This is a genomic window from Streptomyces sp. NPDC030840 (assembly GCF_055572015.1).
Genome location: NZ_JBVIEE010000036.1, coordinates 1 through 43399, shown reverse-complemented (window position 1 = coordinate 43399; position 43399 = coordinate 1). Strand labels below are relative to the sequence as shown.

Annotated in this window: 31 protein-coding genes and 3 pseudogenes; 19 read left to right on the top strand and 15 right to left on the bottom strand. The window is 69.0% G+C overall.

From position 1 onward, the window contains the following. Positions 1-526: 526 nt before the first annotated feature. The 3 genes from ACZ49J_RS42940 to ACZ49J_RS42930 all read left to right on the top strand — a co-directional run bounded on the left by ACZ49J_RS42940 (position 527) and on the right by ACZ49J_RS42930 (position 5493). Entirely contained in the window at positions 527-1456 is a 930-nt protein-coding gene (locus ACZ49J_RS42940) for a DUF3027 domain-containing protein (protein WP_467456673.1), read from the top strand. 280 nt (positions 1457-1736) lie between these two features. After that, on the top strand, positions 1737-4868 hold the full coding sequence (locus tag ACZ49J_RS42935) for a sacsin N-terminal ATP-binding-like domain-containing protein (RefSeq protein WP_467456675.1): 3132 nt from the start codon (positions 1737-1739) through the stop codon (positions 4866-4868). Between the two features lie 223 nt (positions 4869-5091). Next, positions 5092-5493: a hypothetical protein gene (locus ACZ49J_RS42930; RefSeq protein WP_467456677.1), complete on the top strand. Its 402-nt coding sequence runs from the start codon at positions 5092-5094 to the stop codon at positions 5491-5493. A gap of 20 nt (positions 5494-5513) precedes the next feature. On the opposite strand, the gene ACZ49J_RS42925 is transcribed toward ACZ49J_RS42930, so the two are convergent. After that, positions 5514-7946 carry an HAD-IC family P-type ATPase gene (locus ACZ49J_RS42925; RefSeq protein WP_467456679.1) on the bottom strand — a complete coding sequence of 811 codons (2433 nt, stop codon included), beginning with the start codon at positions 7944-7946 and terminating at the stop codon, positions 5514-5516. A 564-nt stretch (positions 7947-8510) separates the two neighbouring features. On the opposite strand from ACZ49J_RS42925, the gene ACZ49J_RS42920 reads away from it, so the two are divergent. The 4 genes from ACZ49J_RS42920 to ACZ49J_RS42905 all read left to right on the top strand — a co-directional run bounded on the left by ACZ49J_RS42920 (position 8511) and on the right by ACZ49J_RS42905 (position 21229). After that, positions 8511-10034 (top strand): VCBS repeat-containing protein, encoded by a 1524-nt coding sequence (locus ACZ49J_RS42920; RefSeq protein WP_467456680.1) that lies wholly within the window; start codon positions 8511-8513, stop codon positions 10032-10034. A 52-nt stretch (positions 10035-10086) separates the two neighbouring features. After that, on the top strand, positions 10087-13779 hold the full coding sequence (locus ACZ49J_RS42915; RefSeq protein ID WP_467456681.1) for a LamG-like jellyroll fold domain-containing protein: 3693 nt from the start codon (positions 10087-10089) through the stop codon (positions 13777-13779). Positions 13780-13927: 148 nt separating this feature from the next. Then, on the top strand, positions 13928-20752 hold the full coding sequence (locus tag ACZ49J_RS42910; RefSeq protein WP_467456682.1) for a polymorphic toxin-type HINT domain-containing protein: 6825 nt from the start codon (positions 13928-13930) through the stop codon (positions 20750-20752). Positions 20753-20764: 12 nt separating this feature from the next. Continuing rightward, on the top strand, positions 20765-21229 hold the full coding sequence (locus tag ACZ49J_RS42905; RefSeq protein ID WP_467456683.1) for a DUF4262 domain-containing protein: 465 nt from the start codon (positions 20765-20767) through the stop codon (positions 21227-21229). 57 nt (positions 21230-21286) lie between these two features. On the opposite strand, the pseudogene ACZ49J_RS42900 reads toward ACZ49J_RS42905, so the two are convergent. Beyond that, a pseudogene (locus ACZ49J_RS42900) lies at positions 21287-21500 on the bottom strand (IS1380 family transposase); the annotation flags it as partial. Positions 21501-22409: 909 nt separating this feature from the next. Further along, entirely contained in the window at positions 22410-23648 is a 1239-nt protein-coding gene (locus ACZ49J_RS42895) for an IS701 family transposase (protein ID WP_467456724.1), read from the bottom strand. Between the two features lie 79 nt (positions 23649-23727). Between ACZ49J_RS42895 and ACZ49J_RS42890 the strand changes: the two are divergent. Further along, positions 23728-23955, top strand: a pseudogene (locus tag ACZ49J_RS42890) (hypothetical protein); the annotation flags it as partial. A gap of 236 nt (positions 23956-24191) precedes the next feature. Here ACZ49J_RS42890 and ACZ49J_RS42885 read toward each other — a convergent pair. Further along, positions 24192-24476, bottom strand: coding sequence for a GntR family transcriptional regulator (locus ACZ49J_RS42885; protein WP_467456685.1), 285 nt, complete (start codon positions 24474-24476; stop codon positions 24192-24194). A gap of 84 nt (positions 24477-24560) precedes the next feature. Between ACZ49J_RS42885 and ACZ49J_RS42880 the strand changes: the two are divergent. Beyond that, positions 24561-24920, top strand: a pseudogene (locus tag ACZ49J_RS42880) (IS701 family transposase); the annotation flags it as partial. 24 nt (positions 24921-24944) lie between these two features. On the opposite strand, the gene ACZ49J_RS42875 reads toward ACZ49J_RS42880, so the two are convergent. Next, positions 24945-25139 (bottom strand): DUF397 domain-containing protein, encoded by a 195-nt coding sequence (locus ACZ49J_RS42875; RefSeq protein WP_467456686.1) that lies wholly within the window; start codon positions 25137-25139, stop codon positions 24945-24947. A 9-nt stretch (positions 25140-25148) separates the two neighbouring features. Then, entirely contained in the window at positions 25149-26000 is an 852-nt protein-coding gene (locus ACZ49J_RS42870; RefSeq protein WP_467456687.1) for a helix-turn-helix domain-containing protein, read from the bottom strand. A gap of 244 nt (positions 26001-26244) precedes the next feature. Here ACZ49J_RS42870 and ACZ49J_RS42865 point away from each other — a divergent pair, with 244 nt between their 5' ends. Together ACZ49J_RS42865 and ACZ49J_RS42860 are read left to right on the top strand one after the other, a co-directional pair. Beyond that, positions 26245-26664: an ATP-binding protein gene (locus tag ACZ49J_RS42865; RefSeq protein ID WP_467456689.1), complete on the top strand. Its 420-nt coding sequence runs from the start codon at positions 26245-26247 to the stop codon at positions 26662-26664. A 61-nt stretch (positions 26665-26725) separates the two neighbouring features. Beyond that, a complete protein-coding gene (locus ACZ49J_RS42860; RefSeq protein ID WP_467456691.1) occupies positions 26726-27277 on the top strand; it encodes a YwqG family protein in 552 nt (183 codons plus the stop codon). 88 nt (positions 27278-27365) lie between these two features. Here ACZ49J_RS42860 and ACZ49J_RS42855 read toward each other — a convergent pair whose 3' ends face one another. After that, positions 27366-27713 carry a DUF2530 domain-containing protein gene (locus tag ACZ49J_RS42855; protein WP_467456693.1) on the bottom strand — a complete coding sequence of 116 codons (348 nt, stop codon included), beginning with the start codon at positions 27711-27713 and terminating at the stop codon, positions 27366-27368. 203 nt (positions 27714-27916) lie between these two features. Here ACZ49J_RS42855 and ACZ49J_RS42850 point away from each other — a divergent pair, with 203 nt between their 5' ends. Continuing rightward, a complete protein-coding gene (locus ACZ49J_RS42850) occupies positions 27917-29374 on the top strand; it encodes an NCS2 family permease (protein WP_467456694.1) in 1458 nt (485 codons plus the stop codon). Here ACZ49J_RS42850 and ACZ49J_RS42845 read toward each other — a convergent pair. Continuing rightward, on the bottom strand, positions 29344-29592 hold the full coding sequence (locus ACZ49J_RS42845) for a ribbon-helix-helix protein, CopG family (RefSeq protein WP_467456695.1): 249 nt from the start codon (positions 29590-29592) through the stop codon (positions 29344-29346). The genes ACZ49J_RS42850 and ACZ49J_RS42845 overlap by 31 nt on opposite strands. Positions 29593-29800: 208 nt before the next feature. On the opposite strand from ACZ49J_RS42845, the gene ACZ49J_RS42840 reads away from it, so the two are divergent. The 3 genes from ACZ49J_RS42840 (at position 29801) to thpR (ending at position 32586) form a co-directional block, all read left to right on the top strand. After that, positions 29801-30238, top strand: coding sequence for a MarR family winged helix-turn-helix transcriptional regulator (locus ACZ49J_RS42840; protein ID WP_467456696.1), 438 nt, complete (start codon positions 29801-29803; stop codon positions 30236-30238). 422 nt (positions 30239-30660) lie between these two features. Further along, positions 30661-31950, top strand: a complete 1290-nt coding sequence (locus ACZ49J_RS42835; protein ID WP_467456697.1) for an MFS transporter — start codon at positions 30661-30663, stop codon at positions 31948-31950. A 63-nt stretch (positions 31951-32013) separates the two neighbouring features. Next, a complete protein-coding gene (thpR, locus tag ACZ49J_RS42830; RefSeq protein ID WP_467456726.1) occupies positions 32014-32586 on the top strand; it encodes an RNA 2',3'-cyclic phosphodiesterase in 573 nt (190 codons plus the stop codon). 404 nt (positions 32587-32990) lie between these two features. On the opposite strand, the gene ACZ49J_RS42825 is transcribed toward thpR, so the two are convergent. The 3 genes from ACZ49J_RS42825 to ACZ49J_RS42815 all read right to left on the bottom strand — a co-directional run bounded on the left by ACZ49J_RS42825 (position 32991) and on the right by ACZ49J_RS42815 (position 35438). Further along, complete coding sequence (locus tag ACZ49J_RS42825; protein WP_467456699.1) at positions 32991-33992, bottom strand: aldo/keto reductase; 1002 nt, start codon at positions 33990-33992, stop codon at positions 32991-32993. An 82-nt stretch (positions 33993-34074) separates the two neighbouring features. Next, positions 34075-34665: a Uma2 family endonuclease gene (locus ACZ49J_RS42820; RefSeq protein WP_467456701.1), complete on the bottom strand. Its 591-nt coding sequence runs from the start codon at positions 34663-34665 to the stop codon at positions 34075-34077. Positions 34666-34757: 92 nt separating this feature from the next. After that, positions 34758-35438, bottom strand: coding sequence for an SGNH/GDSL hydrolase family protein (locus tag ACZ49J_RS42815; protein ID WP_467456702.1), 681 nt, complete (start codon positions 35436-35438; stop codon positions 34758-34760). 167 nt (positions 35439-35605) lie between these two features. Here ACZ49J_RS42815 and ACZ49J_RS42810 point away from each other — a divergent pair, with 167 nt between their 5' ends. Then, a complete protein-coding gene (locus ACZ49J_RS42810) occupies positions 35606-36595 on the top strand; it encodes a WD40 repeat domain-containing protein (protein WP_467456704.1) in 990 nt (329 codons plus the stop codon). A gap of 12 nt (positions 36596-36607) precedes the next feature. Here the strand turns inward: ACZ49J_RS42810 and ACZ49J_RS42805 are convergent, their stop codons facing one another. Then, positions 36608-37384: a TetR/AcrR family transcriptional regulator gene (locus ACZ49J_RS42805; RefSeq protein ID WP_467456705.1), complete on the bottom strand. Its 777-nt coding sequence runs from the start codon at positions 37382-37384 to the stop codon at positions 36608-36610. A 125-nt stretch (positions 37385-37509) separates the two neighbouring features. On the opposite strand from ACZ49J_RS42805, the gene ACZ49J_RS42800 reads away from it, so the two are divergent. The 3 genes from ACZ49J_RS42800 (at position 37510) to ACZ49J_RS42790 (ending at position 41128) form a co-directional block, all read left to right on the top strand. Continuing rightward, positions 37510-38466, top strand: coding sequence for an ATP-binding cassette domain-containing protein (locus tag ACZ49J_RS42800; RefSeq protein WP_467456707.1), 957 nt, complete (start codon positions 37510-37512; stop codon positions 38464-38466). Between the two features lie 14 nt (positions 38467-38480). After that, positions 38481-39302 (top strand): ABC transporter permease, encoded by an 822-nt coding sequence (locus ACZ49J_RS42795; protein ID WP_467456727.1) that lies wholly within the window; start codon positions 38481-38483, stop codon positions 39300-39302. 233 nt (positions 39303-39535) lie between these two features. Continuing rightward, positions 39536-41128 carry an alpha/beta hydrolase gene (locus ACZ49J_RS42790; protein WP_467456708.1) on the top strand — a complete coding sequence of 531 codons (1593 nt, stop codon included), beginning with the start codon at positions 39536-39538 and terminating at the stop codon, positions 41126-41128. A gap of 92 nt (positions 41129-41220) precedes the next feature. Here the strand turns inward: ACZ49J_RS42790 and serC are convergent, their stop codons facing one another. The 3 genes from serC to ACZ49J_RS42775 form a co-directional block, all read right to left on the bottom strand. Next, positions 41221-42339: a phosphoserine transaminase gene (serC, locus tag ACZ49J_RS42785; RefSeq protein WP_467456710.1), complete on the bottom strand. Its 1119-nt coding sequence runs from the start codon at positions 42337-42339 to the stop codon at positions 41221-41223. A 193-nt stretch (positions 42340-42532) separates the two neighbouring features. Continuing rightward, complete coding sequence (locus ACZ49J_RS42780; protein ID WP_467456711.1) at positions 42533-43117, bottom strand: anthrone oxygenase family protein; 585 nt, start codon at positions 43115-43117, stop codon at positions 42533-42535. A gap of 51 nt (positions 43118-43168) precedes the next feature. Then, positions 43169-43399: adenosylhomocysteinase (locus tag ACZ49J_RS42775; protein WP_467456712.1), on the bottom strand; the 231-nt coding region annotated here is incomplete at its 5' end.

Here is a 43399-nt window from a genome sequence, read left to right as displayed (position 1 = left end):
GCGGTTGACCGGCGACATGGTGGGGCTGGTGTTGATCGGGGGTGTGAGGGCGCAGCCCCCGCCGAGGGGCGCGGGGCTGTGTCGATTTGCGGCTCTGCCGCGTGGGGGTGATCAGCCACGGACGGTCTGCGGTTGACCGGCGACATGGTGGGGCTGGTGTTGATCGGGGGTGTGAGGGCGCAGCCCCCGCCGAGGGGCGCGGGGCTGTGTCGATTTGCGGCTCCGCCGCGTGGGGGTGATCAGCCACGGCCGGCCCGCACATGGATCCACGACATGATGGGGCTGGTGTGAACCGGGGGGCCGGGGCACAGCCCCGCGTGGTGCCCCCACTCCGGGTGCCCGCACGGTCACGGCGCCCTACAGGACAGTCGGTGCCACGCAGTGCCCCCGCATGGCGCAGAATGGATGACGTAAGTGCGCCCGAGCGCGGACGCACGGACGTCGACGCGGTCCCCCGGTCCGCTCCGTCCGCGCCCCCGCCGAGGGATGGCGCGCTATGAGACGGCGTAGGAGAGAAGCGATACCTGTGAGCGCAGCGACAACGCGAAGCCGTACCCCCGACCGTCTGTGCGCGGAGGCCGTCGACCTCGCCCGCGCCGCCGCCGAGGAGGCCGCCGCGCCAGGTGTCGTCGGCGAGCACGCGGGGCTCATCTCCGAGGGGGACCGCGTTGTCACGCACTTCTTCGAGTGCAAGGAGCTCGGCTATCGCGGCTGGCGCTGGGCGGTGACCGTCGCGCGGGCATCCCGTGCGAAGATCGTGACGCTCGACGAGGTCGTCCTGCTGCCCGGCCCCGACGCCCTCCTCGCCCCCGAGTGGGTGCCGTGGAGCGAGCGCCTGCGCCCCGGTGACATGGGTCCGGGGGACCTGCTGCCCACCGACGCCGAGGACCTGCGTCTGGAGCCCGGCTTCTCCGGCGAGGACGAGCCGGCGCCGAACGCCGCCGTGTCCCACGACATGGCCGAGCTGGTGGAGGCGGAGGACGCCGAGGTCACGGCCGGGGTGCCCGCGAACCTGCCGGTCGCGCCCGTGCGCGGTTCGATCGCCGCGGTCGCCGAGGAGATCGGCATGCGCCGCGCCCGGGTCCTCTCCCGCTACGGGCTGCACAGTGCGGCCGACCGCTGGGAGGAGAACTACGGTTCCAAGTCGGCCATGGCGCAGGCGGCGCCCGCGTCCTGCGTGAGCTGCGGCTTCCTGGCCCCCATCGGCGGCTCGCTGGGCCAGGCGTTCGGCGTCTGCGCGAACGAGTTCTCCCCGGCGGACGGCCGCGTCGTGTCGTTGTCGTACGGGTGCGGGGGGCACTCGGAGGCCGCGGTCATGCCGAAGCCGCCGCGGCCGGCTCCGCCGGTGATCGACGAGACGAAAGTGGACCACTTCCCGCTGCGGCCGTCGCCGGACTCGGGGTCGGTGCCGGTCGCGGCGGCGGACGAGTCGTCGGAGGAGCTGGGGCACTCGTAGGCGGGTGCGTGCGGGCCAGGGGTTTTTCTCGCCCCCGCCGCCCCTACCCGTCCCATCCCCGGAGCTCCGCCCCGGACCCCGCTCCTCAAGCGCCGGAGGGGCTGGAAAACCAGCCCGTCCGGCGCTTGAGGACGAGGCCGCAGGCCGACAGGTGGGTCTGGGGGGCGTAGCCCTCCAGTGATGGGACGGGTAGGGGCGGCGGGGGCGAACGACCTCCGGAAACCACCGCGCGCCTCACACGCGGTACCTTCGTCCCCCCACCCGACATGGAAGGTGAACCGTGAGCAAGTTCGTGCGGCCGGCGGCCGAGGGCGCGGACCCCTTCGGGACGGCCCGCCTGCGGCGCGGCGTGCTGGACGCCTGGGCCACCAGCCCGGCCCGCTTCCGTGAGGACGCCAACGCCGAGGAGGACCTGGTACTCGGCGGCTACCGGGACAGGCTCGTCGTCGAGCTCGCCCAGAACGCCGCCGACGCCGCCGCCCGGGCCAAGGTGCCGGGCCGGCTGCGTCTCACCCTCCGTGACGGCGTCCTCGTCGCCGCCAACACCGGCGCACCCCTCGACGCGACCGGCGTGGAGTCCCTGTCCACGCTGCGCGCCTCCGCCAAGCGGGACACGCACGAGGCCACCGTCGGCCGGTTCGGCGTCGGCTTCGCCGCCGTGCTGGCCGTCACCGACGAGCCCGCCGTCGTCGGACGGCACGGAGGCGTCCGCTGGTCCCTCGCCGAGGCACGCGAACTGGCCGCCGACATCGCCCGCCACAGCCCGGGCCTGGGTGACGAGATCCGCCGGCGCGACGGCCACGTACCCCTGCTGCGGCTGCCGTTCGCGGCCGAGGGCAGCGCCCCGGAGTCGTACGACACGGTCGTGATCCTGCCGCTGCGGGACGCCGCCGCCGAGGATCTCGCCGAGCGGCTCCTGAACGGCGTGGACGACGCGCTGCTGCTCGCCCTGCCGGGCCTGGACGAGGTCGTCGTCGAGGTCGGGGACGGCACGCGTACGCTGCGCCGCCGGCCCCGCGAGCACGGCGTGACCGTCGAGGACTCCCGGGAGGGCACCACCTACTGGCGTACGGTCTCGCAGGCCGGGCCCCTCGATCCGGCGCTCCTCGCCGACCGGCCCGTCGAGGAGCGGCTGCGCCCCTTCTGGTCCGTGACCTGGGCTGTCCCGATCGACGCCGACGGCAGCCCGGTCCGCCCCCGTACCGCGCCCGTCGTGCACGCGCCCACCCCGAGTGACGAGCCGCTCGGCGTGCCCGCGCTGCTCATCGCCTCGCTCCCGCTGGACACCACGCGCCGCCACGCCGCGCCCGGCCCGCTGACCGGCTTCCTCGTGGAGCGCGCGGCCGACGCGTACGCCGAACTCCTCGCCGACTGGCGCCCGGTGACGCCCGGGATCATCGACCTCGTGCCCGGTCCGCTGGGCAAGGGCGAGCTCGACGGGGCGCTGCGGCAGGCGATCCTCGACCGGCTGCCACGCACCGCCTTCCTGCCTCCGGCCATCGACCCGGCCACGATCGAGCCCGGCCAGGGCGACGAGCTTCCCGAGGCGCTCCGCCCCCGTGACGCCGAGGTCGTCGAGGGCGCCGGGGCGGAGACCGTACGGGTCCTCGCCGAGGTGCTCCCCAGTCTCCTGCCGGCCGGGCTCGAACGCCGCGTGGAGCTGCGCACCCTCGGCGTGGCCCGGCTTCCGCTCACCGAGGCCGTCGACCGTCTCGCCGGGCTGGAGAAGGCGCCCGGCTGGTGGCGGCGGCTCTACGACAGCCTCGCCGGGGTCGACCCCGACCGGCTGTCCGGGCTGCCCGTGCCGCTCGCCGACGGCCGTACGACGATCGGGCCCCGGCAGGTGCTGCTGCCCACGCCGGACGAGGCGCGTATCGAGCCGGAGGCCCTGGCCCGGCTCGGCCTCAAGGTCGCCCACCCCGACGCCGCCCATCCGCTGCTGGAGAAGCTGGGCGCGCTGCCCGCGACACCCCGCGCCGTGCTCACCACCCCGCAGGTGCGGGCCGCCGTGGCCGCCTCCCTCGACGAGGACACCGGCGCCTGGGAGGAGGACGCCCCCGACGCCGAGGAACTCGCGGACATCGTGCTCGGGCTCGTCCGCGACGCCGGCCTGGGGCCGGGTGACGAACCCTGGCTCGGCGCCCTCGCCCTTCCCGACGAGGAGGGGGAGCTCGCACCCGCGGGCGAGCTGGTCCTCCCCGGCAGCCCGTTCGCCCAGGTGATGCGCGAGGACGAACTCGCCTCGGTGGACGCCGAGCTGGCCGAGCGCTGGGGCGAGCAGCCGCTGGCCGCGTGCGGTGTGCTGGCGAACTTCCTGCTCGTACGGGCCACGGACGTCGTCCTCGATCCGGACGAACTGGAGCCGCGGGAAGGCGACTTCGCCGAGCCCGACGACGCGGGCCTCCTCGACGCCGTCGACGTGTGGTGCGAGGACGTCCTCGACCGGCTCCCGGACACGCCCGTGCCGCCGGTCGCGACCGAGATCGTCGCCGTGCGGGACCTCGACCTCGTGGACGACGACCGCTGGCCGCAGGCCCTCGCCCTCCTCTCGCGGCCCCCGCTGCGCGACGCGCTCACCCAGCCGGTGCGTGTCCTGCTGCCGGACGGGACCCACGAGATCGTCCGTTCCTACACGGCGTGGTGGCTGCGCGGGAACCCGGTGCTCGGCGGACGCCGTCCGGCCGGGCTGCGCGCCGCCGGCGGCGACCCGCTCCTGCACGGCCTGTACGACGACGCCGACGCCACCGGCTTCGAGGACGAGCAGGTCCTGCGGGCGCTCGGCGTCCGCACGTCCGTGGCCGCCCTGCTGGACGAGCCCGGCGGCGCCGCCGAACTCCTCGACCGTCTCGCCGACCCGGAGCGGCACGTCACGTCCGCCCAGCTCCACGCCCTCTACGGCGCGCTGGCCGACCTCGACCCGGAGCAGGTGACCCTGCCGGACGAGCTGCGGGCCGTGCTGGACGGGGAGGTCGTCGTCGTGGACGCGGCCGACGCCGTGGTCGTCGACTCGCCCGACCTGCTGCCGTTCACGGGCGGGGTGCCGCTGCTGCCCGTGAGGCCGTCCGGGGCCGCCGATCTCGCCGAGCTGTTCCAGGTGCGGCGGCTGAGCGAGTCGGTGACGGGCGAGGTCGACTCCGAGGGCACCGAGCACGACGTACCGGAGTCCGTACGGGTACTGCTGGGCCCCGCCACCCCGGCCTCGTACGTCGAGCACGAGGAACTCGTCGTCGACGGGGTCGAACTGGACTGGCGGCGTACGCGGGACGGTGTACTGCACGCCGCGACCCTGGAGGGTGTCGCCGCCGGGCTCGCCTGGGCGGCGGGGCAGTGGCCGCGCCGCTTCGAGGTCGCCGCGCTGCTGGAGGACCCGTCGAGGACGGAGGAGCTGGCACGGGACCGCTGGTTCGACTGAGAGCACAGAGAGCACAGAGCGCACCGAGAGCAGAGCACAGTGTGCACCGAGAGCACAGTGTGCACCTGAGACACAGTGCGCACTGAGCGACTGCACGGGCGGACATGGAATAGACACACTTGGGGTGGTTTCCGCCATTCGAGCCCGAGGTGCCCGTGCGGTCCGCGCTCCCGCTCCATAGTGGGGTGGCCATACGTTTCCGCGTACGACCGAAGGGACAACCATGCCCAGATCGACGCACGTACGGACAGCTGTAGCGGCGCTGTCGTTGACCGCCCTCGGAACCCTCGGAACCCTCGGATTCCTCGGCTCACCGGCCGCGGCCTCGGCGGGCGACGCGCCCCGTACCGCCGCTGCGGCCGCCTGCCCCTGGAACCTGGGCATGCCGACGGCCAGCGACAACCCGAACACCACGACGGACTACGTCGCCGACCCCGCCCCGGTCCGCAAGGGGCCGTACGGTGCGTGCGACGCGGTCCAGACCCTCTCGCCGGGGGAATCGGTGACGGTGAGGTGCTACGTGGTCAACAGCTACGGAAACACCTGGTCGTACATCCCCGGCAGCGGCTGGGTGTGGGACGCCCACCTGAGCGGCGGCGGATCCCCGCACATCTGCCGGTTCTAGCCCCGCGACGTCAGTCGCCGTCACACGGGGAGGCGGCGGCCCACCCACCTCCACAGGAACTCCAGGGCGACCGCCGCCACCGCCGCGATGCCCACGGCCAGCCAGGGCATCGCGGCGCCCACCAGTTTCAGCGCGAAGAAGTGCTGCAACCAGGGCACCACGAGCACCAGCACGAAGCCGGCGCCCATCGACGCCACCAGGGCCAGACGCCACCACGTGTACGGGCGGGCGATGATCGCCAGTACCCACAGGGAGATCAGGAACAGGGTGAGGGTGGCCGCGCTCGTCTCCGCGTCCAGTGAGCCGGGGCCCGTGTAGTAGTGGCGCGCGATCAGGTACGTCACGAAGGTCGCCAGCGCCGCCACCACGCCGCCCGGGATCGCGTACCGCATGACCCGCCGCACGAAGTCCGGTTTCGCCCGCTCCTTGTTGGGCGCGAGGGCGAGGAAGAAGGCCGGGACGCCGATCGTCAGGGTGGACAGCAGCGTCAGGTGCCGGGGCAGGAACGGGTACTCGACCTGCCAGCACACCACCAGGATCGCCAGCAGCACCGAGTAGACGGTCTTCACCAGGAACAGCGTCGCGACCCGCGTGATGTTGCCGATGACCCGCCGCCCCTCCGCCACGACCGACGGCAGGGTGGCGAAGCTGTTGTTGAGCAGCACGATCTGGGCGACGGCCCGGGTGGCCTCCGACCCGGACCCCATGCTCACCCCGATGTCGGCGTCCTTGAGGGCCAGTACGTCGTTCACGCCGTCGCCGGTCATGGCCACGGTGTGCCCCTTCGACTGCAGGGCGCCCACCATGTCCCGCTTCTGCTGCGGGGTGACCCGCCCGAACACGGTGCCCGCGTCGAGGGCGTCCGCCATCTCGTGACGCTCGGCGGGCAGCCGCCGTGCGTCCACCACCTCACCGCTGAGGCCCAGCTTCCCGGCCACGGCGCCGACGGAGACCGCGTTGTCGCCGGAGATGACCTTGGCCGCCACGTTCTGCTCGTCGAAGTAGCGCAGTGTGTCGGCGGCGTCCGGGCGCAGCCGCTGCTCGAGGACGACGAGCGCGGTGGGCCGGGCCTCGTGGGTGACGTCCTCGGCGTCCAGGTCCCGCACCGCCCGCACGAGCAGCAGCACGCGCAGCCCGTCCTCGTTCAGCCGCTCGGTCTCGGCGAGCGCGGGGTGGCCGTCGGCCAGCAGCACGTCGGGGGCGCCCAGCAGCCACGTACTCGTACTCGTACTCGACGCGCCGTCGCCCTCGCCCTCGCCGGGGGCTTCACTGAAGGAGGCCCCGCTGTACTTGCGGGCCGAGGAGAAGGGCAGGGACGCGGTGCAGCGCCAGCTGTCGTCGCCGTCCGGGTAGGCGTCGATGATCGCCTGGAGGGAGGCGTTCGGACGAGGGTCGGACTCGCCGAGGGCGGCCAGCACCTTCCGTACGTACGACTCGTCGGCGCCGTCCAGCGGCCGCAGCTCGGTGACGTCCATGCCGCCCTCGGTGAGCGTGCCCGTCTTGTCGAGACAGACCGTGTCGACGCGGGCGAGGCCCTCGATGGCGGGCAGCTCCTGCACGAGACACTGCTGGCGCCCCAGCCGGATCACCCCGATCGCGAAGGCGACGGAGGTGAGGAGCACCAGCCCCTCCGGGACCATGGGCACGATTCCGCCCACGGTCCTGGCGACGGAGTCCTTGAAGTCGTTGTCCTTCACGACGAGCTGGCTGATGATGAGCCCGATCGCGGTCGGGACCATCATCCAGGTGACGTACTTCAGGATCGTGGAGATACCGGACCGCAGCTCGGACTGCACGAGCGTGAACCGGGACGCCTCCTCGGCGAGCTGCGCCGCGTACGCCTCGCGCCCGACCTTGGTCGCCTTGAAGGCCCCGCCGCCCGCGACGACGAAGCTGCCGGACATGACCTGGTCCCCCGGCTGCTTGACGACGGGATCTGCCTCCCCGGTCAGCAACGACTCGTCGACCTCGAGGCTGTCGGTCTCGACGCACGCGCCATCGACGACGATCTTGTCCCCCGGCCCGATCTCGATGAGATCCCCGAGCACGATCTCCGACGTACCGACCTCGGCGGCCACCCCGTCCCGCCGCACGGTCGGCCGGACCTCCCCGATGAGGGCCAGCGAGTCCAGCGTCTTCTTGGCCCGCCACTCCTGGACGATCCCGATCCCCGTGTTCGCCAGGATGACGAACCCGAACAGGCTGTCCTGGATCGGCGCCACGAACAGCATGATCAGCCACAGCACACCGATGATCGCGTTGAACCGGGTGAAGACGTTCGCCCGCACGATGTCCACGGCGGAGCGGCTGCTCCGCACGGGAACGTCGTTCACCTCACCGCGAGCCACCCGCTCGGCCACCTCGGCGGCGGTCAGCCCGACCGCCCGCCCGGAGGGAGGAAGGGGAACGGGATGCACGGGATCGAGTTCCGCGCCCGCGTTGATGTACGTCATGCGTTCGACGTTACGTGCGGATGTGGGGGTTGACTCGCTGAGTGGGCGGAAGATCCGACTTGGGGAGGAGGGGGGTGGTGCGGTGGTTGTATGCGGGCTGTTGTCGACCGATGGGCGTATCGACGTCCGGAGGACCGTCGTCCCTTGCGTTCGGTAGTGGGGGCGGGGGAGCGGTGGCTGGTTCTGATCGCGAGCGCGCTGGGGCGGCGGACAGGGCGCGGAGATGGATCGCATGTGAGCTACCTGTGAGTAATAGGTGCCGCGAGAGTGCAGGAAGCGTGTGTGAAGGTGATCGTCCGGGCCTGTTCGGTGACTCTGAGGTGGCTGGTTCCTGCATGTGGTGACTGCAGAGAGTGATCAAAGTGGCGGTGGGTCGGCGAGGGGTGCATAAGCGGGCATTGCCGCGCGTTTCCCCAGTTCGCGGCTCGGTTGTCGCGGTTTTCGGTGACCTAACGCACTTGACGTGATGCACCTCGCGCGCATTAACTCACTCCACTCGTGGAACTTTGGTAACTCTGGGTGGGGATTGTGGAGTCGGGGTGGGGCGCGCGTGGGGGCGCGCGTGTGATCAGTCTTGGACTGGCGTCTGTGCTGTGGGCCGTGGTCGGCTCCTTCTCGTTCGGGGCGCACCCAGCGGCGGCCGACGCCTGCTCCGGCGGGACGGAGTCGGATTTCAACGGCGACGGCATCCGGGACATCGCGGTAGCCGACCCGTTGGCCACGGTGGAAAGTCAGGCCGAGGCCGGACTGGTGCGTGTGGTGCTCGGTGGAGGCAAGGGAGTCTCCGAGCTCTCGCAGGCGCTGATTGGGATGTCGGCCAACCCGGAAGCGGGGGACAAGTTCGGCTACTCGATCGCCGCCTATGACGCGAATCAGGACGGGTGTACGGACCTGGCAGTGGGCTCCCCCTACGAGGACGTGACCCCGGCCGAAGGGCCTCAGGCTGACGCGGGCTCGGTGTACGTCATCCACGGCACGCCCTCGGGTATCGGTGCCGGGTCCCCGATCGACAGTTACACGCAGGCCGGTCTGGACGACACGACCGTCACCGAGGCCGGCGACCTGTTCGGGTTCGCGCTGGCCGCCGGCAGGACTACCGGCGGCAAGTCGTTCCTCACCGTGGGAGTGCCGGGCGAGTCCATCGGCACGGCCTCGGACGCGGGCTGCATCCACTACGTGCAGGGCAGCACCACCAAGACCACTGTCAACCAGGACGATCCGGGGGTCCCGGGCGTGGCGGAGGCCAACGACCGTTTCGGGTACACGCTGGCGTCGACCGGCCGCTACCTCGCCGTGGGGGCGCCGGGCGAGGCGATCGGCGAAGAGTCGTTCGCCGGGTCCGCCACGCTGTTCAACCACACCCTCACCGAGGGCCGGCCCACCTCGCTGGACGGACTGGACGAGAATCACGCCGAACTGGTGTCCGGTGTCGCGGAGAGCGGTGACCGTTTCGGAACCGCGCTGGCGATGATTCCGTACCGGCCTTCCGGCGCCGCGTCGGAGACGGACGCTCTGCTGGCGATCGGCACACCGAACGAGGACGTCGGCACCGTCACCGATGCCGGTGCCGTGACGGTCGTCCAGATCAAGTCCACGGATGCGGTCGACGAGGTGAACGTGATCCACCGGTCCACTTCCGATGTCGCGGGCGACCCGGTCGTCGCGGACTTCTTCGGCCAGCGGGTCGCGCTCGCCAACACCAGCCCGGGTGCGGTGGGCACCCCAGCCACCGTCAAGCTCGCGGTGAGCGTGCCGAACCAGGAGGTGGGGACCACGGAGAACGCGGGCGCGGTCCATGTGCTGCCGGGGCTGGGGGCGCCGGGCTCCGGGGACCGCATCCTCACCCGAGGGGACGGCCTGCCGGATGCCGCCGAGGCGCGGGACTTCACGGGGACGGGACTCGGGGCCACTCCGAGCGACCTGTACGTCGGGGTTCCGTACAGCAAGACCGCGGGTGTGCAGAAGGGCGTCGCGTACGTGGCGCCGTGGAGCCTGGTCGGCGGAGGTTCCGGGACCGTCCGCACGCTCAAGCCGGGCGCGGACGGGATTCCGGACGAGGGCAAGGCCTTCGGCTCCGTGATCCGCTGACCAGCCCGACGACGAGGGCGTACGCAGTCCGGGGGATTTCCCAGGGGGGACAGTGAACAGAACAGTGATGCGCCGTGCCCGCATACGGGCCGGCATCGTGGTGGGCATCCTGACGTCCTTACTCGCGGCCGGGATGGCCGACCTGTCCGGTAGCGGTACGCAAGCCCGCGCGGACACACCCGACCGACGGGTCGAGCAGGGCAAGGCGCCCAAGGCCCTGGCCACCGAGCAGGCCGCGGCCCGGGCCGCCACCGACTTCGACAAGCCGGTGGAGATCCTCTCGCTGCGCACCGAGCGCAGCCAGACCTTCGCCAACCCGAATGGGACGTTCACCGCACGGGAGTACGCCCAGCCGGTGCGTACCCGCAAGAACGGCGAGTGGACGGACATCGACACCACGCTGGTCGCACAGCCCGACGGCCGACTGGCTCCGAAGGCGACGTCCACCGCGATGTCCGTCTCCGGTGGCGGGGACAGCGCGTTCGCCACGGTGATCAAGGACGGTAAGAGCCTGTCGGTGTCCTGGCCCGGGAAGCTGCCGAAGCCAGCCGTTGAGGGCAGCACCGCCACGTACGGATCCGTCCTGCCCGGCGTCGACCTGGTGGTGAGGGCCGAGAACGACGGTTTCTCCCACGTGCTCGTCGTGAAGTCGGCCAGGGCGGCCGCGAACCCGGACCTTGCCTCGCTGACGCTGCCGGTGACAGCCCCCGGCCTCGACGTGGGCAAGGACGACGACGGCGGGTTGGTAGCCAGGGACAAGGCCTCGGGTGGCACCGTCTTCGAGGCACCGCAGCCGCTGATGTGGGACTCCAGCGGATCACGGCCGCGCGCATCGGGCCTCCACGAGGCGGGGCCCGGTCCGTCCGACGGAGCCCGGACCGCCGACGTGGGGCTCGACGTGCGCGACGACGCCATGGTGCTGAGGCCCGACACCGGTCTGCTGAGGGACAAGAGCACCAAGTACCCCGTCTTCATCGATCCGGTCACCAAGACCGCTTCGCGCACCGCCTGGACGTGGGTGTCGTCCGCGAACTCGGGCCTCGCGGGCTGGAAGTTCTCGAACTCGGCGGACGGCGTCGAGGCGGGCAAGGGCGTCGGCCTGTGCCCGGCGAACGTCTCCGTGCGCTGCACCGGCGGCAACGACGTGCAACGGCAGTACTACGCGATGCCGACCGGCAGCTACGAAGGCAAGAGGATCATCAAGGCCGAGTTCGCGATCACGCTGCTGCACACCTACAACGACGACGCCCGCTCGGTGCAGCTGCACCGGGTCAACAGCTCGGGCGGCAGCGCGATCAACTCGGGCACCAAATGGTCCAACAAGCCGTCGAGCAAGGACCACATCACCTCCAAGTCGCCCACCAACCCGACGGGTTCCTGCACCGCGACCAACCAGAACGTGCGCTTCGGCGTCACGGGGACGATCCAGAAGGCGGCGGACGCCGGCTGGGACTCCACCACCTTCGGTCTGAAGGCCGCGGACGAAGGCTCGTACGCGTCGTGGAAGCGGTTCTGCAACAACGCCGCGCTGGAGATCGAGTACAACCGGCTTCCGTACCAGCCCCGGATGGACGAACTGGACATGGACCCGGGCGGCAAGTGCGAGTACGGCAGGGCGACGAAGCACTACACGAAGAAGGCGCCGACCCTCTCCGCGATCATCTGGGATCCGGACCACGGGGACGTTCCCGGTCACACCGAGAAGCTGAAGGCGCAGTTCGAGATCTTCTGGACGGCAACGGACGGCCGTCAGAAGAGCTACACCGTCACGACCGGCTATCTGAACTCCAACAGCGACAGCGGCAAGAACCCCCGCAGCAGCGGGTGGGAGCAGTTCGAGTACAAGGTGGGAACCGACATCGAGGGTGATGGCACGGGTGCCTTCACCCTTCCTCAGAACACCGTGATCGGCTGGTGGGTCCGGGGCAGCGACGGCTCGACGGACAGCAGCGGCAAGCTCCTGTGGGGGCCGTGGAGCAACGAAGGAGACGCCACGCGCTGCGAGTTCATCCTGGACTCCACGAAGCCCGAGGCACCGACGGTGACATCGACGCGGTACCCCAACGACGGTGCCTGGCATGACGGGGTAGGCGCGTACGGCACGTTCACGCTCCACTCCCCGGACACCGATGTGGCCCGCTACCGCTACCAGTTCAGCGGCGAGTCGGAGAAGACGGTGACCCCCGCCGAGTCGGGCAAGCCTGCCGTGATCCGGTGGATGCCGAAGCGGGAACGTTCCACCTCGCTGTACGTCGAGGCTGAGGACCACGCGGGCAACAGCAAGGAGATCACGACCTCCTACCGCTTCCGCGTGACCAAGGGCCGTGCGCCGAAGGCCTCATGGGCACTGGCCGACGCGGCCGGGTCCGATCACGCGGTCGGCGGCGACGGAGCGCCGAGCGCGACGGCCGGATCCGGGGTGACCTTCGGGGTGAAGGGACCTCATGGCTCCTCGCGTACCGCGGCACGGCTCAACGGCACCAGCGACGCCTATCTCAACGCGGGACAGCACATCGTCGACACCGACAAGACGTTCACGGTGGCGGCTTGGGTGAGGCTTCCCGAACTGCCGACGACATCGATGAGCGTCGTCAGCCAGGACGGTTCGGCCCAGTCCGGGTTCTCGCTCGGTTACGACGCGAAGACGAAACGGTGGTCGTTCCTGGCACCGGACAGCGAGATCGACTCGATGATCTCGTGGGAGGTCCTCGGCCCACGGCCCGTGCCGGGAGAGTGGACGCACCTGGTCGGCGTGTACGACAAGGACGAGGCCCGGACGGCCGGAGGCGTTCCCGGGACGATGCGGATGTACGTCAACGGGACCCTCGTCACTGGCGACATACAGGAACGGCCCACCACCTGGAATGCCACGGGTTCGCTCCAGATCGGACGGGCGCTGGAGCCGTCCGGCTACACCGCGCACCTCAAGGGGACGGTCTCCGGCGTACAGGTCTTCAACCGCGTGGTGACCGCGGACGAGACGTCGGCTCTGGGCGGTATGCCTCCGCTGCAACTGGCGTACTGGGACATGGACGAAGCCGAAGGTGCGGTGGTGCCTGAGCAGTCCGGCGGCACAGGGCTCACCCTTCGCGGCACAGCGTCGGTCTACCAGCCGGACGATTCCTGTGATCCGCTGGAGCAGATCTGTACCGCACCCGCCCCGCCGCTCTGGGGCGACGGTCACCTCGCCCTGGACGGCAGCTCCGCATACGGGACGCGCGCCAAAGGCCTGCTCGATCCCAAGTCCAGTTTCACTGTGACGGCCCGGGCCCGGCTCACGTCCCTTGACGGGGCCAAGGACCAGACCGTTCTCTCCCTGCCCGGCACGGCCAACACCGCTGTGGTCGTGCGCTACGACGCGGACAAGGATCGTTGGCAGCTGGCCGTGACCCAGAAGGACGCGGCCGGGGCGGCGGTGACGAAGTCGCAGGTGAATGGTCCCCTGCCGAGTTTCACGGACAAGGGAGATCACCTGGCCCTGGCCTACAACGCACTCTTCGGAGAGGCACGGCTGTACGTCAACGGCCAGTGGAACGGCGAGGTCGTCAAGTGGCCCGACAACGCCTGGGACCTGTCGACCGTGGGCATTCAGGTGGGCCGTACGGGGATCGGGTCGGCCGGATCCGAGTACTTCTCCGGCTCGATCGACGAGGTGCGCGTCTTCGAAGGCGCGCTCGACGAGCCTCTCGCATCGGCCGTCTCGGTCCTGAAGGACGACACCAGCCTTGGTGAGCCGATGACGTAGCACGAGCACGCGGTAACGGCCCTGTCCGAGGGGACGGCAGCCGCCACCGCGACCAGCCACCCCCACGCCTACTTCTGAGTGTCGACGGAGAAACGACATGGCTACGCCCAGCTGGTTCCGCCCGCGCCCGCGTTTACGACCCACACGAATGCGCCGACACGTTGTCCTCGCCTTGGGCACTGTCCTGGCCGCCGGCCTGCTCTCACCGGCTGTCCCGGCTGCGGCGGCGGATGACGCCGGAACCGAACGCCGGGGCGTGCAGAAGGACTTGGGCAAGCCAGTTCCCGGCAAGGAGCTGAAGGCGAAACCATTCGCCTCCAACCCGGCGGAGAAGGCCAAGGTCAAGACACCCGCGAAGGTGACCTGGCCCGAGCCGGGCAGCGCCGAGATGTCCGTCCGTGACAGGGCGACCAGGGCCACCAAGGGGCTGCCCGTCGAAGCCGGACCTCCCAAGAGACCTGAGAGATCCCGGCCCGCTCCGGACTCCGTGACGGTCCGGGTTCTCAGCCGAAAGCAGACGCGGGCAGCCGGCCTCGACGGCGTCCTGATGACCGTCGCGCGCACGGACGGGACGGCGAAGGCGGGCGCCGCACGGATCGAGCTCGACTACTCCGGCTTCGCCGACGCGTACGGCGCGGGCTACGGGTCCCGGCTCCGGCTGGTGCAGTACCCGGAGTGCATCCTCACCACGCCGAAGAAGCCTGCTTGCACCACCCCGCGCGAACTGACCAGCACCAACAACGCCGCCGCCGAGACGCTCGCCGCCGACGTGCCCGTAGCGGCAGACCAGCAGAGCTCCGGCCGCCAGTCGCGGTCCACGAGCGTCACCGGCGCTACGGGTGGCGTGACGGTATTCGCGGCCACCGCCGGCTCCTCAGGCGACCAGGGCAGCTTCGGCGCCACAACGCTGTCCCCGTCGGCCCAGTGGAGCGTGTCCAACTCCTCGGGCGCCTTCAACTGGTCGTACCCGATGCGCACGCCACCCGCGCCGGGAGGCCTGTCGCCCGCCGTCTCCCTGGGCTACGGCTCCCAGGCCGTGGACGGTCAGACAGCCGCCACCAACAACCAGGGGTCCTGGATCGGTGAGGGCTTCGGCTACGAGCCGGGCTTCATCGAGCGCCGCTACAAGCCCTGTGCCGATGACGGTCATGACAAGACCAACGGTGACCTGTGCTGGGCCTATTACAACGCCACCATCCAGATCGCCGGCGGCCCGTCGGGCGAGCTCATCATGGATGACGAGACGGACGAGTGGCGCATCAGCAGCGACAGCAACAGCAAGGTCGAACGGCTCTCCGGCGCCAGCAACGGTGACAACAACGGCGAGCACTGGCGGGTGACGACCACCGACGGCACCCAGTACTACTTCGGCCTGGACAACCTGCCCGGATGGACCTCCGGCAAGACGCAGACCGGCTCGACCTGGACCGTGCCCGTCTACGGTGACGACAGCGGCGAGCCCTGCTACGACGCGACGCTCGCCGACGCCCACTGCGTGCAGGCCTGGCGCTGGAACCTCGACTACGTCGTCGACCCGCACGGCAACGTCATGTCGTACTACTACGGCAAGGAGACCAACTACTACACGCAGGGCCTGAAGACCGACGAGAACGGCAAGCCCTACACGCGCGGCGGCTACCTCCGGCGCATCGAGTACGGCCAGCGCGACGGCAAGGTCTACGACAGCCCGGCACCGGCCCGGGTCGTCTTCACCACCGGTGAGCGGTGCCTGGCCGCGGCCGCGGACTGTGAGCCCGGGGACCTGACCGACTCCACGGCCACCCGCTGGCCCGACGTCCCGTGGGACCTGAACTGCAAGCCCGACACCAAGTGCGAGGGCCAGAACTCGCCGACGTTCTGGACACGCAAGAAACTCAGCAAGGTCACCACGCAGATCCGCAACGGCACCGAATACGCGGACGTCGACTCCTGGACGCTGGGCCACCTCTTCACCGACAACGGCGACAGCTCCAGGTCGCTGTGGCTGAACACCATCAAGCACACGGGTCACGTCGGCGACGGCACTGCGTCGATGCCGAGTGTCGAACTGCTGGGGCAGCAGATGCCCAACCGCGTCGACAAGCCGGGCGACAACATCCAGGCGATGAAGCGGTACCGCCTGACCGGTGTCGAGAACGAGACCGGCGGGCTGCTGGACATCACCTACAAGGCCGTCGAATGCGCTCCGGGCGACCTCCCCTCCGCCGACTCGTCCACCAAGGCCTGCTACCCCGTCAAGTGGAACCCGCCGGGCGCCGCCGACCCGATCCTGGACTGGTTCCACAAGTACCGGGTCGACGAGGTCGTCGAGCGCGACATGACCGGTGGCGCACCGAAGATGGTCACCGCGTACGACTACCTCGGTGACGCGGGCTGGAAGAAGCCCGATCCGGACGGGATCGGCAAGGCCGAGTACCGCACCCGCAGCGAGTGGCGCGGTTACGGCAAGGTCCGCGTCACCAAGTCCGACGGCACGGTCAACGCCGCCAACCGGCGCACCGAGCACGTCTACCTGCGTGGACTGGGCGGCGAGGTGACCGACTCGGAGGGTACGAAACACACCGACGCCGACGAACTCTCCGGCCACGAACTGGAGACGATCACCTACAACGGCGCCTACACCGCCGACAAGATCGTCACCAAGAGCATCACGACGCCCTGGACCCGCACCACGGCGACCAGGGTCCGGAGCTGGGGAACCAGCACCGCGCACTACGTGCGCCCCGCCACCACCACCGTGTACACCGCGCTGGCGAGCGGCGACTGGCAGAAGGTGAAGTCCACCACCCGCTACGACGCCGCGACCGGTCGCGCCAAGGAGTCCGACGACTACGGCACGGTCGGCGACGCCGACGACAACCAGTGCATCCGCACCGAGTACGCGGACAACGCCGCCAAGAACATGCTGGACCTGGTGTCGCGGGTCGAGAAGGTCGCGGTCTCCTGCGATGTCACCCCGAACCGCAAGAAGCAGGTCATCTCCGACGACCTGACGTTCTACGACGGCAAGGGCCTCGGCGAGGCCCCCACCAAGGGCGACCCCACCAAGGTCCAGAAGCTCGCGTCCCACGACGGCACCAAGGCCACGTACCAGACGGTCACGTCCTCCGCTGTCGCCGACTTCGACGCGTACGGACGTCCGCTGAAGGTCACGGACGCGGCGGGCACCGCGACGCGGATCAAGTACACCGAGACCGACGGTCTGACCACGGAGAAGACCGAGACCAACGCCCTCGACTGGACCACCAAGACGGAGTACTACCGCTCCTGGGGTGCCCCCGCCGCCCAGGTCGACCCCAACGGCAGGCGCACGGACCTCGGATACGACGCGCTCGGCCGCCTCACGGGCGTGTGGCTGCCGGACCGGGACAAGCCCAACCGCACGCCGTCGATCAGGTACAGCTACACGGTCCGCAAGAACGCCGCGGTCGCGGTCAAGACGGAGAAGATCGAGAACGACAGCGCGTCGTACGGAGTGGAGTACGCCCTCTATGACGGCCTGCTGCGCCCCCGCCAGAAGCAGACGGAGGGCCCGGACGGCGGCAGCATCGTCGCCGACACCTTCTACGACGGCCTGGGCAACGTGGTGGAGGCGTACGCCGACTACTACACCCAGGGCGCACCGAAGGACACCTTCTTCAAGCCCACCGGGGAAGTGGACGGCCACACCGTCACGCGGTTCGACGGCGCGGGACGCAAGACGGCCGACATCTTCAAGGTCGCCGACGAGGAGAAGTGGCGCACCACGTACGCGTACGGCGGCGACCGCGTCCACGTCGACCCGCCGGCGGGCACGGCCCCCACGACGACCATCACCGACGGACGCGGGCGGACCACAGAGATCCGCCGCTACAAGGGCGACAAGCCATTGCCGTCCGGTACCGCGTCCGACTACGAGGCCACGCACTACACGCACACACGGGCCGGCCAGCTCGAGACGGTCAAGGACCCGGCGGGCAACACCTGGTCCTACGGCTACGACCAGCGCGGCCGCAAGGAGTGGGCCGAGGATCCGGACGCCGGCAGGACCACGTACGCCTACGACGACATGGACCGCCTGACCTCCACCACGGACGCGCGGGGCAAGAAGGTCTCGACCAAGTACGACGTCCTGAGCCGTCCCGTGGGCACGTGGGAGGGCGAGCCGGACACCGGCACGCAGCTGACCGGTCAGGTCTACGACCGCGTCGCCAAGGGCCACCTCTACGGCAGCTACACCTACGTCAACGGTGTCTCCACCGCCGCCACGCTGACGACCGGTCTGGACACCCTTTACCAGCCCACGACCACCAAAGTGGTCATCGGCGGCGACACGGCCACCGAACTCAAGGGCACCTACGAGTTCATCACCGGCTACAACAACGACGGCACCGTCCAAGGGATGACCCTTCCGGAAGTCGGCGGCCTCAAGTCGGAAAGCCTGGTTTTCGATTACGACGAACTCCAGCGCCCGAAGTCGCTGAAGTCCTGGCTGGACGGCCGTGCGATCGGCGCCTACGTCAGCAACGCCGGCTACGCGAACACCTCGCAGCTGCAGGAACTGGACCTCGGCGGTGTCGGGGGGAGCGACAAGAAACTACTCCTGTCGTACGAGTACGAACGGGGCACGAACCGCCTCACCCACGCCAACGCCGAGCTTCCGGGCGTCGCCGCGCAGACATACGACGCCGACTACACCTACGACGCCTCCGGCAACATCACGACCATCGCGGACACCCCGGACGGCGGTCAGGCGGACGTCCAGTGCTTCACCTACGACTGGCAGCGCCGCCTGAAGGCCGCCTGGGCGACGAAGAACTCGTCCGACAACGCGGCGGGTTCGCTGAAGCAGAACTCGGCCTGCGCCACGGCCCCGACGACGGGCACGGTCGGTGGTCCCGCCGCCTACTGGCATGACTTCGACTACGACGACTCCGGCAATCGCAGTCGGCAGGTCCTGCACGGGGTGGGCGGAAAGCCCGATGTCACCCGCACGTACACCTACGGCGAGGACGCGTCGGGCAACGGTGGTCCGCACACGCTCACCAAGGTCGTCCAGACGACTCCGGCGAGCGGCGGCAGCCCCGCGGTGACCAGCCAGGACACGTACGAGTACGACAAGGTCGGCAACACCCAAAAGCGCGTACTGGGTGGAACGACACAGGATCTGAAGTGGGGTCCCACCGGCAAACTGGCCCAGTCCACGAAGGCGGGTGAGGCGACGTCGTTCGTCTACGCCGCCGGGGGCAGCCGGCTGCTGCGCAAGGAGCCGGGCAAGCACACGCTGTACCTGCCCGGCATGGAACTGACCCTCGACACCTCCACCAGGGCGGTCGAGGCGACGCGCTACTACAGTTTCGCCGGCCAGACGGTGGCGCTGCGCACGGAGAAGGGCGTGCACTTCCTCACGGGTGACCACCACGGCACGGCGTCGATCGCGGTCGACGCCAAGTCGGCTGCGGTGACCCGGCGTTACATGGACCCGTTCGGCGCGGCTCGTGGCTCCGCTCCCGCGGATCCGTGGGTGGACGACAAGGGTTTCCTGGGCAAGCCGGTCGACAAGAGCACCGGCTTGACCCACGTGGGCGCTCGCGAGTACGAACCGGAGAACGGCCGCTTCATATCCGCCGACCCGCTGATCGACTTCACCGACCCGCAGCAGATCAACGGCTACGCCTACGCCAACAACAACCCGGTCACCTTCTCCGACCCCACCGGCCTGATGATCTACGACGAGGTCACGGGCATGGGCTTCGGTAACGCCCAGGTTTTGCAGCGGTACATCAACAACAACCGCGAGTGGTACACGTGGAAGGCCCACCAGCCCACGGCCGCGGCCAACCAGGCAGCAGCTGCCGCAGGTGAGGCGGATGCGGCCAAGCAGCGTGCCATCGCAGCGGCCAAGGAACTCGCGGGCATCATCGCCGACGAACTCGGTCTCACCGACGCGCTGGACTGCTTCACCACGGGCAGCCTGGGCGCCTGCGGCGCGACCGCCCTCAACGTCGCCACCAGCTTCGTCGGCGGCCTCGTGGGCAAACTCGCCACCAAGTACGGCATGCCGTGGAACTGGAAGAAGGGTGTCGCCCTCGGCAAACGCATCGCCGGCCTGCTCGGCGACCTGGTCGACGGCTTCATGGACTGGGGGAAGCTGGACGCGAAGGCGACGCGGCTTGCGGGGATCGCCGAGGACGTGGCAGCCAAGGCCGAGGACTTCGACGGCCCCTTACCGGGCAGCTGTCCCATCTCCAACAGCTTCACCCCGGATACCCGCGTCCTGATGGCCGACGGCACGTCCAAACGCATTGAGGACATCAGGAACGGCGACAAGGTCAAGGCCACCGACCCCAAAACCGGAAAGACCCTCACCAAGACGGTCACCGCCGAGATCAAGGGCAAGGGCGCCAAGCACCTGGTCAAGGTCACGATCGACACGGACGGCAAGAAGGGCACCAAGACTGCGTCCGTGACAGCGACCGACGGCCACCCCTTCTGGGTCCCGGAACTGGGCGAGTGGATAGACGCCACCGACCTGAGCTCTGGGCAGTGGCTGCGCACGAGCGCGGGAACTCACGTTCAGATCACGGCGGTTGAGCGCTGGACGGCCAGCGATGCAACCGTGCACAACCTCACCGTCGCGGACGTGCACACGTACCATGTGCTGGCGGGGGCCACGCCGGTACTCGTCCACAATCAGAACGACGACGCCTGTCGGATTGTTGGCGGCGCACCGGGCAGCAGACCTGGAAAGAACTTTACGCCTGCTGGCAAGAAGAAGGTCGTCGAGGCGAATGAGGAGAAGTACGGTGTTGCGACGTGCGAAATCTGTGGCGCCGAAGTAATTCAGCCTAAGAAGTCTCAACGTGGCGTTACTCCTCCCGAGAATGAGTGGCAAATCGATCACATTGATCCGAAGTCGAAAGGCGGATCAGGGGACCCGTCCAATGGTCAGGTCTTGTGCAGAGTTTGCAATAGAGAAAAGTCCGATAACTGAAAGGTCGCCCCTGTGACTGGAGCACGATCGGGAAGCGAATCGATTCAGCGCAAGATCCGTGACGATGTAGCAACTCGAGGGTGGAGCTGGATTTGGGTATTTGACCCTGACGGCTCGGCTCCTCCCTTCGCGTACAGCATCGGATTTGCCGCTACCTTTAACCATCCCGAAGTGGTCGTGGTGGGACTTTCCGAAGATACTTCGGCTGGCGTTCTTCGAGCGGTAGAGGCGGAGCTCGCGGAGGGGGTTATGTACCGTGATGGGGATTCCTCTGATGAAATCCTGAATGGTTTCTCTGTGCGCTTCAAGGCCGTCTCAGAGGAATTGCTTTTGGCGAATCTTGTGCAGGCGGCAAACTTTTACGCAGGTAGTACTCCTCGCGCACTGCAGCTAGTATGGCCGGATCGCGATGGCAACTATCCCGAGGGGGCGGATGCTCCTGCCTGGCTTAATGAGAGGCAGGCGCTATTGATGTGACGTGAGAAGAGGCGAAGGCTTCGTCCATGAAGAGCGCTCAATCCGCAGGAATGTCCACTTCTCGGAATGCGCGATTACCAGCCCCCGCCCAGCTCCACGACCGCCTGCCCGGTCGCGTCCGGCGCCGAGTCACCGGCCAGCGACCGCTTACCGTCTGCTGCCAGCGTGTCGATCAGCTGGGACACCGCCGGATCGGAGGCTACCGGCGCGAACACGCTGCTTCGGCCCGCAGCAGACCGACGTCTGCCAGGCAGTCTCCGCCCAGCGTGACCTGAGGCGTATTCCGTATAGCTACGTGGATATTTCTTTGGTCTGCCGCGTCGGCCCACCCGCCGCGCGGTAGAGGACAACGCTTTCGAGTGCCAGCTTGGGGCTCTCCCGTCATTCAGTACGTGAATCCGAAGCCCTTTCAGTGAGCTTCCTGGCAGGGCTTCCGCCGGGGTCTTTGGCGATAGTTGATCCCAGCGATAGCGGGAAGGGGTGGCGCAGAGCATTTCGGGGACGCCTCATTGTCGTGGGGGAAGCAACGTGCCGTTTGCCGTTTTGGCGCCGCTGTGAGAAATTACTGGCGAAGGTGTGTTTCTGGGCATACCGCACTCCGAGGTCCCTCGCGCACTAGGCCACCAAGTCCACGAATCCGACTATGAAAGCTACGAGGAGTAAGAGCATGCTTTGGAAGGCGTTATAGAAGGAGCTGAGGTCAGCTACGGCAGGGGGCCGTGGCGAACTCCGTGAGACTCGGTGGGACAAGAGGTGAATGAGCGTGCAGCGACAGCAGTTGATCGACTACTTGGCGGGCGATTCCGAGGCATGGTCCGCTTGCCGCTCCGCGCTCGCTGCGGGTGCCCGCTTCCATGTTGAAGAGGAAGCGGTGCCGGTCGAGCGCTTGTGGCACACGTTCCGCAGACGCGAAAGATTGGTGCGACGGAGGGGGCAACCCTCCCTCGGCTTCGTACGCGCTGTATCGGACCTGGCCGCATATGAAGCGGATGATGTGATTGTCAGCTACGTCGATCACCGCTCGGAGGGCGGCTGGTACTTCCAGCTCTTCCTCGAAGCGGGCCAGTCCGGCGTCGTCGCGTGCCTGGGGGTCCGTCCGCCCGGCATGGAGGGGGACTGCGGTCGGCGAGTACGACGATCAATAGACAGTCACTAATACTCCAGCCGTAGATTGTGATCTTCAGTTCTGGGATGCGGCTTGCCGCCGGTAGTGACTGGCGCGTGATCGTGCTTGGTGGCGGCGGCGCCAGTCGGACCAGGCAAGTCGGTGGGCCGCGTCGCGGACGGGCCGGACGGCGAGCGCGATGAACAGGCGGCAGATCTCGTTGCAGGACAGCGGGAGCAGGTCGTCCGGCGTGGGTCGGTGTGCGTGTTCGTCGGCGCGGACGACGGCGAGGAAGGCGTGGGCCAGCATCGCGAGGGTGACCCAGCGCGCCCACGAGGGGTAGCGGCGGACCTGGTGCTCGTCCAGCCCGGCCAGTCCCTTCTCAGTCTGGCAGGTTTCCTCCACCCGCCATCTGAAACCTGCCACCTTGACCAGGGTGGCCAGGGATGTCGGCGTGGTGGAGTGACAGCGGTAGTAGGTGAGTTCACCGGTGCTGCGGTTGCGGCGGATCAGCAGCTGGTGGCGGTCCGGGGCTGCCTCGGCGAGGTCGATGAGGGCCCAGTCGTAGAACCACTGTCCCTTCGCGCCGCGCCCGGCCGAGAGCTTCTGCCAGGCCCGTTTCGGCACCTTCCGCGCCAGGGCATCGGCACGGAACTTGCCTGCACCGGTGGGCACTTCGGTCGAGCAGGCCAGCGCGAGGACATAGCCGATGCCGCGTTCCTCCAGAGCCACACGGAGTCTTGGGTTGCCGCCGTAGACCTCGTCCCCGGTAACCCAGCCGACGTGGTGTCCGGCGTCCAGGAACCGTTCGATCATCGTGCGGGCCAGGTCTGGCTTGGTCGCGAAGGCGGTGTCCTGGCCGAGTCCGGCTGCCCGGCAGCGGTCCGGGTCGCTTGTCCAGGAGCGCGGGATGTACAGCTCCCGGTCCACCGCCGCGTGTCCGTTCTCGCGGGCGTAGATGAGGTAAACGGCGACCTGGGAGTTCTCGATCCGTCCAGCCGTTCCGGTGTACTGGCGCTGGGCCCCGACCGTGTGGGTGCCCTTCTTCACGTCGCCGGTCTCGTCGACAACCAGGACCGCGGCATCGTCATAGAGGTGCTCGACGACGTATTCGCGCACGTCATCACGGACGCCATCGGCATCCCAGACGGCTCGGCACAGCAGATGCTGCATGCCGTGCGGGCTGGCTTCCCCGGCCCATTCCGCGATCGTCCAGCAGTTCTTGCGCGGCAGGTCCGATAGCAATCCCAGTACCAACCGCCCGGCCCGCAGCCGGGGCTCGACCCGGGCGAACCGGCCCGTGATCCGGCCCATGACCACCTCGAATGCCTCCCGCCAACGGACGGGATCCATGCTGTGACCTGCGGCCACCGTCTCTTCGTCAGTCCACACAATGCACGATGACCAACGGTGGTCGCACTCGTCTCCGCGGCGGCCCTGGCCACCGGTGAACTGGCCATACCGTACGGTCAACGGCATGACAGCGCAGGAGTCGAAGGCCCCCAAGCCCCGGGTGCAGTTGGTTATTGGCATCATTCGCCAAGGCGACGAGATTCTGCTTGTGCGAGAGAGCCTCGGCGCCGATGGTGAGATGCTCTGGTCGCTGCCCGGCGGCGGGGTCGAGGACGGCGAGCTCATGCACGAAGCTCTCCGGCGCGAACTGCATGAGGAGACCGCGACGGGTGCCCTGGGAAGAAGCGGGGCAGTCAGCCGCCGTCCGCCGCCGAGTAGTCAACGGGACGGACTCCCTGGACGAGGGCCAAGTGGGCGCGCAGTCCCAGCGACACGCCGTACGAATGACGTGTCGCTGGGACTCCGGAGCCAATTGACGGCCGTCGGCCTGATTCGCCAACAGCATCACGTACGCGCGGCTCCTTCAGGCGTTCGGTTCGCCCTCTTCGGCGCGTCGGCTGCCTCCGGCATCCCGATGACGTACGTCCCCTTCGCGGGCAACGTGGCGACCAGCCCTCGTTTCAGGAGTTCGACGATGGCGCGACGCACGGTGCCGATGCTCACGCGATACAGATCGGTCATGGCGCGCTCGCCCGGCAGCGCGGCCCCCTGTGGCAACTTGCCGGACGCGATGTCTGCCGCGATGGCGTCGGCGGGTTTCACGTACTCGTAGCGCGGAAGCTCCGTCATCTCCACGGTGCCGCAGCCCTACGCGTACCGCAGGAGAGGAACGCGGTCCGCTGCGTTGGGCCGCGGTGTTAATCGGCAGGGTTCCTGGTCAAGGTCGCAGGTTCCAGTTGGCGGGTGGAGGAGACCTTCCAGACCGAGAAGGGACTGGCCGGGCTGGATGAGCACCAAGTCCGCCGCTATCCCTCGTGGGCCCGCTGGGTCACCTTCGCGATGCTGGCCCATGCCTTCCTCGCCGTCGTCCGCGCCGACGAACACGGACACCGACCCACGCCGGATGACCTGATCCCGCTGTCCTGCAACAAGATCTGCCGCCTGTTTATCGCGCTCGTCGTCCGACCCATCCGCGACGCGGCCCACCAGGTTGCCTGGTCAGACTGGCGCCGCCGTCACCAGGCACGATCACGCACCAGTCGCTACCGGCGGCAAGCCGCATCCCAAACGTGAAGATCACGATCTACAGCTGGAGTACTAACGGCACAACCTGTCGGCTTTTATGTCGTGGAGGAGGTGAGCCAAGGTGGCCGGGGCCGTCCTCAATTGGATGCTCGGGGTGTCGCTTTCGCGCAAGTGGATGGCAGGTGTGATTGCTGAGAGCTCGACGCAGTCATTGCCTTCACCGCCGCCGGAGAAGGATGACTTCTGCCACTGAGCGGGGGTGGTCATGGCTGCTCCTCACAGTTCCTTGGCCAACTGGTGGATGAGGTCGCGCGACTGCTCTGGGTTGAGCGACTCACCCTTCACCCTACGGAAGAGCGTTCGAAAATGCTGCAGTTGCGCCTCGGAGTCGATGAAGGCCGTGCCGTGGGGAGCGTCACGCACCACGGTGTCCAGGCGGGGCACTGTTCCACCGAGGTACACCATTGCGCTTCCTCCTCCAGCGAAGTCGTCCAAGGCGAAAGGGATGACCCGAACGGCGACGTGGTCAGTCTCGGAGAGCTCCAGGATGCGGTCCAGCTGAGCTCGGAACGCGGCTCGGCCGGCAACCCGGATGCGCAGCGCCGCTTCATGGATCACGGTCTCGTACGGGATGGGATCGGAGCCCTCGATGATGACCTTCCGTCTCATCCGGTGGCTTACCCGGTGCTCCACCTCGCTCTCCGGGAACTCCGGGTTCATGTAGGAGAAGAGAGCCCGTGCGTAGGCCTCGGTCTGCAAGAGGCCGGGCACATGATTGACCGCTACGTCATGACGGAACGTCGCGTGGTGGTCGAGCTCGGACAGGTCCAGGTACGCGGTGGGCAGCACCCCGCGGTACTGTTCCCACCAGCCGCGTGTCCGGTCACCCGCCATGGCTACCAGCGCCTCGACCAACTCTTCGTCCGCGCAGGCGCAGTAAGCTGCCAGCCTGCGTAGCCGTTCCTCGGTGATGGCTGAACTGCCCGCCTCGATCTGGCTCATGTGCGTCGAGCTGGACCCGAGAAGGCCCGCCACCTCCTTGGCCGACTTGCCGGCGGCTTCCCGCAGTCTGCGCAACTCGGAACCCAGGCGCACCTGCCGTGCCGTGGGCTGGCTCCGCATCGTCATCCGAGTACTGCCTCCTCAACGCCCCCGGGAGCAGGTGCGGTTGTGCCTCCTCGTTCGGGTGTCAGAGTACGCGAGGCGGTTGCGGGGGTAGGAATTTCTACCCTACGTTCAGTAGCGCGACGCACACACTGCGGCACCCCGGGATTCCGGAAGCGCACTGCTCCCTCCTGCCATGACGGCTGCGGCAATGCCACCGCTCGGAACGCCAAACACTCTGCCGAACCCCAACGAACGGAGCTTCCGCATGCCCGAAATCGAACCGGAGCCCTGGGAGTACTCGCTCTACGTCCCGAACGATGTCAGGGCTGTCACTATCAGTCGCCGGACCCTCCGCCTGATCCTGACCATGCACGGTCTGACCACCCTGCTGGACACTGCCGAACTGCTCGCCGCAGAACTGGTCTCCAACGCCGTACGCCACACCAAGGGACCCGCAGTCCTTCGGGTGCGCTGGGCGAACGGCGTCCTGCGCATCGGTGCCTGGGATGCGGACCCTGAACCGCCGGAGCCGCCGTCCCCGTTGGAGCAGCTCGCCGATCTGGGCATGGAAGGCGGACGTGGTCTCGCTCTCGTCCGCTCCTGCGCCGATCTCTGGGGGTGGCAGCCTCTGTCCGGGCACGGCGGCCGGGGCAAGTACGTGTGGTGTGAACTGGCCGCCGCGTAGGTGGTGCGCGAGCGGCGGCGTCCGAGGAGCCGGCCAACTGGGCAGTTCTTAGGCTGTCGCCATGCTGCTCATCTACGACGGGGTGACCGTCGCTGACGCGCCCGCACTGCGAACTGGCGGGGTGCCGCTCGTTCCTGAGGCATTCACCTGGCCGAGGTGTCGCCAGTGCGGTGGGGCCATGCAGTTCCTTGCCCACTTGCCTCTCGACATCGGTGTGGTCGCGGTCTTCCTCTGTCAAAACGACCCAGGCATGTGTGACGACTGGGACGCTACTGGCGGCGCCAACCGGGCCTATCTCTTCACTGGCGAACTCACCCCAGCCGCCGTTCCTGTCGAAGGCGAAACACTCTTGGGCGCGGCCATCGCTCTGCGTTGCCATCCCGCCGATATGCCCACCGAGGAGCCCGTCCTCGGACGGCTGGGCGGCGCGCCTGACTGGCTCCAGAATGACGAGACCCCGGACTGCCCCCGCTGTGTCGCCCGCATGGCGTTCACCGCGGAGCTGGAAGAGGGCCACGACTACGCGACCTCGGCGAATTTCGGTGGAGGAGGCCGCGGTTATGTCTTCAGCTGCACTCCCTGCAGCACGGCCGCATTCCTCTGGCAGTGCTGAACAGGGCCGAGGGGGGCAGGCCGGAGCTGAACGGGACTGCGGCGATGGGCCCGCCGTGAACTTGCGACGCTTCTCCGCAGGACGCTGCCTAAGGCTTCTCCGTGACCGCCGGGTCCGGGGTCGTCTCCGGGCTCGGTGTCGCGCCGGGGGCCGGGGGCCGCTCCGTGGCGTCCGCGTCCTCGGTCGCCTTGAGCGCCGCCTCCCGCTTGATCGCCGCGTCGCGCTTCCGTACGAACCAGATGCCGTACAGGCCCAGGCCGCCGCCGGCCAGGCAGGTCCAGAGCCACCAGGTGTGGCCGTGGTCGTCGAACCAGCCGTAGAAGGGGAGCTGGACGACGAAGAGGACGAACCACACGATCGTGCCGCCGGTGATCGTCGCGACCACGGGGCCCTCCAGGGGCTCCGGCGCCTCGTGCTTGGGGGTCCACTTCGCCATGGGGACAGCTTACGAGGGTGGTCCCGGGAGGGGGCGGGAGGCTCTTGTCGTACCTGGATGCTCTTCGGTGTCGATTATCTCCGCGGCATCGATTTTGTTCGGCTGGCTCATATGTTCATACTGAAACGGTTTGTGTCCGGCAGCTTCTGTTCGTAGGAAACGCCAACAGCTTCGGGGGAGCGCTGCTGGCGATGAGGTTCCGCATGTCCAGCTCGGCCCCCGCCAAGGCCACCGCGCCGCAGCCCCAGGAGCCGGGTTCCCGGCCCGGGTTCGGCGCCCTCGACCGTTACTTCCGGATCTCCGAGCGGGGCAGCACGCTCTCGCGGGAGGTTCGGGGCGGGTTCGCCACCTTCTTCGCGATGGCCTACATCATCGTGCTGAACCCGATCATCCTCGGCAGCGCCAAGGACATCTACGGGCATCAGCTGGACAACGGGCAACTGGTGACGGCCACTGCCCTTACCGCCGCGTTCACGACTCTGCTCATGGGAGTCATCGGGAACGTGCCGATCGCCCTGGCCGCGGGGCTGGGCGTCAATACCGTCGTCGCCCTTCAGCTCGCCCCGCGCATGTCGTGGCCGGACGCCATGGGCATGGTGGTGCTGGCCGGGTTCGTGGTGATGCTACTGGTCGCGACCGGACTGCGGGAACGCGTCATGAGCGCCGTTCCGCTCGGGCTGCGCAAGGGCATCTCGATCGGCATCGGGCTGTTCATCATGCTCATCGGCCTCGTGGACTCCGGGTTCGTGTCCCGGATCCCCGACGCCGCGCAGACCACCGTGCCGCTCCAGCTCGGCGGTGACGGGCATCTGAACGGCTGGCCCGTCCTCGTGTTCGTGCTCGGTGCGCTGCTCACGCTCGCGCTGATCGTGCGCAGGGTGCCGGGGGCGATCCTCATCTCCATCGTCGCGATGACCGTGCTCGCCGTCGTGATCAACGCTGTCGCTGATGTGCCGTCCTGGGGGCTGACCACCCCGACGTGGCCGGGGAACCCGGTGGCGACGCCCGACTTCGGGCTCATCGGGCAGGTCAGCCTCTTCGGCGGGTTCGGCAAGGTGGGCCTGCTGACCGGGCTGCTGTTCGTCTTCACCGTGCTGCTGTCGTGCTTCTTCGACGCGATGGGCACGATCATGGGAGTCGGGGACGAGGCGAAGCTGACCGACGAGCGGGGCAACATGCCCGGTATCAACAAGGTTCTTCTCGTGGACGGGATGGCCGTCGCCGCGGGCGGTGCCAGTTCCTCGTCCGCCACCACCTGTTTCGTGGAGTCCACGGCGGGGGTGGGTGAGGGGGCCCGGACCGGGCTCGCGAACGTCGTCACCGGCTCGCTCTTCGCCGCCGCGCTCTTCCTGACGCCTGTCGCCACCATGGTTCCGTCCCAGGCGGCCACCCCCGCCCTGCTCGCGGTCGGCTTCCTGATCCTGGCCAACTCGGTCGGGGACATCGACTGGGCCGACTACACCATCGCCGTCCCCGCCTTCGTGACCATGGTGATGATGCCGTTCACGTACTCCATCACCAACGGCATCGGCATGGGCTTCCTCACCTTCGTGGTGCTCCGCCTGGCCGCCGACCGGGGGCGGGAGGTGCCGACCGCGATGTACGTGGTGTCGGCGGTGTTCGCCTTCTACTACCTGATGCCCGCGCTGGGACTCACCTGACCGGCCTGGCTCGGCGCGCCGGAATCGTGGGCGGCTCCGGCGTCCCCGTAGAACCTCTCCGTCTCCTCGACGGCGGTCTGGAACCGCTGGTCGAAGTCGTCGCGCATGAGCGTCTGGATCACGTAGTCCTGGACGTTCATTCCGCGTTTCGCGGCGTGCCCTCGGAGGCGTTCGAGCAGGTCGCGGTCTATGCGCAGGCTGAGCACACTGGTCCCCATGGGGAGAGGGTCGGGCCGGTTCGGCGGCGGTCGGTCACATTTCGCGCGCAGATCACCCGTACGAGTGATGGGTGCTTGACGTAGGGCGTGAGTGGGTGGGGCGGGAGGGGCTGCGGCGTAGGCGGGTGCGTAGGAGTGGCCGGTGTCACGGGGGCGCGGGTGGCATGACGGTGGTCTTTAGCGAGGGTAATGAGTTATGCTAAAGAACATGTCCGATCTGACCCATGGCGGCGACGAAGCCGCCGTGAACGCCCTGCGCTCCGCCGTGATGCGTCTGTCCCGTCGGCTCAAGCACCAGCGCGTCGACGAGTCGCTGAGCCCCACGGAGATGTCGGTGCTCGGCACCCTGGCCCGCTGCGGTACCGCCACCCCGGGCGAACTGGCCCGCAAGGAGCACGTGCAGCCGCCCTCGATGACGCGCATCGTCGCGTTGCTGGAGAGCAAGGGGCTGGTCAGCCTGGAGCCGCATCCCGAGGACCGGCGCCAGAAGGTGGTCAAGCAGACCGAGCGTGCCGAGGCGATGCTCGAGGAGAGCCGCCGCAAGCGCAATGCCTTCCTGACCTCCCTGGTCCAGGGGCTCGACGAGGACGAGTGGGCCAAGCTCCGCGAGGCCGCGCCCGTCCTGGAGAAGCTGGCGCATCTCTGAGCCGCCCCGCGAGCACCCGCGGCGCGCGGGTCCCGCCCCTGGCGGGCCGCGCTTTCGCGAGACCCCCTGGGCGCCCCCCCCGACGACCGCGCCGACGACGACGATGTCCGTGACAGCCAAGGAGGCGAACCCCTTTGAGTTCGGGACCCGGAGCAGATTCCGCCCCCGCACCGACGACCCACAACCCTCCGTCCGCCCACAACCCTCTGCCCGCCCACACCCCTCGGACCGCCGCCAACCGTCCGTCCACTCGTGACCCCCGGTCCGCCGACCCTCGGTCCGCCGACCCCCGGTCCACTCACGACCCCCGGTCCGCCCACGGCGCACCCACCCCCAAGGCCCCCGCACCCGGCACACGCCCCACCCCCGGCCCCGCGACCGGTGGTGACGCGGGCCGCGAGGGCAAGCGGGTCGGCGGCTCGATGTTCCGTTCTCTGCGGATCCGGAACTACCGGCTCTTCTTCCTCGGGCAGGTCGTCTCCAACACCGGCACCTGGATGCAGCGCATCGCGCAGGACTGGCTGGTGCTCAGTCTCACCGGGTCTTCCACCGCCGTAGGCATCACCACAGCCCTGCAGTTCCTGCCGATGCTGCTCTTCGGCCTGTACGGCGGCGTCCTCGTCGACCGTCTGCCCAAGCGGCCCGCGCTGCTGGTCACCCAGTCGTCGATGGCCGTCACCGGTCTCGCGCTCGCCGCCCTGACCCTCTCCGGGCACGTCGAGGTCTGGCACGTGTACGTCGCCGCCTTCGCCGTCGGACTCGCCACGGTCGTCGACAACCCGGCCCGCCAGTCCTTCGTCTCCGAGATGGTCGGCAAGGACCAGCTGCAGAACGCCGTCAGCCTGAACTCGGCGAACTTCCAGTCCGCGCGCCTGGTCGGTCCCGCCCTCGCGGGCGTCATGATCACCGGTGTCGGTACCGGCTGGGCGTTCCTCGTCAACGGCCTGTCCTTCGTCGCGCCCATCGCCGGCCTGCTGCTGATGCGCGCCCGCGAGCTGCACGTCGTCGAGCGCGCCCCGCGCGGCAAGGGCCAGCTCCGCGAGGGCCTGCGGTACGTTGCCGGCCGCCCGGACCTGCTGTGGCCGATCGTCCTGGTCGGGTTCATCGGCACCTTCGGCTTCAACTTCCCCGTCTGGCTGTCGGCCTACGCCGACGACGTCTTCCACGCGGGCGCCGGCGCCTACAGCCTCTTCAACACCCTCATGGCGGTCGGCTCCCTCGTCGGGGCCCTGCTCGCCGCCCGGCGCGGAACGGCCCGGCTGAGCCTGCTGGTCGCGGCCGCCGCGGTCTTCGGCGCGCTGGAGATCGTGGCCGCGCTGGCTCCGTCGTACTGGTTGTTCGCCCTGCTCATGGTCCCGATCGGGATCGCCGGCCTGACGGTCAACGTCACGGCGAACACCTCCGTTCAGATGGCCACCGACCCGGCCATGCGCGGGCGGGTGATGGCCCTGTTCATGATGGTCTTCATGGGCGGTACGCCCCTGGGCGCGCCGATCGTCGGCTGGATCACGGACACCTACGGCCCCCGGGTCGGCTTCGCCCTCGGCGGCGTCATCTCGGCCGCCGCGGCCGTCATCGTCGGTCTGTTCCTGGCCCGCGCGGGCGGGCTGCGCCTGTCGGTCGGCTGGTACCACGGGCACCCGCGGGTGCGGTTCGTACCGAAGGAGCGGAAGGAGCGGGAGCCGCTGGCGACGGTGAGCAGCGCGGCGTGACGCTCCGCCCGGGCACGCTCGCGAGGTGATCCGTTCCCTGGAAGGGTGGCCCCCATGAGCACCATGAGACTGTTCGCGGCGGTGCTGCCCCCCTCCGACGTGGTCGACGAACTGGGGTACGCCGTCACCGCGTTGAAGGGACTGCCGGGGGAGGAGCGGCTGCGCTGGACCGGGCGGCCGGGGTGGCACTTCACGCTCGCCTTCTACGGCGAGGTCGAGGAGGGCCTCGTCCCCGAACTGTCGGAGCGGCTGCGGCGTGCGGCGCGGCGCACCGAACCGTTCCCGCTCGCGGTGCGCGGCGGCGGGCAGTTCGGGCGCGGACGTGCCCTGTGGGCGGGCGCGGAGGGGGACCTGGACGCCCTGCGGCTGCTGGCGGACCGTGCGGAGGCGGCCGCGCGCAAGGTGGGGGTGCCGATGGGGGAGCACCGCCGCTACAAGCCCCACCTGACGGTGGCCCGCAGCCGGCGGACGGTCGACGTCCGGTCGCACGTCGAGCGTCTCGCCGCCTTCACGAGCCGTACATGGACGGTGTCCGAGCTGGCCCTGGTGCGCAGCAATCTGCCGAGGTCGGGGGAGGAGGGGGAGCAGCCGCGGTACGAGACGGTCGGGCGCTGGGCGCTCGGCGGGGCCGGTTAACCTCGACTGCGTGGACCCGAAGACTCGTAACCGGATCATGGCCGGTGTGCTGGTGCTGATGTTCGTCGTTGTTGCGGTGGGTGCTGCGTTGGGGAGGTAGGGGCGGGGTGTGGTGTTGGGTGAGGCGGGGGACTGCGCGTGGGTTGTCGGCTGCCGGTTGTGTGTGGCTTGTCGCGCAGTTCCCCGCGCCCCTTAAAGATGCGCAGTTCCCCGCGCCCCTTAAAGATGCGCAGTTCCCCGCGCCCCTGAAGATGCGCAGTTCCCCGCGCCCCTTAAAGATGCGCAGTTCCCCGCGCCCCTGAAGATGCGCAGTTCCCCGCGCCCCTTAAAGACGCGCCCTTCCCGCGCCCCCGAACAACGCGCCGTCCCCCGCGTCCCTCGACGGGGTGCCCCCGTCAGGGGATTCACCAGGCGAACGCTTCCGGGGACGGTCCCGGACCCGGGAAGATGTCGTCCAGGGAGGTCAGCACGTCCTCGGACAGCTCCAGCTCGGACGCTCGGATCGCGGACTCCAGTTGCTCGGCGGTGCGCGGGCCCACGATCGGGCCGGTGACGCCGGGGCGGGTCAGCAGCCAGGCGAGGGCCGCCTCGCCGGGCTCGATGCCGTGCTTCTCCAGCAGGTCCTCGTACGCCTGGACCTGCGTGCGCACCGCGGGGTCGCCCAGCGCGTCGGCGGCCCGGCCGGAGGCCCTGCGCCCGCCCTGCGCCTCCTTCTTGATCACACCGCCCAGCAGCCCTCCGTGCAGCGGCGACCACGGGATGACCCCGAGACCATAGTCCTGCGCGGCCGGGATGACCTCCATCTCGGCGCGGCGCTCGGCGAGGTTGTAGAGGCACTGCTCGCTGACGAGACCGATGGTGCCGCCTCGTCGCGCGGCGATCTCGTTGGCCTGGGCGATCTTGTACCCGGGGAAGTTGCTGGAGCCCGCGTAGAGGATCTTGCCCTGCTGTACGAGGACGTCGATGGCCTGCCAGATCTCCTCGAAGGGAGTGTTCCGGTCGATGTGGTGGAACTGGTACAGGTCGATGTAGTCGGTCCGGAGGCGCTTCAGGCTGGCCTCCACCGCGCGCCGGATGTTGAGCGCGGACAGTTTGTCGTGGTTGGGCCAGACCGAGGAGTTGCCGGGGTCCAGGTCCATGTTCCCGTAGACCTTGGTGGCGAGCACGACCTTGTCGCGCCGCTCACCGCCCTTGGCGAACCAGTTGCCGATGATCGATTCCGTACGGCCCTTGTTCTCGCCCCAGCCATACACGTTGGCGGTGTCGAAGAAGTTGATGCCGGCGTCCAGCGCGGCGTCCATGATCGCGTGGCTGTCCGCTTCGTCCGTCTGCGGACCGAAGTTCATCGTGCCGAGGACCAGTCGGCTGACCTTGAGACCCGTGCGTCCGAGCTGCGTGTACTTCATGAGGTCTCAGCCAACGCCTTGGAGTTCGCTCAAGGCAAGGGGGAGGGTACGTGGGGCGATCGGCCGCTCACCGGGCGGCGGGTCAGTCGCGGGGGAACTCGTCGGTCTTCAGGGTGAGGCCGAGGAGGGTTGTGGTCATGTCGAGGTCCACCCCGAAGGTGACGGACAGTTCGGTGAGGTATTCGCCGTTCTTGGGCTGGGTGTAGAGGTGGCACTTGCCCTGGTAGGGATCGGCGATGAGGTAGACGGGGACCTCGGCGACGGCGTAGGCGGTCTTCTTGGGGCCGTAGTCGTTCTTCGCGGTGTCTTTGGAGACAACCTCGGCGATGAACTCCACGTCCTCGGGACGCCAGCGGCCCTCGGGGTCTTTCCCGGCGCCCTCGCGCAATTTGGCCACGTCGGGGGCGAGGCCGTTCAGGCGCCCGGGAAAGTCGATGCGGACGTCGGAGAGGATCTTCGCCCGCCTGCCGAAGCGATCTTCGAGCGCCCAAATGATCATGCGGATGGTTTCCCAGTGAACGTCCCGCTGCGGCGACATGTAGACGGCCCCCCCGACGATCTCGACCTTGTATCCCTCGGGGACGGGCATCTTCTCGAGCCGCTCGAACATCTCATCGAGCTGGCGCGTGTTGTCGCTCTCGGCCATCGCGATCCTGTCTTCAAGGACGGTCATCGTGGCGCTCCTCCCCGGCTGCCCCATGGACGAGCACAGCCGCGCAGTACAACGATACGCACGGTGACGGGACACGGACGGAACTTCCCGCCTCAGCGGTTCTGGTCGTACGGCTCGCCCAGGTCCCACGCCTGGTACATGGCGTCCGCGAAGGCCGCCGCGATGCGGTGTTCGCCGTCGGCGTTCGGGTGGGTGCCGTCGTAGGTGTCGCGGTGGATGTCGTACGACGGCGGGGGCGAGGCGAGGAGGAGCGGCGAGCGGGGTTCGTCCAGGTCGGCGGCCGCCTTGGCGAGGAGTTCGTTGAAGCGGGCCACCTCGGCGGCGAAGAGGGCGTCCGACTCCGCCCGGATGTTGGGGATCACCGGCAGTACGACGGTGCGGACGCGCGGATTGCCCAGGCGCGCCGCGGCCACGAAGTGGCGTACGTTCTCCGCCGTCTGGTCCGCGCCGGTGTAGAAGCCGAGGTCGATCAGGCCCAGGGAGACCAGCAGGACGTCCGCGCGGTGGGTTCGTACCGCCTCCGTGATCAGCGGGGCCATGTGGAGCCAGCCCTCGCCCCATCCCGCCAGGTGGGCGCGGGGGAACTCCGGGTCCGCGTAGGCGTACGACGTGGGGGTGTCCGTCGCCTTGTCGTACAGCGTCTCCCGCGGGCCGACGATCCTGAAGGGGCCGCCGTACGTGGCGCACAGGTGCTGCCACAGCCGGTAACGCCACGTGTGTTCGCCCGCGCTGCCGATGGTCATGGAGTCGCCGACGGGCATGAGCCTGAGCATGGGCTCATCATGGATGATTGCTACTGGGTGGTAAGGGCTCGGGGGCGAATCCGTGCTGTGAACCTCGACACGGAGGGTCGTGCCCCGCGCGGGACGCGACCACGGCACACGCACCCCGGGCGGTGGTCACCGTGGAACCAGCGGAGCGCCGTGGCAGGCTTGGGGCCATGCGTCGTCGATCGCTCCCCTTCCTCGCCGGCCTCGCCGGGGCCCTCCTCGCCGCCGCCTCGGCCGCGCCGGTCGTCGCCGACGACGACGGCGGGTTCACCATCAAGGACCCGAGGATCACCGAGTCCAGCGGCCTGGCCGCCTCACGGCAGCACCCCGGTATCTACTGGACCCACAACGACCAGGACAAGGGCGCCTACCTCTACGCCGTGGACAGCGACACCGGCGAGACCGTCGCCACCATCACCCTGACCGGCGTCGGCACGCCGCGTGACGTCGAGGCCGTCTCCATCGGGCCCGGCAACCAGATCTGGGTCGGCGACATCGGCGACAACGACGGCGTCACGTGGCCCTACGTGTGGATCTACCGGCTGCCCGAGCCCAAGGAGCTCAAGGACCAGACCGTCCGGGCCACCCAGTACGTCGTGAAGTACTCCGACGGTTCCCGCGACGCCGAGTCCCTGGTCGTCCACCCCAAGACCGGGCGCGTCTACATCATCGACAAGCAGGAGGACGGCGGGCATCTGTACGAGGGGCCCGCGAAGCTCTCCGCGTCGGGGAGCAACGTCTTCAAGCCCGTCGAACCGGTCGACCTGTGGGCCACCGACGCGGCCTTCTCGCCCGACGGTGAACGGCTCGCCGTACGCGGGTACTTGGGCGGGATCCTCTACGACTGGAACGGCGGGAGGATCAAGCGGATCCAGCAGCTGAGCGTTCCCCTGCAGAGGCAGGGCGAGTCGGTGACGTACACGACCGACGGGTCCACGATCCTGTACGGCACTGAGGGCGCGGGCAGCACGGTCGTGGCGCGGGAGGCGCCCGGCGGGGGCGGCGGGTCCGACTCGTCGTCCGGGGGCGGGAGTTCGGAGGACGGGCAGGGGAGCGGCGAGGAGGGCATGAGCTCCGGTCTGAAGGCCGCCGTGCTGGCAGTGGGCGCCGGTGTCGTCGTCCTGTGGGTGCTGAAGAGGCTGCGGCGGCGCCCGTCGTAGGCCGGAACCTGTTCAGGTCTGCTCGGTTCGCCCGGTCCGCTCGGCCACCAGGACCTCCAAGCCGTCCAGGAACCGCCTCAGCCCGAAGGCGAAGTGGTCGAAGTCCTCCGAGAAGGTTTCCGCGGCCAGAGCGGCCATCATCGGGAACTGCCCGCTCTCCATGGCCTGTTCCAGGAACGGCCGCTGCTGCTCCCAGAACTCCTCGTCGCTCAGGCCCGTTTCCTTCGCGGCGTCGTCGGCGTCGATCTCCATACGCGCGATGCCGCCGGCGAAGGACTGCACCGAGATGATCACCGAGATCAGCTCGGGGTCACTGAGCCCCATGTCCTGGAGGGGGACCAGGGCGACCTCCAGGGAGCGCAGGGAGCTCGGGCCCATGACCGTACGGGCCTGGTTGACCCGCAACAGCCACGGGTGGCGCCGGTAGTGCTCGAGGTAACCGCGGGCCAGGGACTCGACGGCCGTCCGCCAGCCGGACTCCGCCGTCAGGCCCTCCTCGTCGGCCTCCAGGGCCTCGCGCTGCACCCGGTCGAGCATCAGGTCGAGCAGCTCGGCCTTGCCCGGCACGTACCGGTACAGCGACATCGTGCCGACGTCCAGCGCGGTGGACAGGCGGCGCATCGACACCGCCTCCAGCCCCTCGGCGTCGGCGAGCTCGACGGCCGCGGCCACGACCCGGTCCAGGGTCAGCCCCGGTCTGGGCCCCCGGCTGGGGCGCTCGCCACCGCCCCAGAGCAGCTTCAGGCTGATCTTGATGTTGCCGCTGCCGCCGGTACCCGTCCGTGCCATGAACATCAGCGTATCCCCTCTGACATGGGCTTTGCCGGGCCCCGGAAACTCATTGGACAGAAACTGGGTACGGCGTACTCTCTTACGGGTACATCGTACTCAGTTTCAGGTGAGGGGGCTCTCGCGTGACCGGATATGCCGTACAGGCCGAGGGGTTGGAGAAGAGGTACGGGGAGAAACGCGCCCTCGACGGGTTCGACCTCGCGGTCCGCGAGGGCACCGTGCACGGACTGCTCGGGCCGAACGGCGCGGGCAAGACCACCGCAGTCCGCATCCTGTCCACGCTCGTCCGCCTCGACGGAGGGCGGGCGACGGTCGACGGGCTCGACGTGGCCGGGCAGCCGCACGAGGTCCGGGCACGCATCGGGCTCACCGGCCAGTACGCGGCGGTGGACGAGGTGCTGACGGGACGCCAGAACCTGGAGATGTTCGGCCGGCTGTTCCACCTGGGCGGGAAGCGGGCGAAGCTCCGGGCCGCCGAGCTGCTGGAGCGGTTCGACCTGACCGACGCCGCCGACAAGGGGGTCGGCGACTACAGCGGCGGCATGCGGCGTCGGCTGGACCTGGCCGCCTCCATGATCCTCGCTCCGGCCGTGCTGTTCCTCGACGAGCCGACGACCGGACTCGACCCCCGGAGCCGGGGTGAGGTCTGGGATTCCGTACGGGCGTTGGTGGCGAGCGGCACGACCGTCCTGCTCACCACGCAGTACCTGGAGGAGGCCGACAAACTGGCCTCCCGCATCACCGTCATCGACCAGGGGCGGGCCATCGCGGACGACACCCCGGACGGACTGAAGAACCGGGTCGGCGGCGACCGCATCGAGGTGGTGGTGGCCGAGCGTGCCGAGATCCCGCGGGTGGTGAAGGTGGTCGCCCGCGTGGCGGACGGCGAACCGCAGACGGAGGCAGGCGAGTTGCGGGTGCACGCGCCCGTGGCCGACCGGGTGGCCGCCCTCACGGAGGTCGCGCGGACGCTCCAGGACGAGAACGTGGCGGTGGAGGACATCGGACTGCGCAGGCCGAGCCTGGACGACGTGTTCCTCCGCCTGACCGGACACCGTACGGCGAGGGAGGCCGCGTGAGCACCGCCGAGCGTGTGAGCACCGTCGACCTGACCGGAGCGGGCGGCCACGGGCGCCTGTACTGGCTGCTCGCCGACTGCTGGAACATCGTCCGCCGCGACCTCACCCACTACGTGCGCCAACCGGTCAACATCGCCTGGCAGCTGGGCTTCCCGATTCTCTCCGTGCTGCTCTACGGGTATGTCTTCGGCAGCGCGATGAAGGTGCCAGGAGGCGGGGACTACCAGGACTTCCTGATGCCGGGGATGTTCGTGATGACGATGGCGTTCGGCTTCGTGAACACGGCCACGACCGTCGTCTACGACAACACCAAGGGCGTCATCGACCGTTTCCGTTCCATGCCCATGGCCTCCTCCGCCGTGGTGGCCGGGCGCGGTGTCAACGAACTCGTCGTCGCCTGCACGGAGTTGGGCATCATGATGGCCACCGCGTTCGCCATGGGCTGGCGTCCCCACGGAGGCTGGGGCTTCCTGGCCGCCTTCGGCCTGCTGCTGTGGCTCCGCTTCGCGCTGATCTGGGTGGGGGTGTGGCTGGGCCTGCTCGTGCCCAATCCGGAGGCGGCGGGCGGCCTGTTCGCGGTGGCGTTTCCGCTGACGATGATCTCCAGCAGCTTCGTCGCGCCCCAACTCATGCCCGACTGGCTGGGTTTCGCGGCCGCGTGGAACCCGATCTCCTCCACGGCCGCGGCCACCCGCGACCTGTTCGGTACGCCGGTGGGCGGCGGTGACTCGTGGGTGGAGCAGCACGCGCTGCTCATGGCGGGCGTGTGGCCGCTGGTCCTGACGGCGCTCTTCCTGCCGCTGGCGGTACGGAGGTTCCAGAGGCTCAGCCGGTGAGGTGAGGTGAGGTGAGGTGAGGTGAGGGGCGGGTTGGGCTGAGCGGACGCCCCCGGGTGGTCCTTCCAGGTCCCAACTGCCCCGTCCCCCAAGGTGGCTGTGAATGGCCTATGACTCGATCAGGTCAAATCTTGGTCGAAAATGTTCTTGCGTGGGGCGCTCTTCCGGAACGATGCGGCATGGGCCGTGGACCCCGCGGGCCTGAACCCCCCTCACCGTTCTGAGAGAACTCCATGAGAAGAAGCGCAGTTGTGCTGTGCGGCGCGACCGTCGTACTGGCGGGGACGCTCACAGCCGTTCCCGCCAACGCCAGCGCGTCGAACGCCGTGGGCGCCGCGAACACCGCCCAGGCCGCGGCCGCGAAGGTCACTTGGAAGACGTGCGCCACCGGCGACTACCCGACGCTCCAGTGCGCGTCGGTGAAGGTGCCGCTCGACTACGCCAAGCCGCGCGGGAAGCAGATCACGCTGGCGCTGTCCCGCGTGCCGCACACCGCCGACAAGTACCAGGGGCCGCTGCTGGTCAACCCGGGCGGCCCCGGCGGCAGTGGCCTGACGCTGGCCGGGTACGTCGCGTCCTCGCTGCCCAAGGAGGTCGCCGCCCAGTACGACGTCATCGGCTTCGACCCCCGCGGAGTGGGCCGGAGCAAGCCCGCCCTGGACTGCAAGCCCGGCTACTTCAACCCGGTGCGCCCGGACTCCGTGCCCAGCACGCCCGCGATCGAGGAGGCCAACCTCGCGCGCGCCAAGTCCTTTGCCAAGGCCTGCGGCACGAAGTACAAGGACGTCCTGCCGTACATCAACACGGTCAGCGCCGTGAAGGACATGGACTCGATCCGCAGGGCCCTCGGCGCGAAGAAGATCAACTACTTCGGCTACTCGTACGGCACCTACCTCGGCGCCGTCTACGCCAAGCTGTACCCCGAGCGGGTGCGGCGCCTGGTGCTGGACTCGATCGTCGACCCGACCGGCGTGTGGTACGAGGACAACATCGCCCAGGACTACGCCTTCGACGACCGTCACAAGGCGCTCATGGCGTGGATCGCCAAGTACGACTCCACCTACAGGCTCGGCACCGACCCGGCGAAGATCGAGGCCAAGTGGTACGCCATGCGGGCGGCCGTCGCCAAGAAGCCCGCGGGCGGCAAGGTGGGCGCCTCCGAGCTGGAGGACACCTTCATACCCGGCGGCTACTACAACGGGTACTGGCCCTCCCCCGCCCAGGCGTTCGCGGCGTACGTGAACGACAAGAACGACGGCCCGCTGGTCAAGGCGTACGAGAACTTCGCCGCCATCGACGCCTCCGGCGACAACGGCTACAGCATCTACACCTCGGTGCAGTGCCGTGACGCGTCCTGGCCGCGCGACTGGAACCAGTGGCGCAAGGACAACTGGGCAGTGTACGAGAAGGCGCCGTTCATGACATGGAACAACGCCTGGTACAATGCGCCGTGCGCGTTCTGGCCGACGAAGTCGCTGAAGCCGGTGAACGTCGCCAACGCCAAGCTGCCGCCGGTGCTGCTGTTCCAGGCGACGAACGACGCCGCCACCCCCTACCAGGGCGGCGTCACCGTCCACCGGCTGCTCAAGAACTCCAGCCTGGTCGTGGAGCAGGGCGGCGGGAACCACGGCATCACGCTGAGCGGCAACGACTGCCTCGACGACTACCTGGCGGCCTACCTCACCAGCGGCAAGGTGCCGCGGGGCAGCGGCACGGCCGACGCCGTCTGCCAGAAGCTGCCCGACCCGAAGCCGCAGGGCCCCGCGCAGGCGGCCACGACGGTGGTCGGGAACACGCTGCAGGGGGTTCTCGGGTTCGGCGGCTGAGTGAGCCGTCTTCGTCGTACGACATGAGAGTCGTACGACACGAGAAGGGCGCCCGGTGACTCACCGGGCGCCCTTCTCCGTACGGACGACTCCTACAGCTTCTCGATGACGTAGTCGACGCACTTCGTCAGCGCCTCGACGTCCGCCGGGTCGATGGCCGGGAACATGGCGACGCGGAGCTGGTTGCGGCCGAGCTTGCGGTAGGGCTCGGTGTCGACGATGCCGTTGGCGCGGAGCACCTTGGCGACGGCGGCGGCGTCGACCTCGTCGGTGAAGTCGATCGTGCCGATGACCTGGGAGCGCTTGGCCGGGTCGGCGACGAACGGGTTCGCGTACTTGATGTCCTCGGCCCAGGAGTACAGGCGGGTCGAGGAGTCCTTCGTGCGGGCCGTGGACCAGGCCAGGCCGCCCTGCCCGTTGAGCCACTCCAGCTGCTGGTCGAGCAGGAAGAGGGTGGCGAGGGCCGGCGTGTTGTACGTCTGGTTCTTGCGCGAGTTGTCGATCGCGGTCGGCAGCGAGAAGAACTCGGGGACGTGCCGTCCGCTCGCGTGGACGCGCTCGGCGCGCTCGATGGCGGCCGGGGAGAAGACGCCGATCCAGAGGCCGCCGTCGGAGGCGAAGGACTTCTGCGGGGCGAAGTAGTAGACGTCGGTCTCGCTGATGTCGACGGGGAGGCCGCCGGCGCCGGAGGTGGCGTCCACGAGGACGAGGGCGCCCTCGTCGGCACCCTCCACCCGCTTGATGGGCATGGCCACACCGGTGGAGGTCTCGTTGTGGGTGAACGCGTAGACGTCCACGCCGGCCTCGGCCACGGGCTCCGGGTGCGTGCCGGGGTCGCCGGCGATGACGGTCGGCTCGGCCAGCCAGGGGGCGAGCTTCGCGGCCTTGGCGAACTTGGAGGAGAACTCGCCGAACGAGAGGTGCTGCGACTTGTTCTCGATCAGACCGTGGGTCGCGATGTCCCAGAAAGCGGTCGATCCGCCGTTGCCGAGGATGACCTCGTAGCCGTCGGGAACCTGGAACAGCTCACTGATGCCCTCGCGCACCTTGCCGACCAGGTTCTTCACGGGAGCCTGGCGGTGGGAGGTGCCGAGGAGGGATGTGCCGGTGGCGGCCAGCGCGTCCAGCGCCTCCGTCCGCACCTTGGAGGGGCCGGCGCCGAATCGTCCGTCGGCGGGCCTGATGTCAGCGGGAATCTGGATCTCAGCCACGACGGGAGCGTAGCCGTTTCTGGAAACCTGGGCGAAACGTCGTCCGTCGGGTGAGACGGGGCGGGGCGGGGTGGCGGTCTCCCGCCCCCGCCGCGCCCACCCGATCGGCCCCGCCGCCGGGGAGAGCGGGACCCCGGCCGCCGCACGGCCTCCTCCGCGACGCGCCGCGGAGGAGGCCTCTTATCCGTGACACCTACCGTCGGCCGGCTGTGGCACGTCCGCACAGGAGCAGGGCCCTGGCGAGGGCCGCCAGTGCGGCGGTGCACAGGACGGTGCGCAGGATGTTGGTGGTGACCCAGGTGGTGCGGAAGCTGTCCACCACCGAGAAGTCCTTCACCCGGGACGGGTCGCCGAGGTCCGCCAGTTCGTTGTTGAGCGGGATGTTGACCGCCATGGTGATCACCAGGACCACCAGGTAGGCGAGCGCTGCGGCTCCCGCCCACAGGGCGGTGCTCCTGCGCCCCCTGCGGAACTCCAGGACCGCGGCGGCAGCGGGTATCAGCAGGGCCAGGAGGAAGACGCTGCCGAACAGGCCGTTGCCGTCGATCTCCGCGTTGAAGTTCTGCATGGCCGCGACATAGGTGCGGTCGTCGCCGTCGGCGAGCCCGGGCATCACCGAGATGTCGAAGGCGAAGAACAACCCCGCCATCAGGCCCATGAGGACGGTGGAGACGAGGAGCAGGGCGGGGCCGGGGCCGTACCCGGGCCGTTCGGCCGGTGTCGGTAACGGGTGGGTGAGGGGGTGCGGCCGTGTGGTGTCGGCCTGACGGTGATTCATCGGGTCTCCGGAGGGTGGGGGCGCTGATGACGGATCGTGGCAGGGCGGGTGTCAGTAGCGGTAGTGGTCGGGCTTGTACGGGCCCTCGACCTCGACTCCGATGTACGCGGCCTGCTCCGGGCGCAGCGTCGTGAGTTTCACGCCGAGTGCGTCGAGGTGGAGGCGGGCGACCTTCTCGTCGAGGTGTTTGGGCAGCGTGTACACGCCGGTCGGGTACTCGGACTGCTTGGTGAACAGCTCGATCTGGGCCAGGGTCTGGTCCGCGAAGGAGTTCGACATCAC

What these genes read in the sequence shown, in the direction of transcription:
- ACZ49J_RS42810 (WP_467456704.1), top strand. Translation starts at nt 35,606, where the DNA reads ATGCGTCGTCGATCGCTCCCCTTCCTCGCCGGCCTCGCCGGGGCCCTC.
- ACZ49J_RS42820 (WP_467456701.1), bottom strand. Translation starts at nt 34,665, where the DNA reads ATGACCGTCCTTGAAGACAGGATCGCGATGGCCGAGAGCGACAACACG.
- ACZ49J_RS42930 (WP_467456677.1), top strand. Translation starts at nt 5,092, where the DNA reads ATGCCCAGATCGACGCACGTACGGACAGCTGTAGCGGCGCTGTCGTTG.
- ACZ49J_RS42825 (WP_467456699.1), bottom strand. Translation starts at nt 33,992, where the DNA reads ATGAAGTACACGCAGCTCGGACGCACGGGTCTCAAGGTCAGCCGACTG.
- ACZ49J_RS42835 (WP_467456697.1), top strand. Translation starts at nt 30,661, where the DNA reads ATGTTCCGTTCTCTGCGGATCCGGAACTACCGGCTCTTCTTCCTCGGG.
- ACZ49J_RS42885 (WP_467456685.1), bottom strand. Translation starts at nt 24,476, where the DNA reads ATGACGGAGCTTCCGCGCTACGAGTACGTGAAACCCGCCGACGCCATC.
- ACZ49J_RS42910 (WP_467456682.1), top strand. Translation starts at nt 13,928, where the DNA reads ATGCGCCGACACGTTGTCCTCGCCTTGGGCACTGTCCTGGCCGCCGGC.
- ACZ49J_RS42780 (WP_467456711.1), bottom strand. Translation starts at nt 43,117, where the DNA reads ATGAATCACCGTCAGGCCGACACCACACGGCCGCACCCCCTCACCCAC.
- ACZ49J_RS42790 (WP_467456708.1), top strand. Translation starts at nt 39,536, where the DNA reads ATGAGAAGAAGCGCAGTTGTGCTGTGCGGCGCGACCGTCGTACTGGCG.
- ACZ49J_RS42875 (WP_467456686.1), bottom strand. Translation starts at nt 25,139, where the DNA reads ATGACCACCCCCGCTCAGTGGCAGAAGTCATCCTTCTCCGGCGGCGGT.
- ACZ49J_RS42805 (WP_467456705.1), bottom strand. Translation starts at nt 37,384, where the DNA reads ATGGCACGGACGGGTACCGGCGGCAGCGGCAACATCAAGATCAGCCTG.
- ACZ49J_RS42855 (WP_467456693.1), bottom strand. Translation starts at nt 27,713, where the DNA reads ATGGCGAAGTGGACCCCCAAGCACGAGGCGCCGGAGCCCCTGGAGGGC.
- ACZ49J_RS42860 (WP_467456691.1), top strand. Translation starts at nt 26,726, where the DNA reads ATGCTGCTCATCTACGACGGGGTGACCGTCGCTGACGCGCCCGCACTG.
- ACZ49J_RS42870 (WP_467456687.1), bottom strand. Translation starts at nt 26,000, where the DNA reads ATGACGATGCGGAGCCAGCCCACGGCACGGCAGGTGCGCCTGGGTTCC.
- ACZ49J_RS42895 (WP_467456724.1), bottom strand. Translation starts at nt 23,648, where the DNA reads ATGGGCCGGATCACGGGCCGGTTCGCCCGGGTCGAGCCCCGGCTGCGG.
- ACZ49J_RS42840 (WP_467456696.1), top strand. Translation starts at nt 29,801, where the DNA reads ATGTCCGATCTGACCCATGGCGGCGACGAAGCCGCCGTGAACGCCCTG.
- ACZ49J_RS42845 (WP_467456695.1), bottom strand. Translation starts at nt 29,592, where the DNA reads ATGGGGACCAGTGTGCTCAGCCTGCGCATAGACCGCGACCTGCTCGAA.
- thpR (WP_467456726.1), top strand. Translation starts at nt 32,014, where the DNA reads ATGAGACTGTTCGCGGCGGTGCTGCCCCCCTCCGACGTGGTCGACGAA.
- ACZ49J_RS42850 (WP_467456694.1), top strand. Translation starts at nt 27,917, where the DNA reads ATGTCCAGCTCGGCCCCCGCCAAGGCCACCGCGCCGCAGCCCCAGGAG.
- ACZ49J_RS42865 (WP_467456689.1), top strand. Translation starts at nt 26,245, where the DNA reads ATGCCCGAAATCGAACCGGAGCCCTGGGAGTACTCGCTCTACGTCCCG.
- ACZ49J_RS42815 (WP_467456702.1), bottom strand. Translation starts at nt 35,438, where the DNA reads ATGCTCAGGCTCATGCCCGTCGGCGACTCCATGACCATCGGCAGCGCG.
- ACZ49J_RS42925 (WP_467456679.1), bottom strand. Translation starts at nt 7,946, where the DNA reads ATGACGTACATCAACGCGGGCGCGGAACTCGATCCCGTGCATCCCGTT.